This is a genomic window from Brucella anthropi ATCC 49188, assembly GCF_000017405.1.
Classification (GTDB): Bacteria; Pseudomonadota; Alphaproteobacteria; order Rhizobiales; family Rhizobiaceae; genus Brucella; species Brucella anthropi.
On sequence record NC_009668.1, the window covers coordinates 1,774,408 to 1,832,078 of the forward strand.

The window sequence follows — 57,671 nt, forward strand, 5'->3', positions numbered from 1 at the left end:
CGCGATGGAATTTGCGGCGCCATGCAAATAAATCCCGTAGAGGTTATCGATTAGTCGATTGTTCTCGACGCGTGCGCCCGTGGCGGTTTTGGCCACGAAAATTCCGGAGTTGAGGTCGGGCATGTTATCGCCCGAACCGCGCACTTCCAGCCCGCGCACGATAGCATCCGGTGCGTTGACCGTTATGGCATTGCCCGAGCCAAGTCCGTCCACAATGGCGCCCTGCTCGCCGGTCAGTTCAATGGCGCGGTCGATCGTAACCGCGCCATTGTGCTTGCCTTTCAGAAGCCGGACGACATCGCCCGGCTCCGCTTTGTCGATAGCCGCCTGTACGCCTTCGCCTGCTACGACATCGATCTGCCGTGCCTGCAAACCGTCGCAAAGAACGACGGTCAGCAGCATTGCGGCACTGAAGGACTGAAACCGGCGGGGGAACCTCATGGCAGTCAGGCCTTCTTCGGTTCCACGAGCATCCGGCCCTTCATTTCCATGTGCATGGCGTGGCAGAACCACGAGCAGTAATACCACCACACGCCCGGCTTGTTGGCCGTGAAGGTGACAGACGCGGTCGCCTGTGGCCCGATCTCCATGTTGACCCCGTAATTGATGATGGCGAAGCCGTGCGTAAGATCTTCGATCTCGTCGATATTGGTGACATACACCGTCACCTCATCGCCCTGCTGGACGGTGAACTCGGTTAGACCGAAGGCTGGCGCGGCAGACGTCATATAAACGCGCACCTTATTGCCATCCCGGATCACCTCATTCGCGTCCATCAGGTCGAGGCCATCGGCTTTCGCCTGAGTGACAGCATCGGCGAAGAATGGATCCTCACGGCTCCAGAAGTTGACGGGATTGATCTTGGAACGATGAACAATCGTTGCATCGTGCGGCTCAGCAAAACTTGGCCCGTCATGGACAATCATCATCTTCTCACCGGAAATATCGATGAGCTGGTCATTTTCCGGCTTGAGTGGGCCGACATTGAGATAGCGATCCTTGGAGAACTTGTTGAGCGAAATCAGCCACTGACCGTCGGCTTCCTTGGTTTGCCCCATGGAAGTGTGATTGTGACCGGGCTGATAATGCACATCGAGTTTCTGACGGATCGGATCGACCTTTTCACCCTTGAAGGCTCGCTTGGCGTCCTCGATATTCCATTTGCAGATCTGGCTGTCGATGAAGAGCGTTGTATAGGCGTTGCCCTTGCCATCATAAGCCGTATGCAATGGCCCAAGTCCGAGTTCAGGTTCCGCAACGACTGCATCGCGGGGCTTGATCTTGTCGTCGAAAAGCTCATCGAACTTGCGAACGTCGAACACGGTAACGGTCGGCGAGAGCTTGCCGTTGGCAACCACATGGATACCGTCTGGCGCAGTGTTGATGCCATGCGGGCTGTTCGGCACAGGAATGTAACGCGTATATTTGGAACCGTGACGTCCATCGATGACCGGCACACCGTTGATTTCCTTGAAATCACCCTTGGCAACCGCTTCTTCGATACGCTTCAGGTTGAAGATGACGATCCAGTCCTGCTCGCTCGACATCATTTCGGCGAGCGTCGTACCCTCTTCCGAATTGTAGCAGGTGGCAAAAGCATATTTGCCCTGATAATCGCAGTCGACATTGTCGAGATTGCCATCGACCATGATCTGCCAGGCAACCTTCATGGTCTCGCCGTCAACGGCCGTGAAGATCGCGTGATATTGCTTGGTATCGGTCAGATTGCTGCCGTCGTTCGGGATCGGCGCGCGATCTTCACCGTTGCAGAAGACATATCCGGTTTTCGGATATTTCTGCACGCGCAAGCCATGCACGGTGTGCTGGTTCGGGAGCTGAATGATCTTGTCGCATTTCATCACATCAAGACGGATGCGGCAGACACGCGTATTGGCCTTGTCGTTGGCGTAGAGATAGCGTCCGTCATAGGTGCCTTCCGTGAAGGACGGGTGCGGGTGGTGCAAGTCACCATTCAGGAAAATGCCCCCGCGATCTTTGAGGAACTCTTGGTCCTGCGGCAGAAGGCCTTCGGTCAGCACCTTAAGGCTTTCATTTGTCTGGCCCCAGCCGGTCGCGCTATCGCGATTGAACACCGGAATGCGCATCAGTTCGCGCATCGACGGCAAGCCGACAATACGGACCTCACCGCTCTGACCGCTGGAAAAGAAGACGTAATATTCGTCCAGTTCTCCAGGCTTCACCTCTGCACTGTGGCCAGCACCGCCGGCAGCAGCTATTGCCGGTTCGGTTGAACCTGCAAACAGCGCTCCACCAAGACCGCCTGCACCGGCAGCAGCCACAAAGGCTGACGAGCCGAGCAGCTGTCTTCGACTAAGCTGCGTTTTTTTGGTTTCTTCAGACATGCTTCTCTCCTTTAGAAAAGTCAGACAGCAGGACCGGTATCGGCAATGCCTTCAACCGGCTTTCCTTTGACTGAGATGACGGGTCTGGCCGGTCCACCGCCACGTTCGGCAGCCGCTGCGAGGGGGGCATTGCGGGCTGCGAATTTTTCACGCTTCACGCGCACCTGGATCATGTGCGGGCAGCGTTGGTCGTCGTGATAGAGTTCCTGACAATGCATGCAGTAGATGCATTCATTGACGTTGATCTGCCCCTCCGGATGGATCGCCTCGACCGGGCATTCCTTGGCACAACGGTGGCAGGGCGAACCGCATTCCGGCCAACGTTTCAGCCATTCGAACATGCGGATGCGCCCGGGGATGGCGAGAGCCGCGCCGAGCGGGCACATATAACGGCAGTAGAAGCGCTCGATGAACAGGCCTGCAGTCAGAAGTGTCAGCGCATAAATGACGAACGGCCACTCACGTGCGAATTTGAGAATTATCGAGGTCTTGAACGGCTCGACTTCCGCGAACACTTCCGCCAGTGCGACCGAATAGAGCGACAATCCAAACAGGCCGAGGAAGATCATGTACTTGAGAGGCCAGAGGCGTTCGTGCAGTCCCCATGGAAGCTTGACCTGCGGCACCTTCAGCCATTGGGCGAGATTGTTGGTAAGCTCCTGCAGGGCGCCAAACGGGCACAGCCAGCCGCAGAAGGGTCCACGCCCCCAGAACAGCAGCCCCGCCGCCACCGATGCCCACAGAATGAAGATCAGCGGCGATGTCAGGAAGAATTCCCAGTTAAAGCCGGTAATCAGGGAGTTGGTGAAGGTCAGGACGTTGACGACCGACAATTGTGCATTGTTGTAGAAACCGAGCCAGACAAGGATGAACAGAAGATAGCTGCGCCGCAGCCAGGTGAAGAAGCGCGGATGCCTGACCAGACTGTTCTGGAAGAAGAAGATGCCGACAAGAACCGTGATGGCAAAAGCGGTGATGACCACATTGGCACGATTCATCTCCCACATCCGGACCCAGAGCGGATTGCCCTCGCCCAGAATGTCGGCCGCATTGGCTTCGCCGACCGGTTGCGGCTGACGCGGTGCATCTGCAGTCGTTGCTGCAGGCTGCGCGGGAGCTGGTTCCGGCTGCTTCGCCAGATATTTTTCCGGCAAACTGTAGCCGAGATCGTAACTGATATTGGCCTTGTCCCGCGCACCGAAACCGCGCTGTACCAGAAGCTGCAAATCCCACGGTTCCGTCACGTCGAAGGCAAACCCGTCAGGCACCTCGAACAGTGCTATCTCGCGCAGACGCGGTGCGCCTTCGGCCATGATATCGCCGATACGGGTATGGTTCTTGTCGCGGAAACGTACGCCCTGCCCGTCCTGCATCAACTCGATGCGGTCAAAGATACCGCCGCGCACATATCCGGAGCCTTTGAAAGAATAGGCTCCGTCGCCCGCAACCAGGATCGCCTGACGTCCTGGCTTCAGCCGCTTTTGCAAGCGTTCGAAGCCATCCTTGCCAAGCAGGCTGATACCGATCGACGGCACTGAGACTGGCGCAACATAAAGCTCGATGAATTCGTCTTCAGGGTTGGTTGTTTCGGGATTGTCGGCGGCACGATCATGTTTGGCGTCACGGAATGCCTGTGTAACGTTACCAATCGACAGTTTCAGGCTGCGGACCGAACCGTCACCGATCAGTGCCTGCCAGTCCTGCTCGTCGCGGATCTCCAGATCAACCGTGCGCTGCGCATCAGCTGCGGCGACCTGCACAGGCGCGTTGCCAAGACGCCCACTGCGGACAAGCCCAACGGCCGAGCGAACGACACTGTCTCCCATGACGAGCACAGTAACCGTGGCACCGCTGACGATTTCCACCTGCGGAGGCTTGTTCTGGCCAGCCGCGACAGCACTCATGTCACTGTCGACCAGCGAGTTCAGCGCAGCCACAACCTTGGCTTCGGGAATGCCGATCAGCACGATCGGCTCTTTGTGGTCGACCAGTTTTATGCCGCGTATGACGCCTTTGGTATCAATGCCGACGACGATATGGATGGGTTTGCCGGAATAACCGATGGAACTGGTGAAGTCAGAATTCAAATAAGCATAACCGATCACCTCGCCCCGCTTCATCAGTGGTGCGATTGGCGGCTCGCCCTGCGGCTTGCCGATAGCATCGGCCTCTTTGAAGAGAGCGCTTGCCTCAACCTTCGGAAGGTATTTTTCCAGATCAGCGGCGGATGCTGTGGTCTGCCAGCAGAGCGCCAGAACCATCGCCGCCAACGCGACGACCCTGGCGGCTTCTAGTAAAAATGAAAATGGCTGACTGACACTTGGAAAACCCTGTTCCGGCAGTCGGAAAGCTGGAGCGACCACACGGCCCAATAATGCTATTTTCACGTCCAACCTGCATTTGCTCTGCTATTATTTGCGAGCATGTCTTTCGGTTGGAAATTATCCGATCAGACAGAGAGTTCATTGATTTGGAACAAATACAATAAGAAATCACCCAACAACACGACAAACAGAAATCCAAAGTGTTAAAGGCTCGCCGACACCAAGCCGGGCAAAGCATCCGAACGCGGCTTTCTAGAATCCTGCTATGCACCTAAGGTATCTCGCCGCGCAGATGGCTCGACAGGAAGCCCAGATTGTCCTGTCCCCAATAAACTTCATCTTCATAGATGTAGGTTGGAAATCCGAACACGCCCTTTTCGACGGCAATCTCGCGATCATTTCGCCATTTTCGCAGGACGTCCTCGTCCTGCTCCCGTGACAGGAGATAGGCCCCGTTGAAGCCTGCGGCGTCAGCCACCGCGCGGCGGACATTCGGTTGCCCTATATCCTTCGCTTCTTCCCAAAAGGCATGTTGCAGCGCCCGCACCAGCTGCAACCAGTTCTCGCCGTCAAGATAGGCGGCGATCACCAAAAAGGAAGCAGACGTCGGGTCGCCGAGTGCCGGGCGATTTTCCACCAGCAAAGGTTTACCACGAAACTTCGCCCATCGTTTCAGATCACGCGTGCCATAGGCACGACGCGCATCGGGACGGTTTCTGGCGAATATTCCGCCATTCTCCTCGATGACAGTCGCCAGATGAGGCTTGATTTCAACCAGATGTCTTGAGGACAACTCCTCCAGCGTATCCAGCCCGAGATATGACCACGGCGATCCGATGGAGAAGAAATATTCGATAGTTTTTGGCACCTTCGATCCTTCAGTTGCGGGGAAATAATGTCCGGTTCAGTTGAACTTCGGCAGTCCCGGCGGGTTTGTTTCGGAGCGGGGCAGCGCTTCTTCCTCCAGCTGCCAGCGCTCGAGAATTCTGGCATAGGTTCCATCCTCGATCAGACCATTGGTAGCTACCGTCAGTGCATCGGCCAGACCGCTCCCCTTGCGGGTTGTGATCGCGACATCGGAACGATCCGGCCAACCTGCGCTCAATGTTCCGACCCGCTTGATATTCTTGTCACGCGCTGCAATGAAAACGAGCTGCGCATGTGGCTGCACGATCACGTCGGCCCGTCCTGACCGGAGCGCAAGCAGGCTTGCGGCCTCATCGTCGTAATATTGCAATTCAATCGGTTTCAGACCGGCGGCAACGTTTTCCTCACTCCATTTGACGAGAATGCGCTCCTGATTTGTCCCCGCACCTACAATGATGCGCAAACCCGCAGCATCCTTCGGTCCCTTAATGGAGGTGACTGGACTGTCCGACTTGACGAAGAACCCGTGCAGGCCCTGCCGATAAGTCGAAAAGTCGAATTTTTCCTTGCGTTCCTCGGTAACGCCAACGTTTGAAATGACGGCATCATACTTGCCGGAAGCCAGCCCCAGCGGCCAGTCGATCCACGCCACCGGAACGAGCTCCAGCTGCAGGCCCAGACTTTCAGCGATCGCAGAAGCATATTCCGGATCGGCGCCGACGACCGTTCGTGCATCAGTGGCATAAGTCGCCAGAGGCGGGCCACCGGGAGCCACGGCCACGGTAAATTTACCCGGCGCAACGAATTTGAAGCCAGCGGGAATGACTGTGGCCGCCGTCTCATTCTTCTTCGTATGAATACGACCCGGTTGCTCCGGAGAAAGGTCGAAACCGTCCCCTGCCACGGCCGTCAGAACCGGAAATGTCACCCATGCAAGGGCCGCGATCAACAGAGCTCCTGCTCTCATGTAAATTTTCTCCAGTATCACAGAAATATGCGGGTCAGTTCGCGTCCCCTCAAACCGACCCGCCCCTCACCTTTCAACTCACGAGCCGCTCTTCGGCAGTCCCTGCGGGTTGGTTTTGGCTTCGGTGATTGCTTCCGGTCCAAGATTCCAGGTTTCCAGAACCTTCTGATATGCCCCGCTTGCGATCAAATCATTCAGGACATCGGTCAGCGGCTGGGCAAGGCCACTTCTCTTGCGCGTCGTGACGGCAATTTCAGCCGTAATCGGCCAGCCCCCGCTCACAGTGCCGACCAGCTTCGTCTTGCCGTTAATGCCTGCAGAGTAAGCTTGCGTCGCATTCACGCTGAAAACGGCGTCGGCGCGTCCGCTCTGGACGGCGAGATCCTTGACCGCATCATCATCGTAATACTGCACCTCAACGGCTTTCAGACCGGCAGCTACGTTCTGGCGGTCCCATTCCAGCAGGATTTTTTCCTGATTGGTGCCCGCATCTGTGATGACCTTGAGACCGGCAATATCTTTCGGAGACTTGATCTCGCCGATCTCGCTGTCGGATTTCACATAGAAGCCAAGCTCATCCTTGCGATAGGTGGAGAAATCGAATTTCTCCTTACGTTCTTCCGTCACCGTCACATTCGAAATCACTGCATCGAACTTGCCAGAGGAAAGCCCCAGCGGCCAGTCAGCCCATGCGACAGAAACCAATTCCAGCTGGAGGCCCAGACTATCGGCGATGATCTGCGCCAGATCGACATCGTAACCGATGACGGTCTTGGAATCCGACGCATAGTCATGCAGTGGCAGATGACCGCTGGTGCTGATGCCGATAGTCAGAACGCCGTCCTTGACGAACTTGAAGTCCTTGATCTCCTCGACACGCTTGGCGATCTTCTCGACGCGCAGCCGGTTCGGCTGTTCCGGGCTGAGATCGAATTTCCCCTCGCTGCGTGCGGCACCGGAACCAAGCAACCCAATAGCGATAACTCCGGCGGTCCAGTAGCTCGCTTTTCTGATAAATGTCATTTCCCGTCTCCTTGTTGTGTCGGTTCTTCCAGCACCGGTTCAAAGAACCTTGGCCAGAAATTCACGTGTGCGCGGATGCTGCGCGTCGTTGAAAATGCGGGATGGCGGACCGGCCTCTACGATCTGCCCGGCTTCCATAAAGACAACCGTGTCGGCAACTTCACGCGCAAAGCCGGTCTCGTGAGTGACGATCACAAGGGTGGTGCCAGTACGGGCAAGTTCCTTGATGACGTCGAGCACCTCACCGACCAGTTCCGGATCAAGCGCCGAAGTCGGTTCGTCGAACAGGATGACCTTCGGACGAAGCGCCAATGCCCGCGCTATCGCCACGCGCTGCTGCTGTCCTCCGGACAATTGACGCGGATAGGCTTCAACCTTGTCACTGAGGCCGACACGGGCGAGCAGATCGAGCGCCAATCGGACCGCTGCATCCCGCGCAAGACCGCGTACCTGGATCGGCGCTTCGATGATGTTTTCAAGAACCGTCATGTGCGGAAAGAGATTGAAGTTCTGGAACACCATCGCGATATCGGCACGGCGTTTGAGAATGTCCTTTTCCTTCAACTCATAGAGCGTGTCTCCGTCCTGACGATAACCGACCAGCGCGCCATCAACGGAAATGAAGCCTGCATCCACACGCTCCAGATGATTGATCGAGCGCAGCAGCGTGGACTTACCGGAGCCGGACGGGCCGAGAATTGCCGTCACACTGCCTGCCGGAAGGGACAGGTCCACATGGTGCAGCACCGTGTTCGTGCCGAAGCGCTTGGAAATATCGTGGATATGAATAGGTGCGCCCGCAGCCACTGTGCCGACATCGCGGAAACCCGCGACCGGAACCGTCTTATGCACTTGTCCCGACAACTCCGAGGTCAGCGGCAAGGAGCGCTTGTAGCGATTGAAGAATGCCTGGAATGGCAGGGGAACCGGATTGCGAACCGCGCCCTTGGCGAAATATCGCTCGATATAATACTGTGCCACCGAAAGCACGGTCATGATGACCAGATACCAGACCGTCGCGACCATCAGCAGCGGAATGACTTCCAGATTGCGCCGGTAGATCACCTGAACTGTGTAGAACAGCTCCGGCAAGGCGAGCACGTAGACCATGGAAGTGCCCTTGGCGAGACCGATGATCTCGTTGAAACCCGTCGGAAGGATAGAACGCATGGCCTGTGGCAGAACAATTCGCAAGGCTTGACGGTTGCGCGGCAGGCCAAGCGCGGCAGCAGCTTCATGTTGACCCTGATCGACGGAGAGAATGCCGCCGCGTACGATTTCGGCGAAGAAGGCTGACTGGTTGAGGGTCAGGCCGAGAAAGGCAGCTGCAAACGGTGTCAGCAATTGTACCGTCGGGTAATCGAACAATACGCGATCTGTGAAAGGCACACTCAGCGTGATGTTCGCATAGAGGTAACCGAGATTGTTCAGGATAAGCAGCAATACGATCAGCGGTATGGAACGCAACAACCATATATAACCCCAGGAAAGGCCTGAAAGCAGCGGCGACCTCGATACACGGGCTAAGGCCAGCAGCGTGCCGAGAATAGAACCTGATACAGCCGCGAGTGCTGTCAGCAGCAGCGTCCGCCCGAGGCCAACGAGCACCGGTTCGGCAAAGAACCATTCAGCAAAAACGTTCCAGCCCCACTGCGGATTGGTAAAGATCGAATAGAGCACAAGCCCGATCACGAGGGCCGCGAACACACTACCCACAAAGCGTGCTGGATGCTTTGCCGGAACGATCCTGTAGCGCGAATAGTCCTGCTTGCGCTCCACGGGGCGGATTGCAATCTGCACGTTTGAGAATTCTGTCGTTACTGCCATCTGGTCATTCCTTGGCCTTCAGCTCTGTGATGATGTTCACTGGCTGGCGATATGTTGTCGGTCCGTGATGTGATGATCGTTGCCGCGCCCAAGCGGAGCGGCCAGATGGCCGATCTCCTTTTCAAAAGGCAGCGTCTTGTAAATTTCAGGATCCGCACCTGTGTCGAAAAGCGCCGTATAGCCGTTGTGGAGATAGAGACCGACGGCTTCAGGCTGGCGGAAGCCGGTCGTCAGATAGATGCGGGAATAGCCCTGTCTTGCCGCCTGTTCTTCCAGTTCCACGAGAAGCTTGCGCGCCAGCCCCTGTCGCCGCAGATCCGACCGCGTCCAGATGCGCTTGAACTCCGCAGTACGCGCATCAAAAGCCTTAAAGGCACCGCCGCCGATGGTTTCACCGTCCCGGATCAACAGCACAAAATTACCGCTGGGTGGCGCAAACGCCTCGGGCGGATAGTGGTTCATTTCTGCCGCCGCACCTTCCGCGTTGAAATATGTGCCGTAACGACTGTCATATTCATACAGAAGCTCATCGATGAGCGGCTTCGCACGTGGATCAAGAGAACTGGTGTACAGAAAGATATCGCTCATCATCATCACCATCTGTTTTCGTTGAGAAAGGCTTCGGCAAGCTGCACCCAATAGAGGGCAGCTGGCGCGATGATCTGATCGTTGAAGTTGTATTCGGCGCTGTGCAGTGGCGCGCTATCGCCGTTACCGACGAAGAGATAGCTGCCGGGCTTTGCCTGCAGCATGAAAGCAAAATCCTCGCTGGCAGTGCGTGGCGCAAATGCGCTGTCTAGGGCACCATCGCCGAAGGCGTCGACTGCAACCTTGCGGGCGAATGCGGTTTCCTCAACCGGATTGATGACAGAAGGAAAGCCCAACCTATAGTCGACTTCCGCAACGGCACCAAAACTTTCAGCCTGAGCGCGAGCAAGCGCCGGGATGCGTATCTGCAATCCGCGCCGCACCTCTTCGCTGTAGGAACGGATCGTCAGTTGCAGTTCCACCGAACCAGGAATGACGTTCGAAGCTTCACCGCCATGAATGGAACCGACCGTGACGACCGCCATTTCACGTGGATCGACATTGCGCGAAACGATGCTCTGCAAGGCGGTAACGAGAGACGCAGCGGCGACAATAGGATCGACAGCATTGTGCGGTTCCGCCCCGTGACCACCCTTGCCGACGATCCTGATGACAGCCTTGTCTACAGATGCCATAGCCGGTCCCGCGACAAAGCCGAAACGTCCTGCACTGACACCCGGCCAGTTGTGCAATCCGAACACCGCATCGGCGGGAAACCGCTCGAAAAGCCCTTCGCTTATCATCTTGCGTGCTCCGGCACCGATTTCTTCTGCCGGTTGGAAAACAAGATCGAGCGTACCGCTGAAATTCCCCTCCTTGGCCAGATATCGCGCAGCCGCGAGCAGGATCGTCGTGTGCCCGTCATGGCCGCAAGCGTGCATTACACCTTTGTTTCGGCTGGCATAGGGAAGTCCCGTTGCCTCTTCTATCGGTAGAGCGTCCATATCTGCCCGGATCGCGAGACGGCGCTGACCTTCCCCCCGCACCAAGGTTGCAACCACGCCGGTTCCCGCAACTCCCGTCGTAACGTCATAGCCCCAGGAGGCGAGTTTTGAAGCAATGAGGCGGCTCGTGCGATGCTCGTTGAAGGCAAGCTCCGGATGCTGATGAATGTCATGACGAAGCGCTATGAATTCATCGAGATGCGCGGCAATGCCTTCTCTCGCGGCATCAAGCCTGTTGCGGGATCGGGAGGTAACATCCATGAAACCGGCTCCTCAGGCCCGTGCGGCCTTGTTTACCGGTTGATCTACCGCCGACGAATAACGGCTTTCGCGGAACGGCAGCCCCAGATGATCGCGCAGCGTTTCACCGCTCAGTTCCGGGTTGAAATAGCCACGCTCTTCCAGGATCGGCAGTACGTGTTGGATGAAATCATCGAGACCTTCCGCAATGACGGGAAAGCCGAGAATGAAACCATCGGCGGCTTCGCTTTCCACCCAATCGATGAGTTCATTGGCAATGGCCTCCGCCGTTCCAATAAAGGCAGTGCGTGGTGTCGCGACGTCGAGTGCGATCTCGCGTAATGTGGCGCCGGTTTCCCTTGCCGTCTTCTTGATGCGATCTGTCGTGGCGCGGAAACTGTTCTTGCCGATTTCGCCGAGTTCAGGGAAAGGCTCGTCGAGCGGATAGATGCTGAAATCGTGATGATCGAAGAAGCGACCGAGATAAAGCAGCGCCTCTTCGACCGACACCAGATTACGGATCGCCTGATACTTCGCGTCGGCTTCCTCCTGCGTCCGCCCGACAATCGGGCCAATACCCGGGAAAATTCCTACATCGGAAGAACTGCGCCCCTGCGCAACGGCACTTTGTTTGACCTGTCTGTAGAAAGATCGCACGTCCTCAATCTTGGCACCGTTCGTGAACACTGCATCGGCATGTTTACCGGCAAGCCGGATGCCCGAATCCGACGATCCGGCCTGAAACACCACTGGCTGCCCCTGTCTGGAACGGCTGATATTTAGCGGTCCTTCGACATTGAAAAAGCGCCCTTTGTGATTAATGCGACGTAGCTTGTTTTTATCGACATAGACGCCGTTTTCGCGATCGCGGACGAAGGCATTGTCATCCCAGGAATCCCAGAGTCCTTTGATGACGTCGAGATATTCGTCCGCGATTTCATAGCGTAGTTCGTGTTCCGGATGCGGGCGCCCGTAATTACGGCCTGACCCTTCGAGTGGGGAGGTGACAGCATTCCATCCGGCGCGTCCGCCAGAAATAAGATCCAGCGAAGCGAACTGGCGCGCGATGGTGAAGGGGTCGCTGTAGGACGTCGATACCGTACCTACCAAACCAATTTTTGAGGTGGAAGCAGCGAGTGCCGAAAGGATCGAGATCGGTTCGAAGCGATTGAGGAAATGCGGTATCGACTGTTCATTGACGTAAAGTCCGTCAGCAACAAAGGCAAAGGCGATCCCCGCCGCCTCTGCCTTACGCGCGGCATTGACGAAGAACTCGAAATTGGTGCTTGCATCGACGGGTCCACTTGGATGCTTCCATGCGTTCATATGGCCGCCAGCCCCCTGCAGCATGACGCCAAACGTGATTTGTTTTCGTTCACTCATGTCTTTTCTCCAAGGAAGAGTTCGACGCCATGCGTCCATCTTGCAGTTTCCGGTCGTGCTGCATTCGCACCGAGCAGCTAGACGTTTTCCATGGGGAGCAGCGTAAGCACCCCTTGGCCTGCCGATAAGAAAAGTAATTCTATAATTTTTATATACTTTAAAATTGCAATGCAGCTTAAAACGGCACAATACAGAATATGCCATAGAGTCAATTAGATAGCGTGGTTATGACGTCATTCATTCTTGTCAGTGACAAGCTCAAAAGAAAAATCTGACTGAAAAGAGGTGGATTTTGAGACGTCTGTTCCTTGAGGAAGAATGTTTGGTGGCCCACCATTCAAACATGGATACGAGCTATACCTATATCATCATCGCCCTGCTCCCGTTTCTGCTTTGGAGCGCGATTATCTTTGTATTGTCGGAAGCCGACATCCAAGCCGATTGCCGGGACTCCGAGGATATGAATGACGATCGCCCGACCGACGATCAGATGGCCGATATCGTGACCATTCCCTACGGTCTAATTTTCCCGCTTTATTATCATACACCGACCGCATCGCGCGAAATCGGTTAAAACAGCCACTATACTGCGACACTCGGCCAGCCACCGTAAGCTATTAATTCTCTCGATTTCATGCAAAAGCATTCCGGCGAAACATCGGCGGAGTGGTTATGCTTACGAAGAAGGGCAAATACGGTCTGAAGGCTCTGGCTCATCTCGCCGCACTTGAACCGGGAGAAAGTGCGTTCGTCGCCGATATTGCCACCCAGAACAATATCTCCAAGAAATTTCTCGACGCAATCCTGCTGGAATTGCGCAATGACGGCATTCTACGGTCGAAGAAAGGTCCCGGTGGCGGTTATAGCCTTTCCAAGCCTGCGTCGGAAATTACCATTGGTCAGGTCGTCCGTGTTCTCGACGGACCACTGGCACCAATCCGTTGCGCCAGCCGCACAGCGTACGAGCCGTGCAACGACTGCGTGGATCATCGCGCCTGTCAGGTACGTCGTTCCATGCTGCTGGTGCGCGAAGCAATAGCAGGCGTTCTCGATAGGATGACGCTGGAACAGTTTACCCGCAACGGTGGGTTGGAAGACGACCGCTCTGCGCCCGCTTGGGCGCAGTTAAGCGCCTGATATAGCGTCCAGAAGGCGATAGCCGCCATTGTGATACAGAAGCGGTTCACCGGAACCCGTAACGATTTTCAGAACGCGACCGATCACGATTGCATGTGTATGGCGTTCGATCACGTCTTCCACGGCGCAATCAACGGAAGCCAATGCGCCAGCAAGTGCCAGCGCACCGCTTTCTAGTGCATACCATTCAGCATCCGCGTAACGTTCAACGCCCTTGATGCCACCCTTGCCAGCAAAACGATCGGCAATGGACTGATGGCCGGAGGACAGCACATTCACGCAGAAATGGTTATGGCGACTAATCGCCGACCAGACCGATGAACCGCGATTGATATTTACGATAATCGTTGGCGGCTCAACCGAAAGCGCTGTGGCTGACGTCACAGTCGCCCCGGTGCGCCCTTCATTGAAACCCGCCGTGACAACACTCACGCCACCTGCAAGCTGTCTCATGGCTGCTTTAAGTTCGCCAGGAGAAACCTCGATATCTTCAGGCTCTTCAACATATTGCGGAATATTCTCGCGGAGATATGTTACCGTTGATCCCATCTCTGTTTATTGCTCCAGATTTATCAATCTGCCATACGGTAGCAGCGCTCGGCAAATTGGCCGAGAATGCCATTTCTATAATCGACTGATTTTGTAGAAAATTAGAACCCGCCTCTAAAACGGAAGTAGATGTGCGGCGGTGTCACTATGTGCCACTGATTAATGCTCGCAGCAGTTACGCTGAAAGACCCAAATTACTTACAATGTTGGTTCATTAGAATCATCTCGAAACATACTCAGAAACAGATCTTGAGATTTGTTTCATGACTTTATTCCAATCGTAAGTGAATTGATCGGAGGGCTAACCTGCCCGAACGACACTGAGTTCCGGTTTCCTTGTGCCAGATGCGGGAAGCAGCCGCCCAAAGTCCGTGAGGATTTGTGCATAATCCTCTGCGTGAAATTCATAGGGCAGCTCCAGGCGGAATTCAGACACAAGCGGCAGAACCGGGTCGACTGCCAGCTTTTCGAGAATTTCTTCCGTCGTCCCGACAATATCAGGCAAGAACAGCGTGCGGCGTGGACCATGAGAAAGCCCCGTCCGCTTATCACGTTCAGCCGCAAATTCCGCATAACGACGACGCGCGTCCGGGCTGGCGCCATCTGTAGGCAATATTACACGCCCAAGTGCGACGCGCGGCGCACGTTCATGCGCCCATTCCTGACGGAAACGTTCAATCAATGCTTTCTGCGCAGTCAGAAAACTGTCGGTGTTTTCACCGCTGACAATATTTCCAGTCAAAAGATTAAAGCCGGCTTGTCCCGCCCATTTGGCAGAATTTTGCGAACCCCCGCCATACCACAGGCGTTCGGTCAGCCCTTCCGCAAACGGTCTCAAACGCGGGATTTGGGCACCAGCGGCATTGCCTGCCTCCGTCTTGCCGGACAGTGGCTCTGAACGTAGGGCACGCGCCAGCTTTTCAGCCCGTGAGTGACTGTAATCTGCAATTGGAACGGCATCGACAAAGTCCGCGATCAGATGAGCGAAGGGCGGTTCGCCGACTGAAACACCAACATTCAGCCTGCCATTCGAAAGCAGATCGACCGTCGCCAGATCCTCAGCCAGACGAAACGGATTTTCATAGCCAAGCTGAATAACCGCGGTGCCTAGACCAATCCGTTTCGTCCGCTGCGAAGCTGCTGCGAGAAAGGTGGCCGCGGATGAAATACCGCGCTCCAGATGGCGCTGCCGCACCCATGCACTGTCGTATCCCAGCCGCTCTCCATGCTCGAAAAGCTGCAATGTGTCCTCCAAACCCTGCGCGGGATCATTTTCGCGATGACTGCCAGGAATGAGGAAGGCAAAATGTCCAATGTGTGAAAGGGGCATGGTTTGTTTCCCTGCTCATGCAGCGGCTTCGCGATAGCTTTGAAGCCGCGCCAGAATGTTTGCTTCCTGCACCGCCTTGCGCTCCTGCACACGCTGGGTTGCTTCTTCGAAGGAGGCAGATGCTGGATAAAGTGGCGAGGAGATCTGCTGGCCCAATTTGGTGCCAATGTGCTTTTCAAAGGGCAGTGAGCGATATTGCAGAACATCGACGGATGTATCGAAAAGCGGACGATAGCCGAGTGCGATGTAGAGCGCAGTTGCTTCTGGTTGGCGGAAGCCCGTAGACAGATAAGCGCGCGTATAGCCCAGATTGCCCGCACTTTCTTCGAGCGCCAGCACAATGCGGCGCGCCAGCCCCTGCCTGCGCAAATGCGACGCGGTCCAGATACGTTTGAGCTCCACGGTTTCATCGTCGTGGCTCATATAGGCGCCACCGGCAATGGTTTCCCCATCGCGTTGAAGCAACAGGAATCCGCCAAGCGGCGGCGCAAATGCGTCCGTGGGGTAACGCAGAATTTCTGCGCGCGCGCCACCGGATCGGTCCAGATCGGCATAACGAAGATCATATTCGTGAGCCAGGCCATCGATAAGGGGCTGCGCTGCCGGATTCAAAAGAGAGGACTGGACAATAATATCAACCATGGAAAGCCTCCGCTGAACAAATGCTGCCCGACTTTGTTGAGTGGGAGCAAAAAGCCGCCGTCGAACAGTATCTTCCCTTAACGGTGCCTCTTTGCTTGCACGTTTGCACGGCATGAACGTTTAATGAGCGTGCAAATATTGGAAGATCGTTGCTCGATTAATATTCTACAAAAAACATAGATTACTCCTCATCAAATTGTTGATGAGGATGAAATGCCCTACGCGCTCAGTTTTCTCGATAAAAGTCCCATTCATGACGGCGAAGCAGTTCAAACGGCACTGGCCCGCACGATCAAGCTTGCGCAGAAAGCAGAAACCGCAGGTTTTCATCGCTTCTGGGTGGCTGAACATCACAACTCACCAGAGCTCGCCAGTTCATCACCGGAAGTGTTGATCAGCTTTTTGCTGGCACATACCAAACATATCCGAATTGGTTCAGGCGGCGTTATGCTGCAGCATTACAGCACCTACAAGGTCGCAGAAAATTTCAATCTCCTGTCTTCACTTGCGCCCGGACGTGTCGATCTGGGTGTGGGCAAAGCCCCTGGGGGACTGCCGCTTTCAACCCGTGCCTTGCAGGGCGCCTATGACCCTGATCGGAAACCATCCTTCAATGAGCAACTGATTGAGTTAGATAAATTTCTCGACCAAAGCCCGGAAAATACCGCCGACCGGAACGGCCTTGCCGCTTATCCGGTTCCGCCACAAAAACCTGAACGTTTCCTGCTGGGTGCGAGCGTCGAAAGTGCTGAGCTTGCCGCACGTCTCAACTGGGACTTCGTCTATGCCGGTCATATTCAGGGTGACCCGACAGCCATAAAGGAAGCCGTTGACGCCTATCAGGCAATCACAAACCGTCCTGCCATTTTAGCTGTCGGCGTAATCGTTGCGGAAAGCGATGCCGAGGCAGAGAGGCTTGCTGTTGATATTCGGCGCTTCCGTGTTTCAGCCGAAGGTTTGCAGCCGGTCAACGTCGGCAGCCACGAACAAGCGCTCGAATATGTAAGGCAGGCAGGCGCCACGCAATACACGATTGAAGAGCGCACGCCACGTGTGATCCGTGGCACGGCCATCCACGTTCACATTGAGCTTCAACGCCTGCACCGTGAGTTTGGCATCGCTGAGTTTATCATCGACTGCCCGGTTTCCGAAGGAAGCCATCGGCTCAAAACGATCGAACTTCTCGCCGAAGCGCGCCCGGCCATAGCGGCATAACTCTGCCACTTTCCCGACACCGGATGGTGGTTACGCATCGGTTGACGCTATGGGAGAATAGCCGTGAGTTCACCAAAATCTGCTTATTTGCTCATTCATTATCGGGCATGCCGTTCTGCTTGAGTTCGGCAAACTTGATAGCCATCGTTGGGTTACCGCGCGTGAGCCGCTTTACCGTCAGGTCCTCTGCCTTGTCGTTTGCAAGCCGCAAGTTGTTGGCCGACTTGTGAAGCGCTTCCTTCGTTTTCTCCAGATCCTTGATGGCCTCGTCGATGCGTTTGACTGCTTCCTCAAAGCCATCTGAAGCCAGACGCCAGTTGCGCCCGAATGCGGCTTTAAAGTCATCAAGCTGGGATTCGAAGTTTGTTATGTCGACATTTTGCGCCTTCACCAGTGCCAGCTCATTCTTGTAGTGGAGCGAGTTCATCGCCGCATTGCGCAGCAGCGTGATGATCGGGATGAAAAACTGCGGTCGGACGACGTACATTTTCGGATAGCGGTGGGATACGTCAATGATCCCGGTGTTGTAGAGCTCATTCTCGGGCTCAAGCAACGAGACCAGAACAGCGTATTCACAGCCTTTCGCGCTCCGGTCCTTGTCTAATTCTTTGAAAAAATCTTCGTTCTTCTTCTTGGTAGCCGTCTCGTCATTTTCGTTCTTCATCTCGAACATGATCGAGACGATTTCAGAACCTGCATCGTCCATGTCGCGGAAGATGAAGTCGCCCTTGCTACCGTTGCGCGCGTCGTTATCCTTCTCAAAATACGCACGGGGGAAAGCGGTCGCACGAATGCGGTCAAACTCGATTGAGCAGTGCTGTTCCAGCGTCTCGCCGATCATTTTTGTCGATAGTTTCGCTTTCATATCCCTCAGACGCTCGATTGCGTCGTTGCGATCCTTCAGCTGCGTTTCGTACTTGTCCCTGAGTGCAGTTTCAGCAAGCTGTTTTTCGAGCGTGATCCGAGCAAGCCCATTCTTCAGTTCGTCACGCTCTTTCTCAACCGTATTGACGGCTTCGGTGACCGCGAGCTTCTGCGAAAGCTCCCCTGCATCGAGCCTGGCCTTCAGGCTCTGGATCTCCGCGTCTTTAGTGGTGGCTGCTTTCTGTAGTTCGGCAATAAGCTTCGCCTCGGCCAGTTTTGATGCAGCCTCCTGCTCCCGTCTTGCTTTCTCAAGCTCATGCAAAAGAGTATCGCGTTGTTTTTCGACAGCACTCAACGCCTCAGCAACTGCGAGTTTCTGCGCGACTTCACCGGATTCAAGTCTTGCCCTCAGTTCCTGGATTTCAGAATCCTTGGCTGCGGCAGTCTTCTGCAATTCATTGGCAACTTTAGCCTGAGCAAGCTCAACAGCGTTACGCTTGTCCTGATCAGCCAACTCCAAGCGCTCATACAGCTGCTTCTCGAAATCACTGTCACGCACCTGCTTCAGGATATCGGCATAGCCCGTCTCATCGATCTTGAATGCCTTGTTGCAATGCGGGCAGATGATTTCATGCATGATTATTTCCATTAGCCTTGGCCAGACGCTCTTGGAGAAACTCCGAGAGCTGCTATTGATCCGTCATCTTGTGAACGATCACTGTCTACGCGGTCAAGGTCATTTACGGTTGCTTAACCAGGCCTGCGGTCTAGCGAACCGAAGAACCCGGCTGAAACAACATGAAGCAGTGCTCGCCGACTGACAGCACAGATGCCCGATTGATGGTCAAACGGCTGTACCAACGAATGGATAGCGCATCCGGCTTGCTTGTAATTTCAGCTATCGGCTTTAAACCAATAAATACGTCGTGGCCTGCGGGTCGAAGCCAACAATACGCTTACCTTCGTCGAAGGCAGTCAGCAGCTGTTCGCGAAGCGACAACCTTGCATTCATTGCCGCTGCCGGATCAACTGCAAGCAGGTGATCGATATCGCCCGGTATTTTCACGCGTCGAGCATCTGCGGGAAACTCAAGTTTCTGGCCTCGAGATCGAGCTTCTACACGCAGATCGTCCAATTGCCAGTCAGCCACGATCCGGTCCGAAGGCAACCCAGAATTGATGCCGACCATAGGGCCGTAATAGTCGATATGATAAGTGGACGATGTGGCCCCGAGGCTCGCAATGTTCAGACTGGCATTGACCGCCCGGATCGGATCATAGGTCCAGCGCACATGCGTAATGCCTCTCGCAAGGCACCAATCGCGCTGGAACCACTTCATCCGCGCGCCAAGTTTCAAGCCTCTTGCTTCCGGGAGAACCGCCAGACGGTGAGAATGCTGAACACCCGGCGTTGCACTTGGGAAACCAAAGATGAAGCCTATCATCTTCCCGCCATCGAACGCTCCGGCGACAAGGCCGCCTTCGTGTTGGATGGCGAGCAATAGGTCTGAGGCATCGACAGGATCGTCGTCTCCCCACACCAGCCGCTGAACAGTCTCCGAATCCTTCATCTCGTCGAGAGAGGCGAGCTCGCGGACCAATATTTCGCTCATGCGACGAAATCCTCGCGATGGCTGGTGACCGTATCGAGAAATGCATGATCCAAGGTCACACCGATACCCGGACCGTTCTTGGGAACGGCCATTCGCCCATTTTCGGCTTCCAGCGGCTCGTTGACAATATCGCGCGGGAAGTAGCGGCTGGCGGACGATGTGTCCCCCGGCTTGGTGAAATTTGGCAGTGTGGACAGGTGAATATTGTGCGCCCGACCAATGCCTGCTTCAAGCATCCCACCGCACCATACAGGCACATCAAAGGCTGCGCAGACATCGTGAATTGCGCGTGATGCACTATGTCCACCGACGCGACCCACTTTGATATTAATGACACGGCAAGCTCTTGCGACAAGCGCCTTGCGCGCATCCACCGAAGACCGGATGCTCTCATCCAGGCAGATGGCAGTCAGCAGCTTTTCCTGCACATGGACATGATCGGTAATGTCATCGAAAGCCAGCGGCTGTTCGATATAATCGAGTGCAAAAGCATCCATCGCTTTCAGAAGCGGCAAGTCGGAAAGCCGGTAGTCTGTATTGGCATCAACCGTCAGCTTGGCTTCCGGGAAACGCTCGCGCACCGCCTGAATCATTGCGAGATCATGACCGCGCTTGATCTTCAGCTTAACGCGCTTGTAACCGGCATCGAGCGAGGCCGCGACCCGGTCAATCGTCGTTGGAATATCGGCAATGCCAAGGCTGACACCCACATCGATAGCATCGCGAACGCCACCAAGCGCAACGCTCAATGGCAGGTTCAGTGCTTTCGCCCACAGGTCCCACACGGCCATTTCGACCATGGCCTTGCTCATTCTGTGCCCGCGCCACGGATCAAGAATTGCGGAAAGATCCGCCGGACCGGCGAAGCGTTTCCCAACGATTTGTGGCAGCAGGACGTCGCGCAGGAAAGAGAGCGAACCGGAGATGGTCTCCTCCAGATAATCCGGCAACGGATCCATCACGCCTTCAGCATAACCTTCCAGGCCTTCAGCCCGCAGGGTGAGGATCGGAATGATCTTTTCGGTCATTGTTCCGGTGGAAATCACGAAAGGCACGAGCAGCGGCAAACGTATGACCCGTATTTCAGCCGCCTCGATTTTTAACCCGGCGAAGATTGGCGCTGCGTGCATCGGACACTCCATCCGTGAGTACAAATGATCAATCTGGTCCAGGAGTTCCATGGTGACGAAACGTCATCCTAATTGTTCCCCTCGACCGAATTAAATTCCCTGTTCGCTGTCAAAAGTCCAATAGTTTCGTCAGCACTCTTACTGATGCTGATCCGACAGTGTGTCCAGGGGGAAAACCGGACGCCGCAGGCGAGCGTAGATCCGTTTCGACAGGTCCGGTGAGCTCAGACCACCAGCATCGGTAACAATAATCTGTGTTGCAATCGGGCCGAACGCCCCTTTGAAATGCTGCATTGATTTGACCGCCAGAACGGATTTTTCCTTCGGCTCGATGCCGACGATACGGAAAATGTTCTGATCGAGCATCTGCATGCGTTCCGACACGATCATAATATCGATCCCCTCCACACGCAGGCACACGGCTTTTCCGGTCGTTCCAGGCAAACCTGTAAACATCGGCCCTTCAAAGACGAAGGTACCGTCGCTGACCGACATGACACGGCCTGTCACAGTCAAAGGACCGCCACCAACAGATGGATCGGATTTGCCGCCAATCGTCACCGTAACAGTCTCGCCTATCGCCTTGGCTGCAATCTCTGCCACCGCTTCAGGATCGAGAAGCGCGCCTGCAGCGGCATTGGTCACACCCGCCTGAAGCATCGCCGCAATGAGCGCAGTGCAATCGCTATAGGCCCCCGAACCGGGATTGTCGGAGAAATCAGCGACGACAATCGTACCTTCAGCACCCCGAACCTCCTTCAATTGCCGAATACATCCATCGAGAGGCATCGGCTGCGACCACTGATCCTTATAGGCCCAGATTTCATCGCACATCTTGTCCGCGACATCGCAAGCGGTTTGTCGGCTAACGCATTTACGATCGAAGGTCACGATCACACTCGGCCCGGCCGCCCAGACATCAGCATCGGTAAACCCGGCATTGACCGCCACATTCAGGATTCCCGGTTGTTGCATCTCACGGCCTGCACTTTCGAGCAGGCGGCACATCGGACCGTTATCTGTCGTGCGACCATCATCACAACCGAGAAGCATTGGTGGGCGCCCAATGGCCAGCGCAGGTTCGATTTCCCCTTTCATCGCTTGATCCAGCAACGAACAGGCCTCAACTCCGACCTCACTCATATCGATATGAGGATAAGTCCGGAATGAAACGGCGATCTGCGCCAGATCAGCCAGTTCATCAAAAATATTCGCGTGAAGGTCTAGGGTGATGGCGATCGGAACATCGTATCCGACCACGGACCGGATCTCCCGCAGGAACTGGCTGTCGCCATCCTGATCGGTCTCCGTCACCATGGCACCATGCAGGGCAACAAATATGCCGTCAAAAGGTCCGGCTTCCTTTAGCCGCCGCAAGCACTCGCCGGTGATTTCCTGACGCGCAGTTTCAAGCACCGGTCCGTTCGGCTCCGCATGGGCTGCGGTGATATAAACAGGCGTCCAGCCCTTTTCATCCGCGACCTTTATCGCGCCACCGACCTCAGAGCCTGTACCTCGGAAATTGGCTGGAATCTCATCGCCCTTGAAGTAATGCGACGCCCGAAAATCGCTGATGCTCGTGCGATTTTGCGTGAAGGTATTACTTTCATTGATGAGTTCGATGATCGCAACACGATAGGACACGGATCGACCTTTCTTTTGTCGGCGAAGACCACTCTGTGTTGGTCGAAACGAAATGGCTGAGGCCTGACTATGCCACACGCAGTGAGCACCTGATCTGATGTGGTGTCTCAAATCAGGCACTCTGTATGTGAGGGTGGAGCGAACTACTTCGCGAAGATTTCGCTCGCGAATTTCGGCTTTTCCCTGATGTCAAAATCAAAGTACTTGGCACTGATCTTGTCGTAGCTACCGTCCTGGATGATCTCCGCAAGCGCCTTGTTGACGCGCATGCGCAGTTCTTCGTCATCCTTGCGGAATGCCATTCCAGCACCCAGGGTTCCATCTAGAAGGAACTCGTTGCCGACAAATTCGCAGCAATCCGCACCCTTCTTAATCCAGTCGCTGAGCGCGAATTTGGATTCCAGCAAGAGGTCAATGCGGCCGTTCTCGATATCCAGGAAGGCTTCTTCCAGTGTCGGATAGAGCTTCACCTCATTATCCGGGAAAAAGCGCTGCAAAGCATCGACGGCGATGGAGCCTGTCTGGGTGCCTATGACCTTGCCCTTGGCACTTTCAGGCGTCACATCCTTCAGGCCAAGCTCCTTCAAAGCGACAAACCGCATGGTGTTGTAGTAATACGGATCGGAGAAGCTGACCTGCTGCATACGCGATTCAGTAATAGCCATCGAAGAAGCCATGATGTCGAACTTCTTTGACTGAAGCGCCGGAATAATCCCGCTCCACTCGTTGGCGCTCCATACGCAATCAGCTTTCAGTTTTTCACAGATCGCATTGCCGACGTCGATATCAAAGCCTTTGAGCTGCCCGCTCGGGTCCAGATAATTGAAGGGCGCATAGGCACCTTCGGCTCCCATGCGGATTTCCTCAGCATGGGCTGGAAGGGCACCGCATACAGCGACAAGAGCGGCAATAATTCCCATTTTAGCTTGCTTAAGCACGTTTCGTTCTCCTGTTATATGCCCTTACCGGGTTCGTCGCCTGCGCGCGCCGTCATCCATGATCAGGAACAGCAGAGCTCAAACACCCAGGGGCGTTTTTTTGTTTATTGACGATTATGCTTGTGCCGAGGGTCGATCAATGCAAAAGATCTATTCAATGGTATTAGAAAAATTCATAGTGTTATGACGTCAAGGGCGAAGCGGCGAAAACTCCCAAGCTTGAGAGCCTTAAGGGCTTTTGAAGCCGTTTCGCATTGTCAAAGCTTCACTGCCGCCGCAGAAGAGCTTGCAGTCAGTCAGGGTGCTGTGAGCCATCAAGTCAAGCTTCTGGAACAGGCTTTGGGTTGTCAGTTGCTTATTCGCGGCTCGCGCGGTGTATCCGTTACCGCAGAAGGTGCGCTGCTGCTGGAGGTTTGTGCTCGGGCATTTGATGAAATCGGCGCGGTTACGACGCTGATCGGACAGGACAACAAGACCCAAATTCTCCGGGTTCGCGCCGGTCCTTTTTTCGCAATGGAAGTGATCGCAAGCAGGATTGCTGGCTTCTTGAAGCAAAATCCAGGCATCCAGCTTCACCTGAATAATCTCGATATAGATTCCATCGCTCAGGATAGAGAAGACGCACAGATAAAGTATTGTCTGCATCCGCCTGCAGGCATGTACAACATCGAACTTCTAAAAGAAAAACTGGTGCCTGTCTGCAGCCCCTCACTTCTGGCCAATGTGACAAATCCAGAAGATCTTCTCGTGAACCCTGACATTCCTCGCTTGCATTATCGGGACGTAAACGACTGGAAAAGATGGATATCCCACCACGGATTTGATGATCTAACCGCCAATTCAAACCTCTTTTTTGACGACCAACACACATTGTTGGCGGCTGCTCGTTCCGGACAGGGCATTGGTTTTTCTCATCGGCCTCTGGTCGAAAACGACGTGCAGCGCAGAAGCCTCTGCATCGTGTCCGAGCGATATTTCGAGCCCAAAGAATCCTACAAATTTATATGCAGCCACGAAAACATTGCCTCCAACCCGGCGTTGCAGCTCTTCCGCGACTGGCTTGTCAAAGAGGTTTCGACCATCAGTTAGGTTCAGACAATTATTCCAGATGGAGGAGGTAGCGGATTCACGCTTGTCCAGCGGCAGTCGTTTACGATCTGCTGACGCAGATATGCATCTCGAACCGCTGCTCGTTTGCAATTGCAAGGCTGCCGCCACTATGCGTGGCGGCCGTTTGGTCATGCTCAGAGGTTTTCCTTGTAGAATGGAATCAGCTTCGCCAATGCCTTTCAAACCGGCTCCGGCTAGCAATCAGAACCCGACGATGCGTAACCAAGTGGTTTAGCGCGATGTCGGGGTCTGCCAACATTTCCTTCAGATTGTGAAGGGCCGATCAGCTGATAAAGAGTCGGAGGACCAGAGTCTTCGTCGTGGGCAGAACTTTATCAGCCATTCGCTGATCTTCTTATGTGTTTGCCGAAACGAAAGCCGACATGCTGGTGATCAGCAGCATACCGACAGTTGCGCCTGCATCCTGAAGACCGATGGTCTTTTCCTGAAAAGCTGCGGCCTTGCCGTGCTGGGCAACCATCGTTTTGGTTGCTTCAAGCGCATCTTCTGCAGCTTTGGCTGCGGCTGCAAGCGCATCAGTAAGTGAGGCACCCGCTGATGCTTGTGCTTCAAGCGTTACGGCGATTGGATCAAGCACATCGAGAAGTGTCTTGTCGCCAACCTTTGCCTTGCCGCGCTCGGCGATACCATCGCGATAGGCACGCCAGAAGGCGGCAATCTCTGCAGTGCCCAACTCGTCGATACCATCGCAGGCCTTGCTTGCACGCAGGAAGCCCGTTGCGGTCAGCGTACCCATGGTCGATGGCGCAACGCGCGCCATGGTGGCGCCAGCTGTGCGCAGAAGCTTCGCGATGCCTGCAGCTTCACCTTCCACATGGACAGCCTCTGCCGCTGCTGCAAAGGCCTTGCTCATGGTGATGCCGAGATCGCTGTCGCCAACCTTACCGTCCAGCGCGATAAGGAATTCGCGCTGTTCTGCAAAAAGCTGCTTCCAGCTGTCGAAGAGATTGATCAGATCAGATGCTGTGATGACGTTCATGACTGCACCTCAACCCGCAAAATGCTTGAAGAATGGGGTGTTGGCGGAAGCGGCAACCAGCGGTTCCAATTCGTCATCGAGATGCAGCACGGAAACTGACGCGCCAGCCATTTCCATGGAAGTGGCAAACTCGCCGATCCAGACATGCTTGACCTTGACGCCACGCTCGTCAAAGAGCTGCGAAACGCGACGGAACATGATGTAAAGTTCTTCCAGTGGTGTGCCGCCAAGACCATTGACCAGCACGGCAACTTCATCGCCCTTGGCATAGGTCTGCTCGGCGAAAATACGTTCCATCAGCTCGTCGATAACGGCGTCGGCACTGGCAAGCTTCTTGCGGCTGATGCCGGGTTCGCCATGGATGCCCATGCCGATTTCCATTTCATCTTCGCCGATGGAGAAGGTGGCGTGACCGATTTCCGGCACAACACAGCTGGAAAGCGCAACGCCCATGGTGCGGGTGCGCAGACGTGCCTTGTCGGCAAGGCGTGTTACTTCATCAAGCGACAGACCGTTGGCTGCAGCTGCACCGGCTGCCTTGTAGACAAAAAAGATACCGGCAACGCCGCGACGTTTGTGTTCTTCGCCGACAACGGAGGACGCCACATCATCATTGCCGACAACCTGTTTGACTGCAATGCCATCAAGATCGGCAAGTTCTGCAGCCATATCAAAATTGATGATGTCGCCGCTGTAGTTGCCATAGATGTAAAGAACGCCAGCGCCCTGATCGATAGCCTTGGTGACCTGATACATCTGTTCCGAGCTTGGCGATTGGAAGACGCCGCCGACAGCTGCTCCATCGATCATGCCTTCACCGATATAGCCGAGGAACAGCGGCAGGTGGCCGGAGCCGCCGCCTGTTGCAATGCCGACCTTGCCGGATTTGGTATTGGCTGTGACCATGCAACGCTTGTCATTATCGACAAAGGTAAGCTCGGGATGCGCCCGATAGATGCCTTCGAGCATCTCATCCACGAAATTGACGGGATCGTTCAGGAATTTCTTCATGATTTCCTCTTGAGAGTATCGGGTTATTTCTTGCGTTGGCGGGTGACGAAGAAGGCAGCAGCCAGCAGGATGAAGCAGCCGACGACGAGACGCTGCCATGTGCTGGGGATGCCGACGAGCACGAGAACACTGTTGATGACGGTGATGAGCAGCACGCCAAGAAGGGTGCCGAAGACGGTGCCGGTGCCACCGGTGATGCGTGCACCACCGAGAACCACAGCGGCGATGACCGCAATTTCGGTTCCGACAAAATCGAAAGGGCTCGACTGGCGATTGGCGCAGACATGGATGATGCCTGCAAGGCCGGCCAGACCACCTGCATAGCCGAACAGGAAGATATGGATGGTGCGTAGATTATAGCCGAGGCGGCTTGCGATCTGGCTGTTACCACCCATCGCAAAAATCGCGCGGCCCATCAAAGTGCGGTTCAATATCCACCAGGTCAGGATTGCAGCCGCAGGCAGCACCAGAAAGTAGAATGGCATGGTGATGGTGGCACCGGTCGCCGATTCAAACTGGAACAGCGGCAGGCGACCGAAGGCGCTCATTGTCGGGGGCAGGGACATGATCCAGACCGTGCCGACAAAGGCCAGCAGGAAGCCACGGAAGAGATATTGCGTGCCGATGGTGACGATCAGTGACGGTACGTTGAGGTAATGCACCAGAAGACCATTGAGGACGCCGAGGAAAATACCGCCCGCAATCGCCATCAGAATGATGAAGATGATCGGCAGTTCCGGCATATAGGCCTGCACCAGAAGCGTCAGCGAATAGACTGTCGTGGCAGCAATTGCCGTAAAGGAAACATCAATGCCGCCAGCGGCGAGAATGATGAAGACGCCAAGCGCAAACAGGCCCATCACCACACTGGCACGGCCAATATCGATCAGTGTCGAGGCTTGCAGGAATGCAGGGTTGATGATCGAGACAATCGTGCAGATTGCCACGAGCAGGAAGAAAGTGATCGATTCCGGGCGCCTGCGAATGAAGTCACCCAGTTTGAAAGATTGGACTCGACCCAGATCCTGTTGATACTGCGACGCACTCATTAGGCAACTTCCTTCTGCGACGACATCATGGCTTGATAGAGCTGATCTTCGGTGGCCTGTGCAGCATCCAGTTCTGCGACGATGCTGCCTGAGTTCATGACGAGAATGCGGTCTGCATTCTGCAGAAGCTCCGGCAAATCATCGCTGACGATGATGAGGCCCATGCCAGCTTCGGCCAGCGCCTGAATTGCGCGGTAAATTGTGTCTTTCGATCCCACATCAACGCCGACGGTCGGACCGTGCAGCACCAGAAGCTTGGGGCCAATGCTCAGCCAGCGACCAATCAAAACGCGCTGCTGATTGCCGCCCGAAAGTGCGCCAACCGGCAGGTCGAGATTGGTTGTATTCAGCCGCATCTCTTTCATCAGCGAGGCGGCGATGTTGCGGCCCTGTTTCTGATCGACGATGCCAAGGCTGTTGCAGAGCTTTCTGAAGATCAGAGCGATCTCGTTTTGAAAGATCGACTTGTCGAGGAAAAGGCCTTCTGCAAGGCGGTCTTCCGGCACATAGCCAATGCCACGCTCGATGGCTTCCGCCGGGCTTTTAACTTCGGTCTTCTGACCTTCGAGGCGGATTGAACCTCTATCAGCAGGTACAACGCCTGTGATCGCCATGGCCAGCTCGTTGCGGCCGGAATCTGCAAGGCCGGTAATGCCGAGGATTTCACCCTTACGAAGGGTAAAGCCAATGTCCTTGAAGCCCGATGCGGTAAGGCCGTCGAGTTTAAGCAGTTCGGCATCGCCGGGCTGTGCCGTGCGATAACGCTCGGCATCAATTTCTCTGCCGATCATCAGCTCGGAGAGCTGCTTTTTGGTGTAGTTTTCGATCGGGCCCTGTGCCACACACTGGCCGTCGCGGAAGACGACTGCATTGCCGCCGATGCGATAGCATTCATCAAGCTTGTGGGTGACGAATAGCACCGCGACGCGTTCTGCGCGCAGGCGTTCAACGACTTCAATCAGATTGTCCACTTCGCGACGGGTCAGCGATGTGGTCGGTTCATCCATGATGACGAGCTTGGCACGGGTTGCGATTGCGCGTGAGATGGCAACCAGCTGGCGCATGGCAAGCGGCAGCTCGGAAACGATTGTGTGTAGAAAGGCTTTGTCAGTTGGCAGGCCAACCGTGCTCAATGCCCGTTCTGCAGTTTCGCGGAGCTGCGAAAGCTTGACACTGCGGAACAGTCGGCCATTGCCTTCAACAAGCTGCTCATTCAGCGCTACGTTTTCAGCGACGGTCAGATTGGGGATAAGTGACAGATCCTGATAGACGGTCTCGATACCGGCTGCCAGCGACTGGATCGGGTTCAGCGAAGTATAGGTTTTGCCATCGAGAATGATCTCGCCTTCGCTGGGTGCATGTGCGCCGGACATGATCTTGATGACCGTGCTCTTGCCGCAGCCATTTTCACCCAACAGGTGATAGGCCTGGCCAAGATCGATTGTCAGATCAATGCCGCGCAGCGCGTGAACGCCGCCAAACCGCTTATGGATGTTGCGCAGTTCGAGAAAACGATCCGGCGACCGGTCGCTGCTCGTCCCATTCTTCGTCGTAGTTGACACGTTAAATTCCTTTGTCGCCGCACCGCTCGCCAAAGCGATTGGGCTGGCTGTAGGACCGTTGGCTTTCGTTCGCCACGCGCTAATGTCTTGATTTTAGATAGTTCGTTTGGTTCAGGCGCCCGGATGCAGTGAAGCATCCGGGCTTTTGACACCACCGCGTGCGGCTGAACGATGTCCGCACACGATGGTCAGTCAGCCTGTAGCAGCGCTCTTAGAACAGGTGTTCCTTGTAGGTCGCCTTGTCAGCGATAACCATGCCGTTACCGATTACGAGCAGGCCTTCACCGGCACCCTTTTTGACGCTGACCTTGTTATAGCCTTCAACGCCGAGGTCGGTGCCTTCCTTGACTTCCTTCTTTTCGAGCAGAAGCTTGGCAACCGCATTCATCGCCATGCCAGCCTTCTGCGGATCCCAGAAGCCGATTGCGGTGATGGCGCCGGATTCAAGAAGATCTGCCGATGGGTTCGGCAGGCCGGTGCCGACCAGGCAAACCTTGCCGCTCAGGCCAGCTTCGTCGATCGCACGGCCAACGCCGAGAACGTCGTTACCGGCAGAGGTCTGGAAGCCCTTCAGGTCAGGATGCTTGCGCAGGATTTCCTTGGCCTTTTCATAGGTGCCGTTGGCATCGTCGAAGGATTCGTTGTTCGGATCGACGAGCTGCATGTCAGGATACTTCTTGGCGTTTTCTTCGCCCGAACCAACCCACTGCATATGCGTGCGGCTGCCGAGCGAGCCAACAAAGGTGGTCCACTTGCCGCTCTTGCCCATGCATTCTGCCAGACGTTCGTTGAGCGCCGTGCCGTAATCGGCATTATCGAAAGCTTCGACGTCGGCCATGGTGTTGACCTGGTTGTCGGCTTCATGCGTCACAACAATGATGCCGCGTTCCATGGCGCGCTTGAAGGTACCTTCGAGAACAGCCGGGTCCATCGGGACGACTGCAAGTGCGTTAACGCCCTTGGCAACGAGATCCTGCACGATCTGAAGCTGCTGTGCTGCGTCTGCCGTTGCCGGTCCGCTCTGCGTTGCAACCACGTCCGGGTTGGCCTTCTGATAGGCTTCAACACCGGTGTTCATGCGGTCGAACCAAGGAATACCACTGATCTTGACGACCGTTGCGATGACCGGCTTTTCCTGTGCGACGAGCGTGCCCGCGCTGCCCGCGACGATCGCTGCACCAATGATGGTTCCGGTGAGCAGTTTTTTCGTTGTTGCTTTCATCATTTCCTCCACACTTACCATCCCCCAAAGTCTATGTTCGGGTGCCTGAGGGTTGAGCACCGATGTTTCCCTTTTGGCGATTGCCGAGGGTAAAGAATCCCGCGATGTCGTATTTTCCGACTGCAAGGAAGGCGAGCAGCAGCAGGCCCCAGGCGAAGTCGCGGACGAAGTTGGAAAGGCCGCCGAAGTTGAGCAGACTGGACATGAGCTGCAAAGCAATAGCGCTCAGCACCACGCAGATGACACGGCCATAACCACCTTCAGGCTTCACGCCCGCCATGACGGCGATGAGAATGGCGACCAGCAGATACGAGCTACCATAGTCGAACTTCACGTTGACGTTGCGCGCTGCAATGATGATGCCCGCAATTGCTGCGAGAAATCCGCTCGTGGCATAGGTCGCAATCAGCACGCCATTACGCGGGAAGCCAGCGAAGACAGCGGCTTTTGGATTGGTTCCCATCAACATCAGCCAGTAGCCGTAAGGGGTAAAGCGCACCACGGCTGCAATCAGCAAGGCAACCGCTATGAAGATCAGGAAACTGATTGGCACGGCGAGGAACATGTCATTGCCGATGCGCGACAGAAGATCGGGACTGCCGACCATGACAGCGCGACCGCCAGACACGACAACCGCAAGACCCGTAAACGCCATCTGCGTGCCAAGCGTGCAGAGGATTGGCGTGATGTTGAAGCGCGCAATCAGGATTCCATTGACGATGCCGCCCGCAAGACCGATCACCAGTGCCAGTCCGATGAAGGCAAGGCTGAAGCCAAGCTGGTTTTCGGCGCTTGAGATAAACATCGAAACGATGACGGCTGAAAGCACACCGGAAAGGTTGGCCAGCGCAATACCCGAAAGATCGATCCCGCCATTGCCAGCGCACATAGCCAGCATGACGCCGATTGCCAGCAACCCGAGTTCAGGCACCTGACCCGCCATCGACTGCAGATTGAACAGGGATAGGAAAGATCCTCCCGAAATATACGCGCCAAGCGCGAGCAATCCGAGATTGATGACAACAAGCATAGCAAGCTGATTGCTTGTCTTCTGCATGGTCTCCTCCTACCACGTTTAGTAAACAAAACTGTTATTCACTAAATAAATGACGAGATGGCATACGGCTGTCAAGCGCAATATCGGCAAGTTTCCGTTGCCTGTGGATCGATTTTACCCTAATCGGTTTAATTATCGCTCATATTGTTTACTAAACATATGATTCATATCAGGATGCAAAATCGAACGTTTGCCGTTGAAAAGATGGGGCCTGTTAATTCTTGATCTGAGACCAAAACCGGCAACATATTGAATCTGGCGCCAATTGCGGATTTGAAGTTCCCGAGAGCAGATGCCATACAAATGGCAGCTGTTTTCAATCCCGGAGCCAATGTCCTTAACCGAATTCCTATAATCGTGCGGAGCATATGAAAAAGAAAAAGTCTTTTACGATCAGAGACATCGCAGAGACTGCCGGCGTTTCTCCGGCAACGGTTTCGCTTGTGCTCAACGGTAAGGGCGAAATTTCGGGCGAAACGCGTGCACGTGTCCTCGAAGCCGTTTCCAGACTGAACTATGTTCCGCGCGCGTCAAAAACTGCGCCAAGCACCGGGGAGACGATCCGCTTTCTCAAGATTGCCAAGCATGGCGAGACGGTCAACCGCGATCACAGTGTTTTTGTCTCGGATTATATTGACGGCATGTCCTCGGAAGCGACGCGCCGAAACTATACGCTGGAAGTGGTAAGTTTCGACGGGCAGCCGATCAGTGCAGTAGCAGAATCGCTTGCCGGTGCGCCGGTGCGCGGTGTGATTGCGCTTGGGACCGAGCTTTCGGCGGCAGACATCCATATGATCCAGGGCCTTGGCCTGCCCACAGTCTTCATCGATACCTTTTATGAGGTCATTGAAGCCAATTTCGTCGACATGAACAATGAGGACGCCGTCTTCAAGGTTCTGTCGCGCTTCAAGCAGCTTGGTTTTTCGCGGATCGGTTTTGTCGCCAGTCATACGGAAACGACAAACTTCCGTCTTCGTCGCGATGCGTTTTTCAAGAATATGCAGCGTCTGGACCTGAAAGTTCAGGAGCGCGATATCCTTTCGGTTGAATCGACCTATGAAGGCGCCCATCGCGATACTTGTGCGATGCTGCATTCAGGACTCGATCTGGCCGAGTGCTATTTCTGCACGAACGATATCATCGCCTATGGCTTCATCCGCGCACTGAAGGGCAAGGGTCTTCGTATTCCTGACGATGTTTCGGTGATTGGCTTCGATAATCTGCCGCAAAGTGCAACCATGGAGCCGGGTCTCACAACGGTTGACGTGTCCAAACGGAAAATCGGAAACCTCGCGGTCACCGTGCTCGACGATTTGATCAACACTGCCGAACCGCAACCGCCAGTAAAGATACTGGTTGGGGCAAACCTGATCCTGCGGGCGAGTGAGACTGCACTTACCCCGAAAGCCGCCAGAAGCCGTGAATTTGGCTAGCGTAAGGAAATGTGCCCGATAGAGCTGGAAAATCATATTATGAAACCGGTGAGTAGCTGGTAAGCAATCCGGGTCCGATAGACCAACTTCAGAAAGACAAAAAATTGTCCAGAAACCCTCCTCGCAATCAGGCCGGTTTTGCAACACGTGCGATCCATGTCGGTCAGGAACCTGACCCTTTGACCGGAGCCGTGATCCCTCCGATCTATCATGCGACGACCTACGTGCAGGATGGCATAGGAGCGAGCAAGGGGTACGACTATACCCGCAGCGGCAATCCGACCAGAAACGGTCTCGAACGCTGTCTTGCCGATCTCGAGGGCGCGGCAGCAGCTTTCGTTTTCCCGAGCGGGCTTGCCGCGGCCGCAACATTGCTGGAGGCGCTTCCGGCCGGTTCGTCGATATTGGCCCATAACGATCTCTACGGTGGTGTCTACCGACTGCTGGCCGATGTCAGACCAGTCACCGCCGCGCACAATGTGAATTTCGTGGATTTTTCCGACGAAGCTGCACTGCGCCAGGCTGTCCTCGACCATAAGCCAGCTCTGCTTTGGTTTGAGACCCCGTCCAATCCAACGCTTCGCATTGTCGATCTGTCGCTGGTTGCTGAACTTGGCAAACAGGCCGGTGCAATTACGGTTTGTGACAGCACCTTCTCATCGCCGGCAGGCCAGCGTCCTATCGATCATGGAATTCATGTGGTTGTACATTCGGCAACAAAGATGCTGAACGGACATTCGGATCTTTTGGGGGGCGTGGTCGCGGTATCAGCAAACGCACCCGCCAAGCTTGCCGAACGGGTTGGTTATCTGCAGAACGCCCTCGGCTCGGTCATGTCACCGACAGATTGCGCTCTTCTGCACCGTTCGCTGAAAACCCTGGAAATCCGCAGCATAAGGCAATCGGAAACGGCACTGAAGCTGGCGACCAGTCTCGAAAAAAGAGCTGAAGAACTGGGACTGACCAAGGTTGTATATCCTGGCCTTGCCAGCCATCCGCAGCATAAACTGGCCGCTGAACAAATGATCAACTTCGGCTGCGTCATTTCTATCGAGGTTGCAGGCGACCTGACACGCGTCGAACGTATTCTGACTTCGACCCGTTATTTCCACTTTGCAGTCAGCCTCGGAAGCGTGGAAAGTCTCATTCAGCATCCATATTCCCTGACCCACGCGGTTGTGCCTGAAGACCAGAAAAACCACCTGGGAATTGGCGCTCAGCTCATTCGCATCTCGATCGGCCTGGAAGATCCGGAAGATCTGGAAACCGATCTGGTGCAGGCACTCTCAAGCAACCGGTGATCGCCCCCATCTTGAACTTTTGCAACTGAGCCACTGGGCCGGGTGGCTCACACGCTTCTTCGATCGCAAGGAAAATTCCCGCTTTATTTGAGATACAACAAATCCGGTTTGTGACTGTCACTCTAGAATGGCTCGAATGATGATGCGGCTGTCATCATCATGCTTCGAAGCCTGACAGCCACGGAACAATCAGATGTCGGCAGAACCTGTCTCACTATCCCCCGTAATTGATGTTCGCACCATACCGCCCATTTCGCGACATGCGACGATCTTCTCGATGATCGATTCGCTTGAACCCGGCGAAGCACTGGAAATCATCAATGATCACGATCCGGTGCCACTGCGCCACCAGCTTGAAACCCGCAATCCGGGTGCATTCTCGTGGGTCTACAAGGAAACCGGTCCATTGTGGCGGGTCGAAATCGGTCGCCGAAAAGGCCATCACGGTGCTGACCATGAGTGCACCTGCGGCAATCACTGAAGTCTTGTAGGCACAACGTCCAGGACGAATTGAGATGATCGGCGCGACGCTTTCCCGTTGGACCCTATCCTACTTTACCGCTTCGCTGGCTTTCCTTGTCTTTGGACTTGCCTTGATGGCAGGCGGTTTCGGCTTTCCGGGTCATGGAATTCGCGCTGCGGAAACACTGATAGTTGTGCACGCCATCGCTATTGGATGGCTTGCACTGCTCATGAGCGGCGCACTCCTGCAATTTGTGCCAGTTCTCGTGAACAAATCCCTGTGGGGAAGCCGGGCAAGCCTCCCCGCTTTGCTTCTGCTCGTGACAGGCTTGTCCGGACTGCTCATTGGTTTTGCGGGCATGGCTGGGCTGACGGAGAGCCCGGCATGGTTGCTTCCGGTCTCTGGCATCCTGTTGACCTGTGGGTTTTCCACCATTTTCGCCATACTGGGTATGACGCTCTGGCTCGCTCGCCCAATCGCCCTGCCCGCGCGGTTTGTTGCGGCAGGCATCTGCTGCCTTATGACAACAGCTCTGCTTGGCAGTGTTTTCACCTTCGCGCTCTCCGGCTTTACGGAGCAAGCCGTTCTGCTCGATATCGCGGGAGCGGCATTGCCGGTTCACGCCGCGCTTGGTCTCGGTGGCTGGATGACTTTCACAGCTATGGGTGTAAGCTACAGACTGCTGACAATGTTCATGTTGTCCCCTGATGCTGCGCGACAAACAACCAGAATTATCTGGTGGGAAGGCGCTGCTGCCCTGACCATCCTCGCTGTCGGAATTGTCGTTGTCGCCTTGGGAATGGGATCGGTCGAAATCGCCGTCACGGCGGCTCTCATTCCCGGAATCGCCTGCATTGCACTCTATATCGTCGATATTCAGACGATCTACCGGCAGCGCAAGCGCAAGACGATAGAATTGAACAGTGCCGCCAGTATTCCAGCCTTCATCGCACTAGGGCTCTCGCTTCTTCTGGCAATTGGCCTGTTCTGGACAGGCACTACCGATGCGATGATTGCAGCCCTCATCTATCTGTTCGCCTTCGGTTGGCTGACCGGCCTCAGCCTTGCCCAACTCTACAAGATCGTGCCGTTCCTGACCTGGCTCGAATGTTATGGTCCTGTCATGGGCAGGGCACCGACGCCGCGCGTGCAGGACATGGTCAGCGAGCGTCGCGCACGTCAGTGGTTCTCTCTTTATTATACTGGCGTTGCCGTCGCGACGCTGGCTTTGATTGCCGAATATCCAACCGTGTTTCGTTTGGCCATTACGTTGAATCTCGTGGCGATCCTTGCATTGATCGTGCACTTCTTCCGCGCCCGGCGGCTTCTCGATGTACCGCACGGCCTACGCCTGCCAAAAGGGGCAACCCTGCCACATCTCATCTATGCCGGTGAACCAATTCTCAGGAGATCGAAATGACACTCTCAGTTCAGGACATCACGCATCATGTGCTGGACGTGCGCCCTCTGATCAAGGGCGGCGTGGAACCGTTCAATGCCATTATGGAAGCAGTCGACAGTCTTTCGCCGGGACAAAGCCTCCTGCTGATCGCCCCGTTCAAACCGGCACCGCTTTTCAGTGTCATGGAGCGAAAAGGCTTTTCCGCAAATGCGGAGCCGCTGGAGGATGGCGACTGGCAAGTCCTGTTCAGTCCGGCGATGGACGCCGCGCCTGAACTGCGGTTCTCGGACAATGTCGGTTCACCGGATGTCTGGCCTGAACCATCACGCTATCTCGATTGTTCGGACATGCAGCCGCCGGAACCAATGGTGCGCATTCTTGCGGAAGTGGAAGAAATGCCTGCAGGCGCGGTTCTGTTCGCCCTGCTGCACCGCGAACCTTTATTCCTCTTTCCCGAACTCGAAAACCGCGGTCACGAATGGGTCGGCAATTTCGATGAGACCGGCACCGCCTATCGTATAATGATCCGTGTTGGAGACGCGAGGTAGTCGTCATGCAACACACGGTACATGACCAGCTGGAGAGGCAGATCATCGAAAGTCTGCGTCTGGTGCTCGATCCCGAACTTGGGTTCAACCTCGTTGACCTTGGCATGATCTACAGTATCGACATTGGTGATGGCGGAACTGTCGATATCAGCATGACGACGACGACGCCCGGCTGCCCCGCTGCCGGTTATCTGACCGATGCCGTTCGTGCGAGCGCCGAATCTGTCGAAGGGGTTCATGCAGTCAATGTCGAACTGACCTACGAGCCGGAGTGGATTCCGGAGATGGCTATGCCCGAAGTACAAGCGCGATTTGGAGATTAATCTCCCGGTGCATATCCGCATCATCGAAACCAGCGAACAGAGCCAATCTGTTCGCTGGTTTCACTTTTGGCCAAACCCCTTCGGCTGAGCCTTTGTTCCAGCGCAAATAAAGCGGGACGGACATTAATCAGTCAACTTAAGTCATTGATATTAAATGGCTAATATTACCCAATTTTTTGTATCACCTTGATCGCAGTCAAGGAACATCGAAGCGCCTCTTCCTATAGTCGGCATGACAGAGCAGGAAATGCTCGGTCCTATCGTAAAGGAGAGTATCGATGGCCGAACAGATGCAAATCAGTCGCCGCACCATATTGGCAGGAGCCGCCCTGGCTGGGGCGCTTGCGCCGGTTCTGGCAACCACATCCGCCTGGGGACAAGGCGCGGTGAGGAAGGCAACTGCGGCAGAAATAGCAGCACTTCCACGCCAGAAGGTGGAGCTTGTGGACCCTCCCTTCGTGCATGCCCATAGTCAGGTTGCAGAAGGCGGACCCAAGGTGGTCGAATTCACCATGGTGATCGAGGAAAAGAAGATCGTCATCGACGATGCGGGAACCGAAGTTCACGCCATGGCATTCAACGGCACCGTACCAGGACCGCTGATTGTCGTGCATCAGGACGATTATCTCGAACTGACACTCATCAACCCTGAAACCAACACGCTGATGCACAATATCGATTTCCATGCGGCAACCGGTGCATTGGGCGGCGGCGGGCTGACCGAAATCAATCCGGGAGAAAAGACCATCCTGCGCTTCAAGGCGACCAAGCCCGGCGTCTTCGTCTACCACTGCGCACCTCCCGGAATGGTTCCCTGGCATGTCGTATCGGGCATGAATGGTGCGATCATGGTGCTGCCGCGCGAGGGTCTGCATGACGGCAAAGGCAAAGCGCTGACCTACGACAAGATTTATTATGTCGGCGAACAGGATTTCTATGTACCGCGCGACGAGAACGGCAAATACAAAAAATACGAGGCGCCCGGCGACGCTTATGAAGACACCGTCAAGGTCATGCGCACTCTCACTCCGACCCATGTGGTGTTCAACGGCGCTGTGGGCGCACTGACTGGCGACAAGGCCATGACGGCGGCGGTTGGCGAGAAAGTCCTGATCGTTCACTCGCAGGCCAACCGCGATACGAGACCACATCTGATCGGGGGGCATGGGGATTATGTCTGGGCGACCGGCAAGTTCAATACGCCGCCCGACGTCGATCAGGAAACCTGGTTCATTCCGGGTGGTGCCGCCGGAGCAGCCTTCTACACGTTCCAGCAGCCCGGCATCTACGCCTATGTGAACCACAATCTGATCGAGGCTTTTGAACTCGGCGCTGCCGCCCACTTCAAGGTCACGGGTGAATGGAACGACGATCTGATGACGTCGGTTCTCGCACCATCTGGCACGTAAAGCGAATGTATGAAGGCGCTTCGCCTCCCAGAGCGCCTTTGGCAAACCTGGAGCGGCTCCAGTCAAAACGGAATCGGAACCGCTCTCTCCCTCTGCACGCATTATCCATGCGAAACCACTTCGCACATTCGCTGGAAATGCTCTGACCATGCTTTAGGATGAAAGGCTCGGGGCTGCATCCATCTGCCTCCCAGACGGATGCGGTCCCCTGATATCCGATGAACGAAGGCAAAGGAAAAAAGTGCCTGCGCGAGCTTGCCGTGGCCGTTCCGGCGGTTTTGCTGGCAGTCATCGCGGGATTGATCGTCGTTGATGTCGTTGGACGTCCGGACCGCACAATGCCGGACGCGTCGGCCGTTGGTCCGGAAATGATCGTTATCGCTCCTCGTACCATGACGTATCGGGCCGATGGCGACTTTCAGAAGAACAATTACCCCGTTGACGCCCCATTGACGACCCGCAAGCTGCAGCGGGCATTCGAGATCATGAAGTATCAGGTCAGCACATCTGACTATGAGCGCTGCGTCGCCGACGGCGACTGCCAGTCCGCCGAGGCCCTGCCGCACAATCACGATGCATCCGATGCAGAGGGTCCGATCGTTGGCGTCAGCTATGATGATGCGCAAAATTATGCCGACTGGCTTTCACGCAAAACCGGCGAAATCTGGCATCTGCCGACAGACGAGCAATGGGCATTCGCTGCTGGCTCGCGCTTTCCCGACGACGCCCTTGGCATTGAGGACGATGCTGCGGCCAATCCGGCAATCCGCTGGCTGAGAGACTACGAGAAACAAAGCGCTCGCAAGCTGGACAGGAGCCCGACCAGACGCCCCGCCGGCGCTTTTGGTATCAACGAGCTGGGCGTAGCCGATATCGCAGGCAATGTGTGGGAATGGACGCAGACCTGCCACCGCCGCGTCAATATCGATGCCTACGGCAAGCAGGTCGCGGAAGTACCGTCTTGCGGCGTTTATGTCGTCAATGGCAAGCACCGCGCTGCGATGAGTTCGTTCATTCGCAACCCGAAAACCGGAGGATGCAGCGTCGGCGTTCCACCCGACAATCTCGGTTTCCGGCTTGTCCGAGACAACCGCTGGTATGCTGTGGTATGGAAGCGCATTCAGAACATCGGCGCATGAGGGATTAATTGTGAATGCCCGATCCCCGGCTCCGAAAACAATTCCAAGCCCGCCTTGCTGTGCTAAGGTAGATACAGGGTCTTGGAGTGTGAGAAACGCAATGTCCTTGATAGATCGCGGACTAGTCAGGAAACTGTCCTTGTTCGCCAAAATGAGTGATGGCGAACTCGATAAGCTTGTTTCGTATGCAACTACAAAGCGCGTTCCTCCGGGAGAGGCGATTTTCGAGCAAGGCGACGATGCCGTTCTTTTCTACCTCCTCCTGCACGGGCGGTTGAAGGTCAATCAGATCACCTCGGACGGACAGCAGATCATCGTCCGCATGGTGCATCCGGGGGACCTTTTCGGCTTTGCCCGAGCCTTGCAGAGAAGCGATTATCCGGGCACAGCGATTGCCGTGGCGGAAAGCATCGTACTGGCCTGGCCAACCGAGCTTTGGGATTATTTTGTCGAGCAGAATCCCGGTCTGGCAATGAATGCGATCCAGACAATCGGCAAAAGGCTGGAAGAAGCCCACACGCGTATCCGTGAGATGTCGACGGAAGAAGTGGAACGGCGTGTCGCGCACACCGTTCTGCGCCTCGCCCGTCAGGCTGGCCGGAAAGAAGATGACGGCATCCGGATCGATTTTCCGATCACCAAACAGGATATTGCCGAGATGACCGGAACGACACTGCATACAGTGTCACGCATTCTCACCGGCTGGGAAGCGCAAGGATTTGTTCGGGGCGGCCGCCAGAAACTGACCGTACTCAATATGTCAGGTGTGAGACGGCTTGCCGACGGCGAACGGTAGAACAGCCGGAAACACGGTATGCCGAACGAAAGACGCCCGGCATATCGCCTTCGCCTCATCCAAAAACTTCCCGCTCCTCGGATTTCGCTGCCAGCAGCGCCTCTATCATCAGTTTTTCCGACAGGATGTGGCGGCGTACGCTCTCCATAAAGCCACGTACCATGTATGAAATGGTGTCGGAAGCAAGACGGCAACGACCGTCTGCAATTGCCATCAATGTCTGTGACAATTCCTCGGCGGCCAGCCGGTCACAACGATGTTCCGCCTTCAGGCGTTCAATGATGGCGTTGGCGAAATGGGAATGAGCCTGCCGACTGAAATCTGGAAACAGAACTTCTTCTTCAAGCGCATGGGTTTCACCAACAAGACGCGGAATGAGCGTTGATATCCGCCGGTACTCCTGCACAGAGACGCCGGTCTCAAGGTCCTCAGCGATTTCCTCCAACTGCAGACACAGTTCCAGCAGATCATGATGGTGGGCCTCGAGGCGGCTGATATCGGTCGCGTGCAAGACTGACGGCGCGTCCATAATTCTTCCCTCTACCTACTGACCAAGGAAAAGAACGGCTGCAATCACGATGGAAGCCGCAACGGCGGAGAGCGTGCCCGCGCCCTGTAAAGCTCCCATACGATAAAGAACCAGTGAAAAGCCGATGATCGCCGGTGTTGCGACCATGAGCCCGATCTGTGCATCGGTCATTGAAATTTCCTCTTCTATGGCGAGGATACAATGTCGTCGTCCGTGCATTTCTTCTTTGCCAAAACGCAAAGAAGGCCTGAACTGCGGGCGCTAGGCATGTTCCATGTCTGGAACCGAAGATTTGACCATAACTGCAATCAACGCGGAGGATCGCGCGGAAGATGATCTTCTGCTCTGGATCCTCGTGTGGAGCGAACTCGTTGCCTTCGCAATCCTGCTGATTGCGTTCATGGTGATGTCGGCCATCAATGTGGAAGGCGTTGCACAGTTGCGCGCGCATCTCAGCCCCGGTCTGGCTGCAGCCAACACCGTTGTGCTGCTGATGAGCGGCTGGCAGGCGGCTATTGCCGTGCGCAGACGTCACAATGTCAGTCAGGCTCGCCGTCCGCTTTTATATGCCGCCCTTTTCGGCCTCGTTTTTGTAGCAATCAAGCTCATCGAATATTCGCATGAAATCCAGTTTGCTGGTGATGAAGCTGTGGGAGCGTTTTTCGAGCTCTACTTTCTTCTCACCGGTTTTCACCTCATGCATGTGCTGTTCGGATCGATCATTCTGGCGCTGGTCGCATGGCGACCATCTGCTTCCAATGTTCTGCTGATCACGACGCTCTGGCACGCGATTGATCTCGTCTGGCTGGTGATGTTTCCTGTCCTTTATCTTGCCTGAGGCCCGCAGTGTCCGATCGTGACCATTCATCCCTGACCCGTACATTCGTCGTTCTGATCATTCTCGCTTTGAGCGGTGCATTTATCGCAGGCACCAGCGCCGGGATGCTCGCAGCTATCGTCATTGTGTTGATCCTCGCTTTTGCAAAAGGCTGGTTAGTCATCCTCGACTTCATGGAAATGCGCGGAACCGACGGCATATTGAAGCCCGCCTTGTTGGCTTGGCCCGCCGTTCTGCTCACACTGGCACTGGTGCGTTCTGTCGCAGTGCGCTTCCTCCTCTGAGCAGCACGCTATCTCTTTGTTTTTACGCATTATCCGACGCAAAGCCGCTTCGCACTTTTGGCTCGGAAATGCTCCAGTCTTTGCCAAATCGCAAAGAAGGCTTTCCTCCGACCGATAGAACAGTCCTGTCCCGTGATGCTGGCGAGGGGATTGACCAGCCGCACTATCGACGGGGGATTTGATGCCGAGGCTCCGCCTTCGGCCAATGAAAGGACGAAGGGGATGGCAGAACGCCTAACCAAGACCGGCGCACGAAACGTCTTCTACGGCGGGTCTATTTTCTTTTTCGCGATCTTCGTGGGGCTGACGGCGCACAGCCATTACTACATGAAAACCACCTCCACGGATGAATCGACGCTGACCGATGCGGTCGCGCGCGGCAAGCACATCTGGGAGAAAAACTCCTGCATCAATTGCCACACACTGCTTGGCGAAGGCGCTTATTTTGCGCCCGAGCTTGGCAATGTCTGGAAGCGCTGGGGTGGCGAAGAAGACCCGGAAGGCGCACGCGAAACGATGAAAGCCTGGATGCAGGCGCAGCCCACGGGGATAGAAGGGCGTCGCCAGATGCCCCAGTTCAACCTGAGCGAACAGGAACTCAACGATCTGGCTGATTTCCTCGAATGGACCAGTCGCATCAAGACGCAGAACTGGCCCCCCAACGAGGCAGGCTGAGCGCGGGATGAACGGAGTTTTATGATATGAAATATGAAAGCCAAAAGGTCGCGATGCTCTATTTCTATGGAGCGCTCGTGCTGTTCATCGCGCAGGTCGCATTCGGCGTTCTCGCTGGCACGATCTATGTTCTGCCCAATACGCTGTCGGAGCTTCTGCCCTTCAACATCGTTCGCATGATCCACACCAATGCGCTGGTCGTCTGGCTGCTGATGGGGTTCATGGGTTCGACCTATTATCTTCTGCCGGAAGAAACGGAAACCGAGCTCTACAGCACCAAACTCGCCGTCATCCAGTTCTGGCTGTTCTTCGTGGCGGCCGGTATCGCTGTTGTCGGCTATCTGTTCCACATTCACGAGGGGCGCGAATTTCTCGAACAGCCATTCATCATCAAGGTCGGCATCGTCGTCGTCTGCCTGATCTTCCTGTTCAACATCACGCTGACGGCGCTCAAGGGCCGCAAGACCACGGTGACCAACATTCTTCTGTTCGGTCTGTGGGGCCTTGCCCTGTTCTTCCTGTTCGCCTTCTATAATCCGATCAATCTCGCACTCGACAAGCTTTACTGGTGGTACGTCATCCATTTGTGGGTTGAAGGCGTGTGGGAACTCATCATGGCGTCGATCCTCGCCTTCCTGATGATCAAGCTGAACGGCATCGACCGCGAAGTCGTCGAAAAATGGCTCTACGTCATCGTCGGTCTGGCGCTGTTCTCCGGCATTCTTGGAACAGGTCACCATTATTACTGGATCGGTGCGCCGGGCTACTGGCAGTGGATCGGTTCACTGTTCTCGACGCTGGAAGTTGCTCCGTTCTTCACCATGGTCATCTTCACCTTCGTGATGACATGGAAGGCCGGTCGCAAACATCCAAACCGTGCAGCCCTTCTCTGGTCCATCGGTTGCTCGGTGATGGCCTTCTTCGGGGCTGGCGTATGGGGCTTCCTGCACACGCTGTCGTCGGTCAACTATTACACCCACGGCACGCAGCTTACCGCCGCCCACGGACACCTCGCCTTCTTCGGCGCCTATGTCATGCTCAATCTCGCAGTCATGGCCTATGCGATCCCGGAACTGCGCGGACGGGCACCGTACAACCAGATGCTCTCCATGGTGAGTTTCTGGGCCATGTGCACGGCCATGTCCGTGATGACCTTTGCGCTCACCTTCGCAGGTGTTGTCCAGACCCATCTGCAGCGTGTTCTGGGTGAAAGCTTCATGGTCGTGCAGGACCAGTTGTCGTTGTTCTACTGGATACGCCTCGGCTCCGGCGTCGTGGTGGTGATTTCGGCCTTCATGTTCATCTGGGCCGTCTTGGTTCCCGGCAAGGAACGCCGCGAAAACACCTCCGGCTTCGTACAACCCGCTGAATGATCGACACCAGGCCCCGCCTCATGGCGGGGCTTCATTGCCTGATACAAAGGAAAATGGTCATGAACCCCAGTCTCAGAAATGTTGAAAATGCCGATGTCTCGATCCCACCATACAGCCCGTCCGGTAATGAATGTGCGCTCTTCGAAATGGCCTGGATGCGTAAGCTGCCATTGCTTCTCAAAGGACCGACCGGTTGCGGCAAGACGCGGTTTGTAAGCCATATGGCCGCAAAACTCGGCCTGCCGCTTTCTACGGTTTCCTGCCATGACGATCTGGCGGCTGCCGATCTGACCGGGCGCTATCTGCTGAAAGGCGGCGATACCATATGGGTGGATGGTCCCCTGACCCGCGCCGTGCGTGAAGGCGGCATTTGCTATCTCGACGAGATCGTCGAGGCGCGCAAGGACGTGGCCGTGGTTCTGCATCCGCTGACCGACGACCGCCGCCTTCTGCCATTGGAACGCACCGGCGAACTGCTCGAAGCGCCTGACCGCTTCATGCTCGTCGTGTCGTACAATCCGGGTTACCAGAACCTGTTGAAATCCCTGAAGCCAAGCACGCGCCAGCGCTTCGTCGCCATTGAATTTGACTTCCTGCCCAAGGAACAGGAAATCGCGGTGGTGAGCGAAGAGAGCGGCCTCACGGCTCAAAAGGTTGCGCCACTGGTGGCGCTGGCCCACCGGCTGCGCGGGCTGAAAGGCCACGATCTGGAAGAAGGCGTTTCAACCCGCCTGCTGGTCTACTGCGCCACGCTGATCGACGCCGGAATGCCGCAGCGCGAAGCGGCGCGTGCCGCGATGATCGAGCCGCTGACAGATGAGCCGGATGTCAAGGCCGCTTTGATTGAAGTTGCCGATGCAATGCTGAAATAGGCGGGCATATCATGCTGGATTTTCTGGAACTGGAGGAAACCGTTGGCCGGGCTTGGCACCGCCTGATCGGCAAGACCGGATCGTGGCCGCATTATCCCCAGCACGTTGTGCAACTTGGCGATATTCGCCAGAAGCTTGCCATCTGCTTCCGCGGTTTTGGCGGCGATGTCGCCGTACAGATTGCCCCGGCCCGTGCCCGAACTTCCGGGCACAGGCTGGGATTGCGGCAGCGCATGGCTTTGGGCGAAGAGAAGCTTAGCCAGCCGTTGCGGGATGAAGCGACATTGATGCTGCCGCCCGAAATTGCGCTCTTTCCGGATCGAACGCTCAATTACGATCTCTATGTCTGGCTCACGGGCTATATGGCGGTTATGCCGACTGAAGTGGGCGAGCTTCCGCATGACCCATTGCGCCGTAATCTTGCAGCGCTTGCAGTGGCATCGGATACGGTTGCGAAGACTTGCCGGATATTTCCGGGCCTGCAGAAGCGTTATGCGCGATTGTGCGAAGCGGTGTTGGCTGTGCGCCCCAAACGTCCGCTCTATGGTCTGGAGCAACAAGTGGAGGAGCGCATTCTGGCGCTTCTGAAACAAGGCGCAGGACTGCCGGACGATGGTCTCCCTACGATCTTTCCGCATTGCGCACCCGCGAGCTATCTGCCCGCCCTGCCCGTCCCGCTCTGGCCGGAGTTGATCAGACGCGAAGAGACCGCGCCGCGCGATAACGATGACCAGCCAGTGCTGAACAGCAAGGCGGACGGTGTCGAAACCGGACGGCAGATTGCCAACCGCGAGAAGCAGGATCCGAGGCTGGCCAACCGGAGTCCGTTCATTCTCAATCGCTTTGAGAAAATCCTTGCCATGGCGGAGATGGTGAGCGTCGACAGGCCAACGGACGATAGCGACGAACAGAATGCAAAATCTGCAGACGAGCTTGACGATCTGACATTGGGCGAACGCAAGGGCAGACCTGCGGCCCGTTTCCGTTTCGATCTCGATCTACCGCCAGAAGCCGTCGATCGAACGGCTCTCGCCGCCAAACTGACCTATCCGGAATGGGACTATCGGAAAGGTGTTTATCTTCCCGATCATTGCAGTGTTCTGGCAGCACCAGCGCAGGATCGTGAAAAAGCGCTGGAACTTGATGATGAAGCGCAAAGTCTTGTGCGCCGGGTTCGCCGCCAGTTCGAGATCCTGCGGCCAGGCCGCGAATTGATGCGTGCGCAGCTCGATGGCAACGATCTTGATCTCGATGCCGTGGTCCGTTCACGATGCGATTTTGCCGCCGGAGGACAGGGCAGCGACCACGTGCACCTGATGAGCCGCCCCAAGGCAAACGACCTTGCCGTCACTATTCTGGTCGATGTGTCGCTATCCACCGATGCGTGGATCGATAATCGGCGTGTGCTGGATGTGGAAAAGGAGGCACTTCTGGTTCTGGCCAATGGCATTGCTGCCTGTGGCGACCGCTGTTCCATCCAGACCTTTACCTCGCGCCGTCGTTCATGGGTGCGGGTCGAAACGGTAAAGGACTTCGACGAAACTTTCGGTCCTGCCGTAGAACACCGGATTGCGGCGCTGAAGCCCGGTTTCTACACGCGCATGGGAGCCGCCATCCGTCACGCAACAGCAAAGCTTGCCGAACAGCCCAACAGAAAGAAGCTTCTGCTGGTCCTGACGGACGGCAAACCGAACGATGTTGACCATTATGAAGGCCGGTTCGCACTCGAAGACAGTCGCAGGGCCGTTGCTGAAGCACGCACAACAGGCGTCAACGTCTTTGCCGTGACCGTTGATCGGGAGGCGAATGCATACCTTCCCACGCTTTTCGGCCGTAGAAACTACGCTCTTGTCGCCAAACTGTCGAAACTGCCTGTCGCTCTACCGGCGATCTATCGAATGATGACCGGATGAGTAATCGTCACGGACAGCATTTCAAGTCAGTGAACAGGGCATGTAGCTTGCCGGTATCTTTGACACCTTGAGTACCGAAGCAGGCCAACCCGCCGCCAGTGATCAATGGCGACGGGTCCGAGAAGCGATTTAAATAAAGTCGCCTACAGGCTGTTCACCAGACGGTGCGAGACGTTTTTCACGACCGTATAATGATGCAGTCCTTCGGCGCCGCCTTCGCGGCCGAGTCCGCTATCCTTGACACCACCAAATGGCGTCTCGGCAACAGAAGCCTCAAGCGTGTTGATGGAGACGTTTCCAGCTTCCAGTCCCGTCATCAGACGGTCCACATTTTCCGCTGAGTTTGCGAAACCATATGCCGCCAGACCAAACGGAAGCGAATTCGCCTTTTCAATAGCCGCATCAAGAGAGGCAACCGGATTGATCAGCGCCAGCGGACCAAATGGCTCCTCCGACATCGCGCGGGCATCGTCCGGCAGTTCAGCCAGAGCCGTTGGCGGGAAGAAATAGCCATTGTTCTTCAGGCGACGACCACCGAAAAGCAGTTTCGCACCTTTCGCTTCTGCATCGCTGACCAACTCTTCGAGAGCCATGACGCGGCGATCATTGGCGACCGGGCCCATCTGAACCCCCTCATCCATGCCGTTGCCCACACGGATCGATTGCGCCGTTTCGATGAAAGCCGCAGTGAAACGTTCATAATGGCTTTCGTGAACGAAGAAGCGCGTCGGCGAGGTGCATACCTGACCCGAATTGCGGTATTTGCGGCGCGCCGAGGCAATACCCGCAACGACCGGATCGGCATCCTCGCAAACGATGACGGGAGCGTGGCCGCCAAGTTCCATCAGCGCCGGTTTCATGTGGCGCGCAGCGATTTCGGTCAGGTGTTTGCCAACGGCAGTCGATCCAGTGAACGCAATCGCCCGGATTTCCGGGCGCGGGATAAGAAACTGCGAAATATCGGCAGGAACGCCGAAGACCAGATTCAGCACACCGGCTGGCAGGCCTGCATCCTCGAATGCACGCGCAATATGTGTCACCGCCGTCGGTGTTTCCTCGGAAGCTTTCAGGATAATGGAGCAACCGGCAGCTAAGGCACCCGCAATCTTGCGTGCTGGCTGGCTCATCGGGAAATTCCACGGCGCAAACGCTGCGACCGGACCGATTGGCTCGTGCACGACGATATAGCGAATGCCGGGCGCGCTCGGAATGACGCGGCCATAGAAACGAATGCACTCGCCAGCATCCCATTCGAAGAATTCGCAGCCACGAATAACCTCAAGCCGGGCTTCGCTGATCGGCTTCCCGTTTTCCAGCGTAATCGCGCGTGCAATCTCTTCCCGCCGCTCGCGCATGAGCGCCGAGGCCTTCATGATGATCGCAGCACGGGCCGCAGGCGCAGTGTTGCGCCAGACCTGATAACCGTCCCACGCCGCCTGAAGTGCCGCCTCCAGATCCTCGCGTTCCGCGACCGCAACTTGCCCGATTTCAGTCTCGTCTGCGGGATTGATGATGGGAAGCGTATTGGCGGTCTTGCGCCATTCACCACCTATGAAAAGCTGCACGTCGGATTTTTGCATCAGAAAGCCTCTGCAATCTAAAAATTCGGGCCACGCCCAGATCATCGTTACGGTCAGAATGGGATGTTTTAATTCATGCGACAATTCATCTTAAAACCATATATCCATGAGGATAATCGCATGAATTAGTATAAAGCTGACAAGTTTTGCCCGCGCGAAACCACCAGCCGCGCTTCGCTACGCGACCGTACAATTTCTTTTCGAAAGCCGATCAGAGCACGTTTCGATCTGATCGAATCAGATCGGTGCTCCAAATATTTGCTTTGAACCGCGCATCTTTTCCGAAACCCGTTTCACACTTTTCGGGATACGCTCTAACACTACAGTTGCAAATTCGTCAGGCCGTGGCGAAAAGAGTGATTTGGAGTACCGGAGCGGAGCGTACTTAAAGGTACGTGAGCACCGGAACGCAGATAAAGCGCTCTTTGCAGCCCGGCATCACGAAGAATGCAACTGTAGTGCTAACCGATGTTGCGAATACCGGCGAGCAGAGCCCGCGACATCTCGGTTTCGGACGAGCACCAGTCCATCAGAATATCGTAATGGTTCCGGTTTGCGACCTCGATGGTTTTCACCTCTCCGCCTGCTGCAGCCCAGCCTTTGGCATAAGCGCGGGACTGACGCTTGAAACCGTCAGCCTCATGCTCTGCCCATGCCACGGCGATCGGACAACCGCGCACGGGAATGTGGCGGATCGGACTGAGCTGATCGACATCGGCGGGCCCGAGATTCAGCCATTCCTGCGGAAAGGTTGCCGCCAGTGGTGCAAGCTCGAAAAGCCCGCTGACCGGCATGGCAAACTTCACAACATCCGACGGCAAACCGAAATCGTCCTGCCAGCCTTCCGCAACAAGCGCACCAGCAAGATGACCACCTGCCGAACTCCCCCCAACCGATATCCGGTCGGGATCGAGACCATATTCCCGTCCATGACGCCAGACGAAGGCAAGTGCCGCGCGCACCTCCCGCGTAATTTCCGCGAGGGAGACTTCCGGCGCCAGACGATAATCGACGACAACGGTCGCAATACCTTCGGCCGCGAGCATCCCCGCCATCATGGCAGAATCTTCCTTTGACAGCGCGCGCCAGTAACCGCCGTGAACAAACACGAAGACCGGACACGGTCCACTTTGGGAAGGCGGGCCGAAAATATCGATCCGCTGTCCGCTTTCTTCGTCATAGACCACGTCGAAATGCCGGCCCCAATCGGCCCGGGGCGCGATGCTTGCCTCGCGATAGCGCACCATTTCGGCGGCGAAAGCTTCCGGCGAAACGGTGGCCTTGGCATTGTAATCGCGATCAAGGCGGGCAGGCTCGAAACCTGCTTCTTCAGTGAGTTTTATCATGCGTTGAACACGCTGATGACGTTGGCCACATTCGCAGGCTGTTCAAGCGTCGGGAAATGGGTCGTACCGGGGAGCTTCTTGGGCTGGAACCACGGATTGCGAGCTGCAAAATCCACCTGTGCCTGCGTATATTCCGGCTCGAATGGCTGCGAATAAATATGGGTGATCGGACGGTTTTCGGCCATGGCTGCCATCCGCTGCATGGGGCTGCCCCATTTGCGATAGGCTTTGCCGATCTCCCGCCCCGAGCGGGCCCACATTTCATAGGAATAGCCCGCCATCTCGTTGTTCACGTGATTGACGATATCGGCGTTCTTCGTGTCGCCGATCCAGTAATCGAAGAAGCCTGCACGACCATTCTCCCAGACCTGCCGGTCCTGAATACCGTCGATCAGTTCGAAGAAGGTTTCGTTCGGCTGGTTCATGATCCAGTCAATAACAACCGATTTCGGCACGCGGCTTGATCCCAGCCGGTCAGTGACTTCGATATTGGCCCAGCCGCCATGAGAGGTCGAGACGGGAAGAAAGGTCTCAAGCTCCAGCGCGTCGACGAAAGCGACAAGATCGTCGGCTTGCTGGTTGATGTCGAAGTCGCCGTCATGGTCACGATGGTCGCCGTGACCGCGCCAGTCGAAGCGGATGACGCGATGATTCTTCGCCAGTTCCGGCGCCAGTGTCTTGAACAGACGGTGATCCTGACACCATCCGGAAAGCAGCACGATGGCCGGGCCGCTTCCGGTTTCATCCCAGGAAAATATATTGTTGCCAATTTTCATCGAGTTCATGGAAATCTCCATCATCCGGCGTTTCAGGCTGCGCCTGTTGGAATATGCAAAGCGGTCTTCATACGTTCGGCACCAAGCGGAGCGCATTTCCCGGTAATTTTCAGCACTTGCGAGCGCACGTCGTCGGGCCAGTAATTCATGTCGCCCAGTCGCTCCGCAGTATCCTGCGTATGTTCGGTCAGCGGGCGTTCGCGCGCCTCCCACGCAGCCAGCGCTTCGCTCACATCCGTATGTTCGTCCAGCGCAACCGCCAGCCCGAGCGCATTCATCAGAGCGCAACCACCGCCTTGTCCGAGATAAGGCGGCATCGCATGAGCGCCATCACCGAGGATCGCCACCCGGCCCTTGCTCCATGATTTCAGCTTCAGGACTTCGAATGCATCCCACCGCCCCGCATCGCCGAAACGAGCGATCAAAGATGCAAGATGCGGGAAACTTTCGGTCCAGAGCGCGGTATCGACCGGTGTGCGATAGGCCGCCTCGTCTTCAACCGATGCACAGAGCGCGATATAGAGATCAGTCTCGCTGGCGGGCGTATAAAGAATACGGCGCGAGCCGGAGAAATGCTCGATATAGCGCGGCAGATCTTCAACGGGAGCGTCTGCGCTATCACGCTTTATCATCATGCGCACGGCACCATAGCCAAGCGGTTTACGGTACATCATGAGATCGAGCGAATCTCGAACCTTGGAATTGATGCCATCCGCCCCGATGACCAGATCGGCAGCAAGTCGCTTACCGTCGGCCAGCAGCAATTCACCCTCGGGCGTTGCGCCGACAGCTTCCGCACCGGTGACGACTTCAACGCCGGCACGACGCGCAGCATTGAGCAATGCCGTCAGCAATGTTTCACGCAGGATCGTTATAAGGCGCGCTGGCCCGTTGCCATTGATTGGAATCTCTTCCATCGTTTCGTTGCGGTGATCGCGCGTATGAAACTCCGGTCCTTCATGAGCGCCGATCACGGCCTCGTCGTAAGCGCCGAGGGCCTTGAGCACATGCAGGCCATTGCTCCAGATATAAATCCCGGCGCCGAATGTGCGCAGATTGGACGAGCGCTCATGCACCCTTACGCTCCATCCGCGTTGGGCGAGCGCTGTGGCAGAAGCCAGCCCCGCAATGCCTGCGCCAGCGATCTCCGCGTGACGTTTCGTCATTCCAATTCTCCTCAACCCATTTCGAAGAGAGATTTCCAAGTCCTGCCGACAAAGGAAAGTGAATTCTGACCGCGACAGATATGAGGAAATAGAATATCTGTGAGCGGACATATCCTTGAGGAGGCGATATGGCATTGCTCACCAATCATCTGACGATCCGGTATATCCGCATCATCGATGCGATCGAGGAGGAGCGCAGCATTGCGCGCGCTGCCGATCGGTTGAACGTTACCCAATCCGCGGTCACCAAGGCATTGCAGGAAATCGAAGCCCTGACCGGATTGCGGCTTTTCACGCGCACCAACAGGGGCGTTGTCCCGACCCATGCGGGTATGCAGCTGACCACAGATGCAAGACGTCTTCTGGCTCATCTGATGGTGGCCGAACAAAATCTTGCCGATCTGCGCGACGGCACTGGCGGACGGCTGGCCATCGGAACCCTGCTTTCTGCATCTGCCGATCTGCTTCCCAGAGCCATCGCCAAAGTCCGGCGTGACAATCGCCGCATCGTGGTCAAGGTCGTGACGGGAACGGATGATGTCTTGATGCCAGCATTGCGGGCGGGTGAGCTGGACATGGTGATAGGCCGCCTTTCCGAGCGGCATGAACCGGTCAATCTCGTGCAGGAAGTCCTGATTCCGGATAACGCCGTCGTCGTTGTGCGCCGCGACCATCCATTGACGTTGCGCCCCGCACTTCGCCTTCACGATCTGATCGAATGGGACTGGATTTTGCCACCGAAGGAAACCAATCTCCGCCTTCAGATTGACCGCACATTCCGCGAGGAAGGCGTTCCGCCGCCTGCACAGTCCGTCGAATCCGTCTCACCGCTCATCAATAGGGGCTTGCTCTTGCAGGCGGATTATATTTGCGTCATGCCCGCGCAGGTGGCGCGGATTGAAGAAGCGTCGGGACAGCTTGCCATCCTGCCGGTTCAGCTTGGCGCCACTTCCGGCTTTCTGGGGATCACCACGCTTCCTGAGAGCAACCGTTCCGCCACGGCCGACCTGTTCATTCAGGTGCTTCGGGAAATTGCCCGGACAGGTTGAAGACAGGTTGAATACAGGCTCCCTCCCATCCTCGATACACCCTTCTGATATTCCTGAGCCTCATAGCAGTGCGAAGAGTGTTCAGTTTACGGACTTCAAGTTTCAGCATGAAATGACCGGCAAGACCTCCTGTCCGAAACAGCGTTTTCAAGCGCGGGACAGAGAAAAGGTCGTGAAGGGCAATCAAGAGAGGAACTTTCATGCTCAAGCTTTCACTGCTTGGTGCTTCGGCACTCTGTCTATCTCTGGCCGGAACTGTCGCGGCTTTCGCCAAAGAACCCGTCACCATCGGCATGATCACAACCTTGTCCGGCCCTGCCGGTTATCTTGGGCAGGACATTCGGGACGGTTTCCAGCTCGCAATCGATCAGAATGGCGGCGAACTGGGAGGCAAGCCGGTCGCGCTCAAGGTCGAGGATGACGGCCTCAAGCCGGGCAATGCCAAGCAGATTGCCGAAGCCATGTTGTCCGAACAGGGCGTAAAACTCTTTACCGGCATGGTCTTCGCCAATGTCGCCGGTGCGGCTCTGCCAGATATTCTCGACGAAGGCGGCATCTATATCAGCCCCAACACCGCATCTGCCGAATTTGCAGGCAAGGAATGCCACCCGAACTATTTCGTCAGCTCCTGGCAGGATGACAGCCAGGGAGAAAGCGCTGGCGCGCTGGCGCAATCAATGGATTATCCTTCGGCATTCCTGATCGCGCCGAATTATCAGGCCGGGCGCGAGACGATGGATGCGTTCAAGCGCTTCTACAAGGGCAAGATCGTCGGCGAAGTCTATACCCAGATGGACCAGACCGACTTTGCCGCTGAAATCGCACAGATCCGTGCCGCAAAGCCAGCGATGGTCTATGAATTCGAACCGGGCGGTATGGGCATTGCGTTTCTGCAGCAATATCAGCAGTCAGGTCTGCTGAAAGAAATCCCGATGGTCGTCCATCCGGCATCGCTCGATCAGGTGATCGTCAATGTTGTCGGAAAGGCAGCCGACGGCGTACGGGTGACCAGCCACTGGAACGACGATTTCGACAATCCGGAAAACAAAAAATTCGTTGCCGCCTGGAAAGCGAAATTCGGGGATCGCCCGATCACCTATTATGCCGCACAAGGCTATGATGCCGCGCTGATGATGGGTGCCGGTCTTGCTGGCGTCTCGGGTGACGAGATCGATGCCAAGACATTCCGCAAGGCGTTGCTTTCCGCGCAAATTCCTTCCGTGCGCGGAGAATTCAAACTCGGACCGAACCAGCATCCCGTTCAGGATTGGTATGCGCTGGGTGTAGCCGAAGGCGCCAACGGCAAGCCTTATCTGAAGACCGAGAAGAAAGTCCTGACCGCGCATGGCGATATCTATGCCGCACAATGCAAGATGGATGCGGAATAAAGCTTCCGAATAGAAAAAGCCCCGCTACTGCGGGGCTTTTCGTTAAGCAAGTGCATCAGATGACAGTCGTGGCGACACGGTTCTCGATCGCACGCACAAGGTTGAGCGCGGTCATTTCAGACGATTTCGGGTTGGTCGCGAGCGGACCATTTTCAAAACGCAGATGCATCCGACCGAAATCGCCTTCGGCAATGATCTCATGCGTGTTGAGACGCGCTGCCGGGTCCGCAACCAATGTGACACGGGTACGATCGAGACCAATCCCAGCAAGCGAGGTAATCACCGCGACATTGGCATTTTGCGGAAAAGCATCGGCTGCCTTGCGGGCCGTATCCGTGAAGAAGACCGTGGCCTCACTGATTTCATCGAGCGGCACCAGCTGGGCGGCCTGCGTGCCTGCCCATGCTTTTGCAGGCTTGATGATGCGATGCTCGACACTTTCAATCGAAAGCCGGCTTGCGGCCGAAAGCGCATCAATGCCGCCCAGCGCACCGGGTGGGATAATAAGCTTCGCGCCGCTGGCCGCAGCCGCATCCTTCAGCCTTTGAAACAGGGCGTCGTCGACGAAAGCCGATGTCGATGAAACCGCAAAATCCATTCCGGTGGAAAGCGCCGCCTCGCCCCACGGCAAGACGCTGGGGCGACCTGCCGCCTCCACCACGAGACTTGCGCCGCTGGCTGCAAGCTCGGCAGGATTTTCGATGAGCACGGCACCGGCAGGCAATCGGTCACGGGATGCCGACCGGTCACGCACCGCCACCGCGCCGATCCTTACTGAACTTTTCCGCTCAGCGAGAAGGTCCGCAACCCGCTTGCCGATAGCGCCCCATCCAACGAGGACGATCGTCTCAGATACCGACATAAGCATGCACCTGCTCACGGTCGCGTTCGAGATCGGCACTCGTCCCGCGCCAAACCGTTCGACCTTTCTCGACAATATAGTGGCGATCCGCCAACTTCTTCAAAACCGCGATATTCTTATCGATCAGAAGGATCGACTGGCCCATTTCGCGCAATTGCATGATGCAATGCCAGATTTCCGTGCGAATGACGGGGGCAAGCCCTTCCGTCGCTTCATCGAGGATCAGAAGATGCGGGTTCGTCATCAATGCACGCCCGATGGCCAGCATCTGCTGTTCGCCACCTGAAAGCGTGCCCGCCGTCTGATCCGCCCTCTCCTGCATGCGCGGGAAAAGCGCATATATCTTGGCAAGATCCCATGGCGACTGTCGCTTGCAGCGGTTGGATGCGGTTGCGACCAGATTTTCCCGCACGGTCAATGTCGGGAAAATCTGTCGGCCCTCCGGCACAAGACCGACGCCAAGGCGTGCCACTTTTTCGGGGCTGTAGCTGGTCGTGTCGCGCCCCGCGATCTGGACCTGTCCCCCTTTTGGAGCGAGCAGACCCATCAATGTGCGTATGGTGGTGGTCTTGCCCATGCCGTTGCGGCCCATGAGGGTGACCAGTTCCCCTTCATTCACCTCCAGCGAGACGTCGAACAATACCTGCGAATGGCCATAGGCGGCCTGAAGTCCTTCGATTTTCAGCACAGTTCCTCCTCCCCGCCGAGATAGGCTTCCCGCACAGCTTCACTTGCCCGAATGTCTTCCACCGTACCTGTGAGGATGAGGCGACCATAGACCAGCACCGATATGCGGTCAGCGAGCGCAAACACCGCCTCCATATCGTGCTCGACGAGCAGCATCGAAACCTTGCCGCGCAGCCCCTGCAAAAGCTCGATCATTTCCTGGCTTTCGACATGGCCGAGACCAGCCATCGGTTCATCAAGGAGCAGAAGCTTCGGCTTTCCGGCCAGCGCCATCAGCAGTTCCAGCTGCTTGCGCCCACCGCTCGACAGATCGCCTGCAAGCTTCTCCGGGTGATTGGCCAGACGGCTTCCGGCAAGGATTGCATCAACCTCACGCCAGATGGCGCTGCGGCCTTTCAGACTGTCGAGAATCCGGAAATTGTGCCCCTCGCGCGCCTGCACCGCCATCGCGATGTTCTGGCGCACACTCATATCGTTCAGGAGCGTCGATATCTGGAATGTGCGTCCCAACCCGCGCCCGACACGCGTTGCTGCGGGTAGATTGGTGATATCTTCACCCATCAGGCTGATCGTCCCCGATGTGGGAGCCAGCTCACCGCACAGCTGGTTGATGAGCGTGGACTTGCCCGCTCCGTTCGGGCCTATCAGGGCATGGATATGCCCTTCCGTGACGTCGAGCGTCACATGATCCGTCGCGACCAGTCCGGCAAAGCGCTTCACCAGATCGCGGACCTGCAATATTGCAGTCATGCGGGCACCTCAACTTTCCGGTCTTTGCGAAACGGACGGCAAAGCGCGCGCCAGCCGCCGACAATGCCGCCCTTGGTTCCCAAAACAACGACGAGCAGAATGATGCCCATGGCAAGCTGCCAATGTTCAGTCCAGGAGGCGAGATAGGTCTGCAGGATCAGGAAGGCGGCTGCTCCCCAGATCGGCCCGAAGAACGTGCCGACCCCACCCAAAATGACCATCACCATCAACTCGCCCGATTTGGTCCAGTGCAGCGTATCCGGGCTTGCAAAACGCATAAAGATGGTGAGAAGCGCGCCAGCCAGACCAGCGCCCATTCCGGCAAGGACAAAGCCGTAAAGCTTGTAGCGATAGGTTTCGATCCCCATGGCCGTCATGCGCCGCTCGCTCTGGCGAATGCCGGAAAGCACCGCGCCATAGGACGAATGCACGACCCTCCAGAGGAAACCGAAATACAGGATCATCGAAACGAGGATGACATAATACATCGTCGTCTTGTCACGCAGGCTGAGGCCGAAAAGATCATTTGCCCGGCGCACGATGATACCGTCTTCGCCGCCATAGGTTTTGAGCGAAACGAAGAGGAAGAACAGCATCTGGGCAAAGGCGAGCGTAATCATGATGAACTGCACGCCGGAAGTGCGCAGCGCCAGCGCACCGATGACCAGCGCGGCAAGACCTGCCACCAGCATGGCCGCCGGAACGGTGATCAGAAACTGGTCGGAACCCGGAATGAAGCCGAAAAGCAACGTCTCTTCGGCGTGGTGGAAATAAAGGATACCCACGACATAAGAGCCGATCCCGAAGAAGGCGGCGTGACCGAAGGAAACCATCCCGCCATAGCCGAGGATCAGATTGAGGCTGGCCGCGGCGATGGCATAGATCATGATCCGGGCAACAAGGCTGGATGCAGCAGTCTGCCCCAGCGCTTCGGCCCCGAAGGGGAAAAGTGCAAGCGCCACGCAGCCGAGGAAAACAAACAAAATACGATATGACATGATTCAGGCTCCCACCGGAAAGAGGCCTCTCGGGCGGAACAGAAGAACGATGGCCATCAGCAGATAGATGCCCATGGACGCAATGCCCACGCCAAGCGCGTCAGCTTCGGCCCCGGCCATGAATTGACGCAGAATGGAAGGCAGAAAGGCGCGCAGGCAGGTATCGATGATAC

The 57,671-nt window shown here is 55.9% G+C and carries 56 protein-coding genes (2 of these 56 only partly in view); 21 read left to right on the forward strand and 35 right to left on the reverse strand.

The window, feature by feature from the left end; all coding sequences use genetic code 11:
• The 10 genes from OANT_RS22415 to OANT_RS22465 all read right to left on the reverse strand — a co-directional run.
• On the reverse strand, positions 1-441 hold the beginning of the coding sequence (locus OANT_RS22415) for a nitrous oxide reductase family maturation protein NosD (RefSeq protein ID WP_012093629.1). 948 nt of this gene lie to the left of the window's left edge; the window shows 441 of its 1,389 coding nt (coding positions 1-441); its start codon is at positions 439-441; its stop codon lies beyond the left edge, outside the window.
• Between the two features lie 5 nt (positions 442-446).
• Entirely contained in the window at positions 447-2,363 is a 1,917-nt protein-coding gene (gene nosZ, locus OANT_RS22420) for a TAT-dependent nitrous-oxide reductase (RefSeq protein WP_012093630.1), read from the reverse strand.
• Positions 2,364-2,383: 20 nt separating this feature from the next.
• Positions 2,384-4,624 (reverse strand): regulatory protein NosR, encoded by a 2,241-nt coding sequence (locus tag OANT_RS22425; protein WP_040128535.1) that lies wholly within the window; start codon positions 4,622-4,624, stop codon positions 2,384-2,386.
• Between the two features lie 334 nt (positions 4,625-4,958).
• Entirely contained in the window at positions 4,959-5,555 is a 597-nt protein-coding gene (locus OANT_RS22430; protein ID WP_012093632.1) for a 2-hydroxychromene-2-carboxylate isomerase, read from the reverse strand.
• A gap of 36 nt (positions 5,556-5,591) precedes the next feature.
• Positions 5,592-6,521 carry an ABC transporter substrate-binding protein gene (locus OANT_RS22435; RefSeq protein ID WP_012093633.1) on the reverse strand — a complete coding sequence of 310 codons (930 nt, stop codon included), beginning with the start codon at positions 6,519-6,521 and terminating at the stop codon, positions 5,592-5,594.
• 78 nt (positions 6,522-6,599) lie between these two features.
• Positions 6,600-7,544, reverse strand: coding sequence for an ABC transporter substrate-binding protein (locus tag OANT_RS22440; RefSeq protein ID WP_012093634.1), 945 nt, complete (start codon positions 7,542-7,544; stop codon positions 6,600-6,602).
• A gap of 39 nt (positions 7,545-7,583) precedes the next feature.
• Positions 7,584-9,371 (reverse strand): amino acid ABC transporter permease/ATP-binding protein, encoded by a 1,788-nt coding sequence (locus OANT_RS27365; protein ID WP_012093635.1) that lies wholly within the window; start codon positions 9,369-9,371, stop codon positions 7,584-7,586.
• A gap of 36 nt (positions 9,372-9,407) precedes the next feature.
• On the reverse strand, positions 9,408-9,959 hold the full coding sequence (locus tag OANT_RS22455; protein ID WP_012093636.1) for a GNAT family N-acetyltransferase: 552 nt from the start codon (positions 9,957-9,959) through the stop codon (positions 9,408-9,410).
• A gap of 5 nt (positions 9,960-9,964) precedes the next feature.
• Positions 9,965-11,164, reverse strand: coding sequence for a M20 aminoacylase family protein (locus OANT_RS22460; RefSeq protein WP_012093637.1), 1,200 nt, complete (start codon positions 11,162-11,164; stop codon positions 9,965-9,967).
• Positions 11,165-11,176: 12 nt separating this feature from the next.
• Entirely contained in the window at positions 11,177-12,526 is a 1,350-nt protein-coding gene (locus OANT_RS22465) for an LLM class flavin-dependent oxidoreductase (RefSeq protein ID WP_012093638.1), read from the reverse strand.
• A 325-nt stretch (positions 12,527-12,851) separates the two neighbouring features.
• On the opposite strand from OANT_RS22465, the gene OANT_RS22470 reads away from it, so the two are divergent.
• Both OANT_RS22470 and OANT_RS22475 read left to right on the forward strand, forming a co-directional pair.
• Entirely contained in the window at positions 12,852-13,100 is a 249-nt protein-coding gene (locus tag OANT_RS22470; protein ID WP_010660641.1) for a hypothetical protein, read from the forward strand.
• Positions 13,101-13,198: 98 nt separating this feature from the next.
• A complete protein-coding gene (locus OANT_RS22475; protein WP_012093639.1) occupies positions 13,199-13,663 on the forward strand; it encodes an RrF2 family transcriptional regulator in 465 nt (154 codons plus the stop codon).
• Here the strand turns inward: OANT_RS22475 and OANT_RS22480 are convergent.
• From OANT_RS22480 to OANT_RS22490, 3 genes are all read right to left on the reverse strand, one after another.
• On the reverse strand, positions 13,652-14,212 hold the full coding sequence (locus OANT_RS22480) for a flavin reductase family protein (protein WP_012093640.1): 561 nt from the start codon (positions 14,210-14,212) through the stop codon (positions 13,652-13,654). The two genes, OANT_RS22475 and OANT_RS22480, sit on opposite strands and share 12 nt — an antisense overlap.
• Positions 14,213-14,513: 301 nt before the next feature.
• Positions 14,514-15,542 (reverse strand): LLM class flavin-dependent oxidoreductase, encoded by a 1,029-nt coding sequence (locus OANT_RS22485; RefSeq protein ID WP_012093641.1) that lies wholly within the window; start codon positions 15,540-15,542, stop codon positions 14,514-14,516.
• A gap of 15 nt (positions 15,543-15,557) precedes the next feature.
• Positions 15,558-16,184: a GNAT family N-acetyltransferase gene (locus OANT_RS22490; RefSeq protein ID WP_012093642.1), complete on the reverse strand. Its 627-nt coding sequence runs from the start codon at positions 16,182-16,184 to the stop codon at positions 15,558-15,560.
• 213 nt (positions 16,185-16,397) lie between these two features.
• Here OANT_RS22490 and OANT_RS22495 point away from each other — a divergent pair, with 213 nt between their 5' ends.
• Entirely contained in the window at positions 16,398-17,399 is a 1,002-nt protein-coding gene (locus OANT_RS22495) for an LLM class flavin-dependent oxidoreductase (RefSeq protein WP_012093643.1), read from the forward strand.
• Positions 17,400-17,490: 91 nt separating this feature from the next.
• Here OANT_RS22495 and OANT_RS22500 read toward each other — a convergent pair whose 3' ends face one another.
• The 5 genes from OANT_RS22500 to OANT_RS22520 all read right to left on the reverse strand — a co-directional run bounded on the left by OANT_RS22500 (position 17,491) and on the right by OANT_RS22520 (position 23,587).
• Positions 17,491-18,900 carry a DUF2130 domain-containing protein gene (locus tag OANT_RS22500; RefSeq protein ID WP_040128532.1) on the reverse strand — a complete coding sequence of 470 codons (1,410 nt, stop codon included), beginning with the start codon at positions 18,898-18,900 and terminating at the stop codon, positions 17,491-17,493.
• Positions 18,901-19,170: 270 nt separating this feature from the next.
• The gene (locus OANT_RS22505; protein ID WP_012093645.1) at positions 19,171-19,875 is read right to left on the reverse strand and encodes a GNAT family N-acetyltransferase; all 705 of its coding nucleotides are present in this window, start codon (positions 19,873-19,875) and stop codon (positions 19,171-19,173) included.
• Positions 19,872-21,005 (reverse strand): o-succinylbenzoate synthase, encoded by a 1,134-nt coding sequence (gene menC, locus OANT_RS22510; RefSeq protein ID WP_012093646.1) that lies wholly within the window; start codon positions 21,003-21,005, stop codon positions 19,872-19,874. The genes OANT_RS22505 and menC overlap by 4 nt, the downstream gene beginning before the upstream one ends.
• Before the next feature lie 138 nt (positions 21,006-21,143).
• Positions 21,144-22,649 (reverse strand): M81 family metallopeptidase, encoded by a 1,506-nt coding sequence (locus tag OANT_RS22515; RefSeq protein ID WP_040128528.1) that lies wholly within the window; start codon positions 22,647-22,649, stop codon positions 21,144-21,146.
• Between the two features lie 143 nt (positions 22,650-22,792).
• The gene (locus OANT_RS22520) at positions 22,793-23,587 is read right to left on the reverse strand and encodes an ABC transporter substrate-binding protein (protein WP_012093648.1); all 795 of its coding nucleotides are present in this window, start codon (positions 23,585-23,587) and stop codon (positions 22,793-22,795) included.
• A gap of 219 nt (positions 23,588-23,806) precedes the next feature.
• Between OANT_RS22520 and OANT_RS22525 the strand changes: the two genes are divergently transcribed.
• Positions 23,807-24,676 (forward strand): LysR family transcriptional regulator, encoded by an 870-nt coding sequence (locus OANT_RS22525; protein WP_235823031.1) that lies wholly within the window; start codon positions 23,807-23,809, stop codon positions 24,674-24,676.
• Between the two features lie 376 nt (positions 24,677-25,052).
• On the opposite strand, the gene OANT_RS22530 is transcribed toward OANT_RS22525, so the two are convergent.
• The 6 genes from OANT_RS22530 to OANT_RS22555 form a co-directional block, all read right to left on the reverse strand.
• Positions 25,053-25,697, reverse strand: coding sequence for a dihydroxyacetone kinase family protein (locus OANT_RS22530; RefSeq protein ID WP_012093650.1), 645 nt, complete (start codon positions 25,695-25,697; stop codon positions 25,053-25,055).
• Positions 25,698-25,706: 9 nt separating this feature from the next.
• Positions 25,707-26,708, reverse strand: a complete 1,002-nt coding sequence (locus OANT_RS22535; RefSeq protein ID WP_010660625.1) for a dihydroxyacetone kinase subunit DhaK — start codon at positions 26,706-26,708, stop codon at positions 25,707-25,709.
• A 23-nt stretch (positions 26,709-26,731) separates the two neighbouring features.
• A complete protein-coding gene (locus OANT_RS22540; RefSeq protein WP_012093651.1) occupies positions 26,732-27,757 on the reverse strand; it encodes an ABC transporter permease in 1,026 nt (341 codons plus the stop codon).
• Positions 27,757-29,319: a sugar ABC transporter ATP-binding protein gene (locus OANT_RS22545; protein ID WP_012093652.1), complete on the reverse strand. Its 1,563-nt coding sequence runs from the start codon at positions 29,317-29,319 to the stop codon at positions 27,757-27,759. Before OANT_RS22545 ends, OANT_RS22540 begins: the two co-directional genes overlap by 1 nt.
• A 211-nt stretch (positions 29,320-29,530) precedes the next feature.
• Positions 29,531-30,541, reverse strand: coding sequence for a substrate-binding domain-containing protein (locus OANT_RS22550; protein WP_012093653.1), 1,011 nt, complete (start codon positions 30,539-30,541; stop codon positions 29,531-29,533).
• A 31-nt stretch (positions 30,542-30,572) separates the two neighbouring features.
• Positions 30,573-31,598 (reverse strand): ABC transporter permease, encoded by a 1,026-nt coding sequence (locus OANT_RS22555; RefSeq protein WP_012093654.1) that lies wholly within the window; start codon positions 31,596-31,598, stop codon positions 30,573-30,575.
• Positions 31,599-31,966: 368 nt separating this feature from the next.
• Between OANT_RS22555 and OANT_RS22560 the strand changes: the two genes are divergently transcribed.
• From OANT_RS22560 to OANT_RS22600, 9 genes are all read left to right on the forward strand, one after another.
• A complete protein-coding gene (locus OANT_RS22560; RefSeq protein ID WP_012093655.1) occupies positions 31,967-33,031 on the forward strand; it encodes a LacI family DNA-binding transcriptional regulator in 1,065 nt (354 codons plus the stop codon).
• 104 nt (positions 33,032-33,135) lie between these two features.
• The gene (locus OANT_RS22565; RefSeq protein WP_012093656.1) at positions 33,136-34,332 is read left to right on the forward strand and encodes a trans-sulfuration enzyme family protein; all 1,197 of its coding nucleotides are present in this window, start codon (positions 33,136-33,138) and stop codon (positions 34,330-34,332) included.
• A 193-nt stretch (positions 34,333-34,525) separates the two neighbouring features.
• The gene (locus OANT_RS22570) at positions 34,526-34,813 is read left to right on the forward strand and encodes a DUF2249 domain-containing protein (protein WP_010660618.1); all 288 of its coding nucleotides are present in this window, start codon (positions 34,526-34,528) and stop codon (positions 34,811-34,813) included.
• A gap of 34 nt (positions 34,814-34,847) precedes the next feature.
• Positions 34,848-36,215: a hypothetical protein gene (locus tag OANT_RS22575; RefSeq protein WP_012093657.1), complete on the forward strand. Its 1,368-nt coding sequence runs from the start codon at positions 34,848-34,850 to the stop codon at positions 36,213-36,215.
• A complete protein-coding gene (locus OANT_RS22580) occupies positions 36,212-36,745 on the forward strand; it encodes a DUF2249 domain-containing protein (RefSeq protein WP_012093658.1) in 534 nt (177 codons plus the stop codon). Before OANT_RS22575 ends, OANT_RS22580 begins: the two co-directional genes overlap by 4 nt.
• A 5-nt stretch (positions 36,746-36,750) precedes the next feature.
• A complete protein-coding gene (locus tag OANT_RS22585; RefSeq protein ID WP_012093659.1) occupies positions 36,751-37,068 on the forward strand; it encodes a metal-sulfur cluster assembly factor in 318 nt (105 codons plus the stop codon).
• A 278-nt stretch (positions 37,069-37,346) separates the two neighbouring features.
• Positions 37,347-38,477, forward strand: a complete 1,131-nt coding sequence (gene nirK, locus OANT_RS22590) for a copper-containing nitrite reductase (RefSeq protein WP_012093660.1) — start codon at positions 37,347-37,349, stop codon at positions 38,475-38,477.
• A 218-nt stretch (positions 38,478-38,695) separates the two neighbouring features.
• Positions 38,696-39,616 carry an SUMF1/EgtB/PvdO family nonheme iron enzyme gene (locus OANT_RS22595; RefSeq protein WP_012093661.1) on the forward strand — a complete coding sequence of 307 codons (921 nt, stop codon included), beginning with the start codon at positions 38,696-38,698 and terminating at the stop codon, positions 39,614-39,616.
• 100 nt (positions 39,617-39,716) lie between these two features.
• The gene (locus tag OANT_RS22600) at positions 39,717-40,412 is read left to right on the forward strand and encodes a Crp/Fnr family transcriptional regulator (RefSeq protein WP_012093662.1); all 696 of its coding nucleotides are present in this window, start codon (positions 39,717-39,719) and stop codon (positions 40,410-40,412) included.
• A gap of 55 nt (positions 40,413-40,467) precedes the next feature.
• Here the strand turns inward: OANT_RS22600 and OANT_RS22605 are convergent, their stop codons facing one another.
• A complete protein-coding gene (locus OANT_RS22605; RefSeq protein WP_012093663.1) occupies positions 40,468-40,941 on the reverse strand; it encodes a hemerythrin domain-containing protein in 474 nt (157 codons plus the stop codon).
• A 15-nt stretch (positions 40,942-40,956) separates the two neighbouring features.
• Entirely contained in the window at positions 40,957-41,112 is a 156-nt protein-coding gene (locus OANT_RS26950) for a hypothetical protein (protein WP_010660610.1), read from the reverse strand.
• Positions 41,113-41,215: 103 nt separating this feature from the next.
• Between OANT_RS26950 and OANT_RS22610 the strand changes: the two genes are divergently transcribed.
• From OANT_RS22610 to OANT_RS22635, 6 genes are all read left to right on the forward strand, one after another.
• On the forward strand, positions 41,216-41,779 hold the full coding sequence (locus tag OANT_RS22610) for a cytochrome c oxidase subunit 3 family protein (protein WP_012093664.1): 564 nt from the start codon (positions 41,216-41,218) through the stop codon (positions 41,777-41,779).
• Positions 41,780-41,787: 8 nt separating this feature from the next.
• Positions 41,788-42,063 (forward strand): cytochrome C oxidase subunit IV family protein, encoded by a 276-nt coding sequence (locus OANT_RS22615; protein ID WP_012093665.1) that lies wholly within the window; start codon positions 41,788-41,790, stop codon positions 42,061-42,063.
• Positions 42,064-42,285: 222 nt separating this feature from the next.
• Positions 42,286-42,738: a c-type cytochrome gene (locus OANT_RS22620; RefSeq protein WP_010660607.1), complete on the forward strand. Its 453-nt coding sequence runs from the start codon at positions 42,286-42,288 to the stop codon at positions 42,736-42,738.
• Positions 42,739-42,764: 26 nt separating this feature from the next.
• Positions 42,765-44,111 (forward strand): nitric-oxide reductase large subunit, encoded by a 1,347-nt coding sequence (locus OANT_RS22625; RefSeq protein ID WP_012093666.1) that lies wholly within the window; start codon positions 42,765-42,767, stop codon positions 44,109-44,111.
• Positions 44,112-44,170: 59 nt separating this feature from the next.
• Positions 44,171-44,983 (forward strand): CbbQ/NirQ/NorQ/GpvN family protein, encoded by an 813-nt coding sequence (locus OANT_RS22630; RefSeq protein ID WP_012093667.1) that lies wholly within the window; start codon positions 44,171-44,173, stop codon positions 44,981-44,983.
• A gap of 11 nt (positions 44,984-44,994) precedes the next feature.
• Positions 44,995-46,896 (forward strand): nitric oxide reductase activation protein NorD, encoded by a 1,902-nt coding sequence (locus OANT_RS22635; RefSeq protein WP_012093668.1) that lies wholly within the window; start codon positions 44,995-44,997, stop codon positions 46,894-46,896.
• 143 nt (positions 46,897-47,039) lie between these two features.
• Here the strand turns inward: OANT_RS22635 and OANT_RS22640 are convergent, their stop codons facing one another.
• The 4 genes from OANT_RS22640 to OANT_RS22655 form a co-directional block, all read right to left on the reverse strand.
• Positions 47,040-48,476 carry an NAD-dependent succinate-semialdehyde dehydrogenase gene (locus OANT_RS22640; RefSeq protein WP_012093669.1) on the reverse strand — a complete coding sequence of 479 codons (1,437 nt, stop codon included), beginning with the start codon at positions 48,474-48,476 and terminating at the stop codon, positions 47,040-47,042.
• A gap of 461 nt (positions 48,477-48,937) precedes the next feature.
• On the reverse strand, positions 48,938-49,822 hold the full coding sequence (locus OANT_RS22645; protein WP_012093670.1) for an alpha/beta hydrolase: 885 nt from the start codon (positions 49,820-49,822) through the stop codon (positions 48,938-48,940).
• On the reverse strand, positions 49,819-50,607 hold the full coding sequence (locus tag OANT_RS22650) for an alpha/beta hydrolase (protein WP_012093671.1): 789 nt from the start codon (positions 50,605-50,607) through the stop codon (positions 49,819-49,821). The genes OANT_RS22645 and OANT_RS22650 overlap by 4 nt, the downstream gene beginning before the upstream one ends.
• Positions 50,608-50,630: 23 nt before the next feature.
• Positions 50,631-51,764, reverse strand: a complete 1,134-nt coding sequence (locus OANT_RS22655; protein ID WP_012093673.1) for an FAD-dependent oxidoreductase — start codon at positions 51,762-51,764, stop codon at positions 50,631-50,633.
• A gap of 128 nt (positions 51,765-51,892) precedes the next feature.
• On the opposite strand from OANT_RS22655, the gene OANT_RS22660 reads away from it, so the two are divergent.
• Together OANT_RS22660 and OANT_RS22665 are read left to right on the forward strand one after the other, a co-directional pair.
• On the forward strand, positions 51,893-52,813 hold the full coding sequence (locus OANT_RS22660) for a LysR substrate-binding domain-containing protein (RefSeq protein ID WP_010660599.1): 921 nt from the start codon (positions 51,893-51,895) through the stop codon (positions 52,811-52,813).
• A gap of 200 nt (positions 52,814-53,013) precedes the next feature.
• Positions 53,014-54,201, forward strand: coding sequence for an ABC transporter substrate-binding protein (locus tag OANT_RS22665; protein ID WP_010660597.1), 1,188 nt, complete (start codon positions 53,014-53,016; stop codon positions 54,199-54,201).
• A 55-nt stretch (positions 54,202-54,256) separates the two neighbouring features.
• On the opposite strand, the gene OANT_RS22670 is transcribed toward OANT_RS22665, so the two are convergent.
• The 5 genes in view from OANT_RS22670 to OANT_RS22690 are tightly spaced (at most 3 nt apart) and all read right to left on the reverse strand, a layout consistent with a single transcriptional unit that may run on beyond the window.
• Complete coding sequence (locus OANT_RS22670; protein ID WP_012093674.1) at positions 54,257-55,063, reverse strand: aspartate dehydrogenase; 807 nt, start codon at positions 55,061-55,063, stop codon at positions 54,257-54,259.
• Positions 55,050-55,751 carry an ABC transporter ATP-binding protein gene (locus OANT_RS22675; protein ID WP_012093676.1) on the reverse strand — a complete coding sequence of 234 codons (702 nt, stop codon included), beginning with the start codon at positions 55,749-55,751 and terminating at the stop codon, positions 55,050-55,052. The genes OANT_RS22670 and OANT_RS22675 overlap by 14 nt, the downstream gene beginning before the upstream one ends.
• Positions 55,745-56,500, reverse strand: coding sequence for an ABC transporter ATP-binding protein (locus tag OANT_RS22680; protein ID WP_012093677.1), 756 nt, complete (start codon positions 56,498-56,500; stop codon positions 55,745-55,747). Before OANT_RS22680 ends, OANT_RS22675 begins: the two co-directional genes overlap by 7 nt.
• Positions 56,497-57,498: a branched-chain amino acid ABC transporter permease gene (locus OANT_RS22685; protein ID WP_012093678.1), complete on the reverse strand. Its 1,002-nt coding sequence runs from the start codon at positions 57,496-57,498 to the stop codon at positions 56,497-56,499. Before OANT_RS22685 ends, OANT_RS22680 begins: the two co-directional genes overlap by 4 nt.
• A gap of 3 nt (positions 57,499-57,501) precedes the next feature.
• Positions 57,502-57,671: the final stretch of a branched-chain amino acid ABC transporter permease gene (locus OANT_RS22690; RefSeq protein WP_010660592.1), read on the reverse strand. Its footprint extends 745 nt past the window's final position; the window shows 170 of its 915 coding nt (coding positions 746-915); its start codon lies off the right edge, out of view; its stop codon occupies positions 57,502-57,504.

Coding starts and splice junctions, on each gene's coding strand:
- OANT_RS22550 (WP_012093653.1), bottom strand. CDS start 30,541: ATGAAAGCAACAACGAAAAAACTGCTCACCGGAACCATCATTGGTGCA.
- OANT_RS22480 (WP_012093640.1), bottom strand. CDS start 14,212: ATGGGATCAACGGTAACATATCTCCGCGAGAATATTCCGCAATATGTT.
- OANT_RS22570 (WP_010660618.1), top strand. CDS start 34,526: ATGTCGGCAGAACCTGTCTCACTATCCCCCGTAATTGATGTTCGCACC.
- OANT_RS22435 (WP_012093633.1), bottom strand. CDS start 6,521: ATGAGAGCAGGAGCTCTGTTGATCGCGGCCCTTGCATGGGTGACATTT.
- OANT_RS22625 (WP_012093666.1), top strand. CDS start 42,765: ATGAAATATGAAAGCCAAAAGGTCGCGATGCTCTATTTCTATGGAGCG.
- OANT_RS22425 (WP_040128535.1), bottom strand. CDS start 4,624: ATGGTTCTGGCGCTCTGCTGGCAGACCACAGCATCCGCCGCTGATCTG.
- OANT_RS22665 (WP_010660597.1), top strand. CDS start 53,014: ATGCTCAAGCTTTCACTGCTTGGTGCTTCGGCACTCTGTCTATCTCTG.
- OANT_RS22555 (WP_012093654.1), bottom strand. CDS start 31,598: ATGCAGAAGACAAGCAATCAGCTTGCTATGCTTGTTGTCATCAATCTC.
- OANT_RS22600 (WP_012093662.1), top strand. CDS start 39,717: ATGTCCTTGATAGATCGCGGACTAGTCAGGAAACTGTCCTTGTTCGCC.
- OANT_RS22585 (WP_012093659.1), top strand. CDS start 36,751: ATGCAACACACGGTACATGACCAGCTGGAGAGGCAGATCATCGAAAGT.
- OANT_RS22640 (WP_012093669.1), bottom strand. CDS start 48,476: ATGCAAAAATCCGACGTGCAGCTTTTCATAGGTGGTGAATGGCGCAAG.
- OANT_RS22500 (WP_040128532.1), bottom strand. CDS start 18,900: ATGCATGAAATCATCTGCCCGCATTGCAACAAGGCATTCAAGATCGAT.
- OANT_RS22580 (WP_012093658.1), top strand. CDS start 36,212: ATGACACTCTCAGTTCAGGACATCACGCATCATGTGCTGGACGTGCGC.
- OANT_RS22490 (WP_012093642.1), bottom strand. CDS start 16,184: ATGGTTGATATTATTGTCCAGTCCTCTCTTTTGAATCCGGCAGCGCAG.
- OANT_RS22460 (WP_012093637.1), bottom strand. CDS start 11,164: ATGGATGTTACCTCCCGATCCCGCAACAGGCTTGATGCCGCGAGAGAA.
- OANT_RS22610 (WP_012093664.1), top strand. CDS start 41,216: ATGTCTGGAACCGAAGATTTGACCATAACTGCAATCAACGCGGAGGAT.
- OANT_RS22650 (WP_012093671.1), bottom strand. CDS start 50,607: ATGAACTCGATGAAAATTGGCAACAATATATTTTCCTGGGATGAAACC.
- nirK (WP_012093660.1), top strand. CDS start 37,347: ATGGCCGAACAGATGCAAATCAGTCGCCGCACCATATTGGCAGGAGCC.
- OANT_RS22530 (WP_012093650.1), bottom strand. CDS start 25,697: ATGAACGTCATCACAGCATCTGATCTGATCAATCTCTTCGACAGCTGG.
- OANT_RS22440 (WP_012093634.1), bottom strand. CDS start 7,544: ATGACATTTATCAGAAAAGCGAGCTACTGGACCGCCGGAGTTATCGCT.
- OANT_RS22660 (WP_010660599.1), top strand. CDS start 51,893: ATGGCATTGCTCACCAATCATCTGACGATCCGGTATATCCGCATCATC.
- OANT_RS22605 (WP_012093663.1), bottom strand. CDS start 40,941: ATGGACGCGCCGTCAGTCTTGCACGCGACCGATATCAGCCGCCTCGAG.
- OANT_RS22465 (WP_012093638.1), bottom strand. CDS start 12,526: ATGAGTGAACGAAAACAAATCACGTTTGGCGTCATGCTGCAGGGGGCT.
- OANT_RS26950 (WP_010660610.1), bottom strand. CDS start 41,112: ATGACCGATGCACAGATCGGGCTCATGGTCGCAACACCGGCGATCATC.
- OANT_RS22505 (WP_012093645.1), bottom strand. CDS start 19,875: ATGAGCGAAATATTGGTCCGCGAGCTCGCCTCTCTCGACGAGATGAAG.
- OANT_RS22575 (WP_012093657.1), top strand. CDS start 34,848: ATGATCGGCGCGACGCTTTCCCGTTGGACCCTATCCTACTTTACCGCT.
- OANT_RS22495 (WP_012093643.1), top strand. CDS start 16,398: ATGCCCTACGCGCTCAGTTTTCTCGATAAAAGTCCCATTCATGACGGC.
- nosZ (WP_012093630.1), bottom strand. CDS start 2,363: ATGTCTGAAGAAACCAAAAAAACGCAGCTTAGTCGAAGACAGCTGCTC.
- OANT_RS22635 (WP_012093668.1), top strand. CDS start 44,995: ATGCTGGATTTTCTGGAACTGGAGGAAACCGTTGGCCGGGCTTGGCAC.
- OANT_RS22560 (WP_012093655.1), top strand. CDS start 31,967: ATGAAAAAGAAAAAGTCTTTTACGATCAGAGACATCGCAGAGACTGCC.
- OANT_RS22620 (WP_010660607.1), top strand. CDS start 42,286: ATGGCAGAACGCCTAACCAAGACCGGCGCACGAAACGTCTTCTACGGC.
- OANT_RS22630 (WP_012093667.1), top strand. CDS start 44,171: ATGAACCCCAGTCTCAGAAATGTTGAAAATGCCGATGTCTCGATCCCA.
- OANT_RS22475 (WP_012093639.1), top strand. CDS start 13,199: ATGCTTACGAAGAAGGGCAAATACGGTCTGAAGGCTCTGGCTCATCTC.
- menC (WP_012093646.1), bottom strand. CDS start 21,005: ATGCACGCAGCGCCAATCTTCGCCGGGTTAAAAATCGAGGCGGCTGAA.
- OANT_RS22670 (WP_012093674.1), bottom strand. CDS start 55,063: ATGTCGGTATCTGAGACGATCGTCCTCGTTGGATGGGGCGCTATCGGC.
- OANT_RS22485 (WP_012093641.1), bottom strand. CDS start 15,542: ATGCCCCTTTCACACATTGGACATTTTGCCTTCCTCATTCCTGGCAGT.
- OANT_RS22535 (WP_010660625.1), bottom strand. CDS start 26,708: ATGAAGAAATTCCTGAACGATCCCGTCAATTTCGTGGATGAGATGCTC.
- OANT_RS22680 (WP_012093677.1), bottom strand. CDS start 56,500: ATGACTGCAATATTGCAGGTCCGCGATCTGGTGAAGCGCTTTGCCGGA.
- OANT_RS22655 (WP_012093673.1), bottom strand. CDS start 51,764: ATGACGAAACGTCACGCGGAGATCGCTGGCGCAGGCATTGCGGGGCTG.
- OANT_RS22455 (WP_012093636.1), bottom strand. CDS start 9,959: ATGAGCGATATCTTTCTGTACACCAGTTCTCTTGATCCACGTGCGAAG.
- OANT_RS27365 (WP_012093635.1), bottom strand. CDS start 9,371: ATGGCAGTAACGACAGAATTCTCAAACGTGCAGATTGCAATCCGCCCC.
- OANT_RS22685 (WP_012093678.1), bottom strand. CDS start 57,498: ATGTCATATCGTATTTTGTTTGTTTTCCTCGGCTGCGTGGCGCTTGCA.
- OANT_RS22540 (WP_012093651.1), bottom strand. CDS start 27,757: ATGAGTGCGTCGCAGTATCAACAGGATCTGGGTCGAGTCCAATCTTTC.
- OANT_RS22645 (WP_012093670.1), bottom strand. CDS start 49,822: ATGATAAAACTCACTGAAGAAGCAGGTTTCGAGCCTGCCCGCCTTGAT.
- OANT_RS22595 (WP_012093661.1), top strand. CDS start 38,696: ATGAACGAAGGCAAAGGAAAAAAGTGCCTGCGCGAGCTTGCCGTGGCC.